Raw genomic sequence first — 57,671 nt, 5'->3', positions numbered from 1 at the left:
CAGACGAACGTGGAATCGGTATCGCCATAGATCACCTCGTAGCCGCGTGCCTCGATCAGCTGGCGCGTCTGGCGCATGATCTCGTGCCCGCGCATGGTGATCGACGACGCCAGCCGCGGGTCGAAGAACCGGCAGCCGCTGGACCCGAGCACGCCGTAGAACGCGTTCATGATGATCTTGAGCGCCTGCGACAGCGGCTTGTTGCCGTCGCGCTTGGCGGCCTCGCGGCCCTGCCAGACGCGCGACACGATGGCCGGCAGGCAGTGCCGCGTGCGCGAGAACCGGGCGCCCCGGAAGCCGGGTACCGAGTCGGCATCGTCGGGGTGCGCCAGGCCCTCCACGAGCCCGATCGGGTCGATCAGGAACGTGCGGATGATCGACGGGTACAGGCTCTTGTAGTCCAGCACCAGCACCGATTCGTAGAGCCCGGGCCGCGAATCCATCACGAAGCCGCCGGGGCTGGCCTCGGGCGCCTTGTCGCCAAGGTTCGGCGCCACGTAGCCCTGGCGGTGCATCAGCGGCATGTACAGGTGCGTGAACGCGGCCACCGAGCCGCCGCTGCGGTCCGCCGGCAGCCCGGTGACGGTGGCGCGTTCCAGCAGGAATCGCAGCAGCTCGGTCTTCTCGAAGATGCGCGTGACCAGTTCGCAGTCGCGCAGGTTGTAGCGGGCCAGCGCGGGCTTGTCCTGGGCGAACATCCGGTCGATCTCGTCCATGCGGTCGTACGGGTTGTCGATCGCCTTGCCTTCGCCCAGCAGCGCCTGCGCCACCGATTCGAGGCTGAACGACGGAAAACTCCACGTGGCCGAGCGCAGCGCCTCGATGCCGTCGATCACGAGCCGCCCGGCCGCCCCGGCGAAATAGTGCTGCTGGCGGTTGTGCTCGCGCCATTCCATCTCGGCGCCGCCCCGGCCCAGCCGCAGCGGCATCTGGTACTGCCGGGCGTGCTCGCGCAGCACGCGCAGGTCGAACTGGACGAGGTTCCAGCCGATGATGGCATCTGGATCGTGGCGGGCCAGCCAGTCGTTCAGCGCTTCGAGCAGCGCCTGGCGCGTGGGGCGGTATTCCAGCGCGAAGTCGAGGTCGGCCGGCGCCTGCTGCGGCGCGGGGCCGAGCATGTAGACCTGCCGCTGGCCGCAGCCTTCGAGCGCAATCGAGTAGAGGTCGCCGAACGCGTTGGTCTCGATGTCCAGCGACACCAGGCGCAGCGCGGGGCGGTAGTCGGCGGCAGGCTTGAGCTGGGCGTTGCGCAGGATGCCGTCGGCGCCAGGGTCGCCATCGAACCAGACCGGCGCGGTGATGAAGCGCTCCATCAGGTAGCGCTCGGGCGGCCGGACATCGGCCTCGTAGACGTCCACGCCCGCGTCGCGCAGCGCCTTGTCGATCTGGATGAGCTGGCGGTGCTGCGGGCAGTAGAGGCCCAGCACGGGCCGGCGCTGGAAGTCCTGCAACTGCAGCGGCCGCAGCGTCACATCGCGCTGGCCCTGCAACAGCGCCTCGGCCGCGGCCCGCTGGGCCTCGGGGATGAACGCCGTGGACGGCTGCGGCGGCAGGCGCAGCCGGCGCGGCCCGTCGTCGGTCGCCAGCCAGAACTCGACTTCGGTACCAGCCGGGGTATCGCGCCAATGTCGGGTCAGGATGAAACCCTGCTGAAGTGCCACGCTGCAAGCCTTGGGGTGTTTGTGGCGGGGATTTTAGCGGAGGCGGGGGGGCGGCGGTGGGGTGGTGGTGGTGCGGGGTCGCGGGCGGTATTCCCGCCGATGGTTTGCTCCCCTCTCCCGCGCGCGGGAGAGGGGTCGGGGAGAGGGCATGGCGGTGCAAGCTGCCACCGTCGCATCTTGAGCGGCTGGCCCTCACCCCCAGCCCCCTCTCCCGCAGGCGGGAGAGGGGAGCGAAAAAACAGGCAGAAGACACGCCAACATGGCAGCGCAGGCTGCCGCCGCCGCGCTACTGCCGCGCCACCATCCCCGCCGGCTTCCCGGCCACCGGCTGCGCCGGTGCCGACTGCTGCGACCATCCGCCGCCCAGGGCCTTGTATAGCTGCGCGCGGCTGTTCAGGCGGGCGAGCTGGATCGTCACCAGCTTCTTTTCGGCCTCGTACTGCTGGCGCTGGGCGTCGAAGACCGCGAAGTAGTCATCCACGCCGTTCTTGAAGCGCATCTCGGCCAGCCGGCGGGTCTCGGCGACCGATTTCTGCAGCGACTGCTGGGCGGCGGTCTGGCGGTCGTACGTGCCGCGGGCGGCCAGGCCGTCGGAGACTTCGCGGAAGGCGCCCTGGATCGTGCGCTCGTACAGCGCGACGTTGATGTCCTTGCGGACCTTCGATGCATCCAGGTTGGCCTGGTTCGCCCCGGCATTGAAGATCGGCAGCGTCACCTGCGGCGCAAAGGCCCACGCCGCGCCGCCCGTGAACAGTCCGGCCAGCGTGGTGCTGGCCAGCCCGACGCCGGCCGTCAGCGAGATGCGCGGGAAAAACGCCGCGCGCGCCGCGCCGATGTTGGCGTTGGCGGCCTTGAGCCGGTGCTCGGCGGCCATGATGTCCGGGCGCTGCGCCAGCAGGTCGGACGGCAGCCCGGACGGCAGCTCGGCCACGAACGACCTGTCGTCGAATGGCTGCGGCGCCGGCAGGTCGGCCGGGATCGGGCCGCCGATCAGCAGCGACAGCGCGTTCTCGTCCTGCGCCACCTGACGCGTGAACTGCTCCACGTCCACGCGGGCCGTTTCCACCTGTGTCTGCGTGCGATGCTGGTCGATCTCGGCCATGCCGCCGGCCTGCTTGCTCTTGCGCACCATCTCGGCGGCGTCTTCCTGGATCTTGAGCGTGTCCTGCGACAGCTTCAGCAGTTGCTGGTCGGCCTGCCACGTCAGGTAGGCCGTGGCAATCTCGCCCACCAGGCTGATCTGCGTGCTGCGCCGCACTTCCTCGATGGCCAGGTACTGCTCCAGCGCCTCGTGCTTGAGGCTGCGGATGCGGCCGAACACGTCGAGCTCGAACGCGGAAAAGCCCACGCCGGCGCCCCAGGCGTTGATCACGGCGTCCTGGCCCGGCGCGCGCAGGTCGCCGGTGACGCGCGTGCTGCTGAAGCCCAGGTTGCCGTCGACGGCCGGGAACTGTGCCGCGCGCCGGATGCGGTAGTACGCACGGGCCTCGTCGATGGACAGCGTGGCCACGCGCAGGTCGCGGTTGTTGGCCAGGCCAAGTTCGATCAGCCGCCGCAGCCGCGCGTCGGTAAAGAAGTCCTGCCAGCCCAGGCTGGCGGCCGGCACGGGCGCCTGCGCGGCGCCCGGCGTGGTCTGGTAGGCGGCGCCCGTGGGCCAGGCGTTGGCCACCGGCGAGTCGGGCCGCTGGTAGGTGGGTTCCAGCGTGCAGGCGGTGAGCGCCAGCGGCAGCAGCACCGCGAGCCATCGCGGTACTGGCGGAGTCTTGGAGGAGAGGCGCATTGTTGTCATCGTCATAGCGTGGATCAACCGGTAAAGGCGCGCCGCAGGAGCTGCACGATGGCCGTGCCCGGCAGGCCCCGGCGCGCGATGTTGTGCGGCGGCTCGCTGAACAGCAGCCGGATCAGCCGGTGCCGCGCGGTCATGTCGGGCAGCAGCGCGATGCCGATCAACTGGCCGTCGGTGCGCGCCACGCGGCACGGCACCCAGCCCAGCGGCGCCAGCCAGAACGCGCCCATGGCGCCCGGCGCCACGCGCGTGCCGCTGTGCGATTCCAGCGCGACGCCGTTGCAGGACAGGTCGCGCGTCACGCCATCGACCTCGCGCGAGATGCCGTCGTCGCCATAGAACTGCAGCCGTGCCGCCGCGCGGAACGGAAAGCGTTCTTCCTTGCGCGGGCGCGGCAGCTCGAAGCAGACCAGCAGCGACGCCAGGTACAGCACCATCGACACCACGGTCCAGGCGATGTTGAACACGGTGCCCGGCGCGTTGCCGTCGGCGGCGATGGCGCGCCCCAGGCCCACCGCCGACAGCACGAACAGTGCCCCGTAGAACGCCGCGAACTTGCCGTGGACGGTCAGCTTCGAGCGGTCCAGCCCCTTGTTGGTGACCTTGAACGGCCGCCCGAACGGCTTGAACATGGCGCTGGCCAGCGTGGCTGTCACGGCCATCGCCGCCACGATCTGCGTGACCTCGGTGAAGATCGGCATCGCGCGCGAGCCCGTGATCCAGATGCTGTACGCCCAGTACAGCAGCAGCGCCGGCACGCCATAGGCCAGGAATTGCAGCGGATCGCCATAGAGCGTGGGGACGTTGAAGAACCAGTAGAGCAGCGGCCCGGTCAGCAGCATCAGCGTGAACGGGCGGCTGAGCCAGTGCAGCAGCCCGTGCACGTAGTGCAGCCGCTGGCGGAACGTGTAGCCCCGGCCGCGCAGCGGGCCGTCGGCGGTCAGCGCCACCTGGATCGTGCCCAGGCCCCAGCGGCTGCGCTGGCTGATGTACTCGGGCAGCCCCTCGGCCGACAGGCCCACGCTGAGCCGCTCGTTGAGCCAGCGCGTGACGTAGCCGTACGGCATCAGCTTGTAGGTCAGGTGGATGTCCTCGGTCACCGTGCCGGTGGGAAACCCGCCGATATGGCCCAGCGCCTCGCGCCGCACCACGAACGACGTGCCGATGCAGAACGCGGTGTCCCAGGCGTCCTTGGCCGGCTGCATGACGTCGAAGAACGCGCGCTGCTCGTCCACCCAGCAGTCGGTGGAGCGCAGGTTGTACTGGATGGGGTCGGCGTTGTAGTAGAACTGCGGCGTCTGCACCACGCCCACGCGCGGGTCGTCAAACAGGCCGACGATGCGCAGCAGGATGCTGCGGTGCGGCGCAAAGTCGGCGTCCAGCACCATGATGAACGGCGCGCCGCCATCGATCCCGGCACTGTGCTGCAGGCCGTTGTTGAGGTTGCCGGCCTTGGCGTGGGTGTTGTCGGGCCGCGTCACGTAGTGCACGCCAGCCTGCTGGCAGAACGCCTTGAGCCAGTCGCGCCGGGTGTCGTCGAGCACCCAGACGCGGAAGTTGGGATAGTCGATGGCCTTGGCCGCGACGATGGTCTTCTCCAGCACGTCCAGCCCCTCGTTGTAGGTGGCGATGAAGATGTCGACGGCCGGCGCGTCGCGGTCGCCGCGCAGCCGGGCCTCGCCGGCATCGGCCTGGGCGCGGTGGTCGGTCGTGCGCGTGAGCGTGACGATGGAGATCAGCGTGTAGAGGATGGTCAGCGTCTCGAAGCCCAGGAACGCGTGGGCCCAGAGGCTGGGGAATTCCAGCCGCCATTCCGGCAGCGTCTCGGTGAGGCGCCAGATGTAGTAGACGCCGAGCAGGATGCCGGCCGCCAGGCCGAACAGCCAGCGGTCGGCGGCGCGGCGGCGGTCGCCGCGCAGGCACAGCACGGCGATCAGCAGCGCGCCGGCATTGACCTGGACCAGCATGCTGCCATCCAGAAAACTCGCAAAGCTCGCGGCCAGCATCGTCACTCCTTGGGCGGGCTTCCGCCGGGCTGAAAGGGGTTCCATCCGGCCGCCGCCAGCACGGCCCAGGCCGTGGCGCCCAGGTGGGGCAGGTGGAAGTAGTAGAAGTCGTCGGTCTTCGAGTCGGGGCCGATCTGCAGCCCGGTGCGCACGCGCGTGTCGGGGGTGGCGAACAACATGCCCGACGGCGCCCGCTGGGCGGCCAGCAGCGGCCAGAGCGGGGCGGCCTCGGCGTCGCGGCCGCTGGCGCGCAGCACCAGCGCGGCCTGGCCGGTGCCTTCGGTCCAGATGCCGTCCGGGTTGGCGTTGAAGCCGTAGCCGCCCTTGACGCCGTGGCGCGTGCGGGCCCAGGTCAGCGCGCGCTGCCAGCCGGGCGCCGCGTCGGGTATCGCGATCAGCGGCCACAGCGACGCGTCGAGCGCCGACGGGCCCGCGTTCAGCGTGCGGCCGTCGTCGCGCGTGCCGATGGCGAAGCGGCCCTCGCCGGGCTGCCACATCGCCTGGACGAACTGGCGCGAGCGGTCGGCGCCGGTGCGCCAGCGCGGGTCGCTGTCCAGCCGCGACAGCCAGCGGAACACCGCGTAGGTGTCGACGTTGTGTTCGGTCGATTTCCAGCCCTGGCGCTGCGGCGACGGCTCGTGGCCGAAGAATCCGCCGACGAAGGCGGCCGGCGCGGCGCTGTCGTAGGTCACCTTGTCGACCCAGCCCATCATCGTGCGGGCCGTGTCCAGGTAGCGCGGCGCCCGCGTGGCCTCGTAGGTGGCCAGCAGCAGCAGCGCGGCCCAGGCCACGTTGCCGGTGGCCGTGCCAACCTGGTAGCGATCCTCGAACCAGCGGTTGGCCTTGGCGTCCCACCAGCCTGGCATCGGCACGGGGCCGTCCGGCATGGCGCCGGCGCGATAGGCGTTGCGCAGGCGGCCATCATGGTAGTGGCGGTCGCGCGTGACGCCGGCCACCACGGCATCGGCAATACGCCGCGCGGCGTCCGGCCGACCACAGGCCAGCAGCGCGATGCCGGCCAGCGCGTTGTCATAGACGAAGGCCGACTCCTTGAGCGGGCCCGGCAGGGGCTCGCCGCCCGGTGCCGGTTCGTAGCTGGCCAGCATCACGGGACCGCTGCCGGGGATGGCGGCCACGCGCGCGGCCAGCGTCTGGCAGCCGGCGTCGCGCAACGCGTCGCGCGGCGCGTCGGGGGTCTGGGGCGCGGCGGCCACGCCCAGCGGCGCGGCCAGCGCGATTGTCACGATGCTTTCGAGCAGCCGCTTGCGCGCGGCCGGGTGTCGCGATCCTGCGAGATAACGCTGCACGGTAGGGTTCCTCCTGCGGGCGTGGGGGGCATGGCTGGCGATCGGTGTCGATCAGATCAGCCGGCGGAACCACGGGCGGTCAAGGCTGACCTTGGCCCAGTGGCCGAGCGCGCAGCGGTCGGTCTTGCCGGCGCCGGGCAGGTCGGGCAGCGGCTTGTTGAGCTTGGCAATCAGGTAGAGCTCGTTTTTCTCGATGGGCGGGAAGGGCACGAAATACCGCGCCTGGTCGCCGTCGGGCGCGCGCGGCAGGATTTCCGCCACCTTGCCCGGCTGCGGGGTGCCCACGCCATCGACCAGCACCGTAACCGGCGCGCCGGGCAGCAGATCCTTGCTCAGGCTGCGCGGAAAGACCGCCACCACGGCCGGCTGCGCGCAGTTGGTGGCGCGCATCAGCGTGGCGCCGGCCGCCACGCGCGTGCCGGGCGGGGCCAGCACGTCCTCGACGATGCCGCCGGCATAGGCCTTGATGTCCAGGTTCGACACGCGGTCCAGCCGCTGCTGCTCGGTGTCGACGAGCTTGTCGACCTCGGCGCCGTAGGCTTCCAGTTGCTTGATCTCGGCCTGCAGCCCGGTGATCTCGGCCTTCAGTTCGTCCGAGCGCTGCGCCAGCGCGCCCACGGCGCTGTCGTTGCTGGACGCGAACACCTTGTTGCGCGTGGCCGCGCTGCTGTTGCGGGCGCTGTTCAGCTCGGCCTCGACGGCGTCGCGCTGGCCGGCCAGCACGGCAAGCTGGTTGCGCGATGCATCGGTAAACGCCTGGCTCACGGCGCCGGCCTGCTGCATCTGCACGTTACGATTGACTACATTTTGCTGGGCGTCGATCTGCTGCTGCGCCACATTGAGCCGCGCCTCGATGCCGCGCACGCGCGAATCGTTCTGCTGCTGGGCCGCCGAGGTGTAGCGCCGCACGTCGCCGCTGGTGGCGGCCAGCCGCGCCTCGTTCACTTCCAGCTTGGTCCTGGCGGCTTCCAGGCGCTTTTCGTTGTCGAGCTTCTTGCCGGTCAGCTCCAGCAGCAGCGCCCGGTCCATGTTCGGGTTCTGCAGCGTCATCAGCGATTCGCCGGGCTTGAAGGTGGTGCCCACCGGCACCAGTTGCTTGGTGACGATGCCTTCCACGGGCGTGGTGATCAGGCTCACGGGGCTGTTGACGACGGCCCGCTCGGACGACCGGACGAACACGTACGGGAACATCACGGACAGGATGATCCAGATGATGAAGCCCACCATGCCGTAGCTGGCCAGGCGCGGAATGGCCTGCCAGACCGGCCGCAGGCCCAGCGCGCGGCTGGGCTGGGCCACGGCGTCGCGCGGCGGCGGGGATGCGGGCCGGCCCGGCGGTGGCGGCGGCCGCCGCGTTGGCACGGTCGGCTTGTGGTCGGAATTGTTGTCCATGCGAGCTCCCGGGTAAAAGGTGGCCACCCGCGACACGCCAACGTCGGTCGCGGTGAAAAATTTCGCAGACGAACGCTCCCCGCCGCGCGAACGTTACGCTCGCGAGGATCGGGTCTTGCGTTCTCGTCCCCCAACCAATTGTTATGCGCCGTTTGCTCCGGGCCGTGGCAACGCCGCCGGAACAGGCGTGAGGACCGTGTCGCCGGTCCGTTGAACTGCCCGCATGCCGGACGGCATGGGCGTGCAGGTATTGCGAGGCGCGACGCGCCATGGACACTCTCAGCACATCATCACAGGATTGATGCAATGCAGCGCTGGAGCGATTCAAAGTTAGTCAGTTTGCTATTCGCGTGCTGTAAAAAGATGTAAGGACTGTATATCGCTCCACTTAACGCGCATGAACCGTTGACAGAGGGTGGGGCATGCGGTTACGGGGGTGGGCCGATTCAATGGCATCGGCTTTGGTGCGGCATTGGCGTCATTGCGATAAGAAAACTTATCGCAATGAACGTGGTTGTTGACGTCAACCGATGCGAACCGGCCCCGACATCGGCGGGTGGAAGGCCGGGCGCCCCAGCCGCCCCTTTCCGCAGGGCAGGCCGTCATCGGTATTCCCGAGCATTTGAATTCCTTGACGATTCAACGAAAATGGCGATTGGCGGCCGCCCCCGGGCCGCGTCACCAGAGCCCCCGTATGTCTCGTCTCGCCGCGCTGCGTCCCGTACTGCCGATCCTGATCGGCGCATCCGTCATGCTGTCGCTGGCCATGGGATTGCGGCAGAGCCTGGGGATCTTCGTGCCGCCGCTGACGCGCGACATCGGGATCTCGGTGGGCGACTTCACGATTGCCGTGGCGGTGCAGAACCTGACCTGGGGGCTGCTGCAGCCCTTTGCCGGCGCGCTGGCCGTGCGCACCGGCTTCCGGCCGCTGATGGTCGGCGGATCGCTGCTGTACCTGGTCGGGCTGGTGCTGCTGGCCACGTCGCAGGGGCTGTGGGCCGTCATCCTGGGCGGCGGCGTGCTGATCGGCATGGCGATGGCCAGCACCGGCACGGCGATGGCGATGGCCGCCGCGTCCAGCGCGGTCAACGCCCAGGTGCGCAGCCTCGTGCTGGGTTGCGTGTCGGCGTCGGGCTCGCTGGGCGCGATGATCGCGGCGCCGCTGGGGCAGGCCATCACCGGTAGCTGGGGCTGGCGCATGGGGCTGGTGTCGTTCGTGGTGCTGGCGCTGATCATGGTGCCGGCCGCGTGGCATGGCGGCCGGGTCGACACGGTGCGCGTGGCGCCCGGGCCCGCGCAGGCCGGCCAGAGCGGGCGCCAGGCGCTGATGGCGGCGCTGCGGCACCCGCCGTTCGTGGTCATGGCGCTGGCGTACACCATCTGCGGCATGCAACTGGTCTTCCTGACCACGCACCTGCCGGCCTACCTGGACGTCTGCGGCATGGACCCGATGCTGTCGGCCAAGGCGCTCGGCCTGATCGGCGGCTTCAACGTGCTGGGCAGCCTGTTCTTCGGCTGGGCCGGCGGGCGCGTCAACAAGCTGCTGCTGCTCGGCGGCATCTACATCTGCCGGTCGATCGGCTTCGTCTGGTTTTTCCACACGCTGCCGACGCCCGAAAGCACGATGGTCTTTTCCGCGGTGATGGGCTTCCTGTGGCTCGGCGTCTCGCCGCTGGTGCAGGGCTGGATCGCCCAGACGTTCGGCCTGCGCTGGCAGGCGATGATTGCCGGCGTGGCGTTCTTCAGCCACCAGATCGGCAGCTTCATCGGCGCGTTCGGCGGCGGCTGGCTCTACGACCTGATGCACAACTACACGCTGGCCTGGAAGGTCGGCGCCGCGCTGGGGCTGACCATGGGGCTGATCCAGATCGCGTTTGCCTACATCGGCCGGACCCAGACGCCGCGCTGGGTGCCGGCCGCCGAGTAGCCGCCTAGCGCGACGAATCCCCGCCGCCGCGCTCCAGAATCTTGTACAGGTGCGAACGCGAGATGCCGAGCTGCGCGGCGGCCCGTTTCTTGTTGCCGCCGTGGCGGGCAATCGCGTCGAGCACGGCCGCGTGCGCCACGTCGCGCAGCGCACCGGCCGGGTCATGGGCGATGGGCGAGACGGGCAGGGGAGCGTCGGGCAGCGCCTCGGCGGCGCCGGCATCGGGCTCGGGCGACAGCGGCGCGATCGACAGCCCGCGCGCCGCGTCGCCGCGTGCGAAATCGGCCACGCGCAGCAGCCGGCCGTCGCAGAACACCAGCGCCTCTTCCACCCGCTGGCGTAGCTGGCGGACATTGCCGGGCCACGGCTGGCCGGCCAGATAGCGCGGCACGTCGTGGTCGATGCGCGGCGCCGGCATGCCATTGCGCGCGCAGAACGCCTCCACGAAGTGCTGGAGCAGGGCCGGTATGTCCTCGCGCCGCTGCCGCAGCGCCGGAATGCGCAGCACCACGCCGCTAAGCCGGTAGTAGAGGTCCAGCCGAAAGCGGCCCGCGTCGATCAGCGCCGGGATGTCGCGGTTGGTCGCCGACACCAGCCGGAAATCCACGCGCCGGGGCCGCCCGCTGCCCAGCCGCTCGACCATGTGGTCCTCCAGCACGCGCAGCAGCTTGACCTGCATCTCCATCGGAATATCGGCCACCTCGTCCAGGAACACGGTGCCGCCGGCGGCCAGTTCGAGCTTGCCGGCCTGACCCTGCCGCTTGCTGCCCGTAAACGCGCCCGGCGCATGGCCGAACAGTTCCGATTCGATCAGCGTCGCGGGCAGCGCGGCCAGGTTCAGGCTCACCAGCGGCCGTGCGCCGGCCGCTTCCTGCCCGGCGTTGTGGATGGCCCGCGCCACCAGTTCCTTGCCTGTGCCGCTTTCGCCCAGGATCAGCACCGGCACGTCCAGCGGGGCCACGGTCTGGATTTCGCGCCGCAGCCGCTGCATCGGCGCGCTTTCGCCAATCAGCCCCAGCGTGGACTGCCGCTCGCGCAGCCCTTCGAACTCGCGCTGGTAGCGCGCCACCTCCGAGCGCAGCTCGGACAATTCCTTGTGCAGCCGCACCAGTTCCTCGGGCCCCTTGAACATCACCTGCCCGATGGCGCCCACCACCTCGCCGCGCGCGCGGATCGGTATCCGGTTGACCACGCGCGTGGCGCCGTTCAGTTGCTGGAGCTGGCCGATCTCGGCCTTGCCGGTCGCCGCCACCTGCGGCAGCCGCGAATTCGGTATCACGTCGGCCGCCGGCCGGCCCGTCCCGGCGCCGCGCTCGATGCCAAGGAATTTCTCGTGGACGGGGCTGATAAAGCGCACCCGCCCGGCGCGGTCGACCACGGTGATGGCCTGGTACGGATCGTTGAGGAAGTAGTCGAGGATGGCGCCCGCAAAGGGCACGGTGCCGAGGAAGTCGAACAGCGTGGCGTGCGCGTCGGCCGTGTGGATCAGGATCACGCGGTGCCGCGCGTCTTCCAGCGCCACGCCCACGTACCGGGCGTCGCCCGCGGCCAGCGGGAACAGCCGGCGGCCATCGCCCGCGTCGGTGGCCGTGGCCAGCGCTGCCTGCGCGGCATCGGCCAGGGCCAGATCGGCGCACAGGCCGATGGCGGCCACCCGCGCGCCGTCGATCGTGCAGATCAGCGCGCCAAGTGGCTGTGTCGTCTCCAAGGACACCGGTGTCTCCAGTCGTGTCCGTCGTGCGGACACTGTTATGTCGTCGTGGGGGACATCGTAGCGGCGCGTCCGGAAATACACAATGAAATCAACGCCCCGGGCGGGCCGCCAAATGCGCCCGATGGCTGGCATGGGTCGTGCGACTGTCTTCGGAAACATCCGAGCGGAGACAGCGTGAGTTGGCAACCCGAAGTCGATGAACTGGCCTATCGGCGCCGCCTGGCGGCGCGCATGGGCGGCGAGGACAAGGTGGCGCGGCACCGGCAGGCCGGCAAGCTCACGGTGCGCGAGCGCGTGGACGCGCTGGCCGACGCCGGCTCGTTCCGCGAGGTGGGCGGCCTGAGCGGCAGCGGCCGGTACGACGGCAACGGCCGGCTGGTCGACCTGGTGCCGTCCAACCTCGTGATGGGCCGCGCGCGGGTCGACGGCCGGCCCGTGGTGCTGGTCGGCGACGACTTCACGGTGCGCGGCGGCGCCAACGACGGCGCGGTGGGCGACAAGCTCGTCCATGCCGAGAAAATGGCCCACGACCTGCGCCTGCCGATGATCCGGCTGGTCGACGGCACGGGCGGCGGCGGGTCCGTGCGCAATATCGAGATCAAGGGCCACACGCTGATTCCGACCATGAAGGTCTGGCAGCACGTGGTGGAGAACATGGCGACGGTGCCCGTGGTGTCGCTGGCGCTGGGGTCGGTGGCCGGCATGGGCGCCGCGCGCGTGGCGTCGAGTCATTACTCGGTGATGGTGCGCGAGACCTCGCAACTGTTCAACGAAGGGCCGCCGTCGGTAGAGGCCCGCGTCGGCCAGACGCTGAGCAAGAACGAGCTGGGCGGCAGCCAGATCCACACGCGCAACGGCGTGGTCGACGACGAGGTGCCCACCGAGCACGAGGCCTTCGCGCGGGCCCGGCGCTTTCTGTCGTACCTGCCGGCGTCGGTCCACGCGCTGCCGCCGCGTGCCGAGCCGGCCGCCGACACCGCGCGCCGCGACGACTGGCTGCTTGGCGCCATCCCGCGCCAGCCGGGCGGCGACTATGCCATCCGGCCCATCGTCGAGACCGTGGTCGATGCCGATTCGTTCTTCGAGACCGGCGCGCAGTGGGGCTGCGCCGTCGTCACCGGGCTGGCGCGGCTCGACGGCTGGCCCGTGGCCGTGATCGCGAGCGACCCGGCCGTCGACGGCGGCAGCTGGGACCGCGACGCCGCCGAGAAATTCACGCGCTTTGTCGACCTGGCGCAGACCTTCCACCTTCCGGTCGTGCATCTGGTCGACACGATGGGGCTGCAGGTCGGCCGCGAGGCCGAGCAGGCCGGCATCATGCGCCACGGCGTGCGCGCGCTGGCGGCGGTCTACCAGGCCACGGTGCCGTGGTGCTCGGTGATCCTGCGGCGCGCCTATGGCGTGTCGGCGGCCGGCCACCAGCACATGGGCCGCTTCAACTTCCGTTATGCGTGGCCGTCGGCCAACTGGGGCGCGCTGCCGATCGAGGGCGGGCTGGAGGTGGCCTACAAGGCCGAGATCGAGGGCGCCGACGACCCCGTGCAGAAGCGTGCCGAGATCGAACAGCGCGTGCGCAGCCTGACCTCGCCGTTCCGCAGCGCCGAGGCGTTCGTCATCGAGGACATCATCGATCCGCGCGATACCCGCGCGCTGCTCTGCGAATTTGCCAACCTGGCCGCGCCCCTGCGCGAGCCGGGCGTCAGCCGTTTTGGCATCCGGCCCTGAGCCGGGCGCCGTACCAACAAGAACCACAGGAGACCACCTTGAAGAAGCTGCTGATCGCCAACCGGGGCGAAATCGCGCTGCGCGTGCTGCGCGCCGCGCGCGACCTCGATATCGCCACCGTGGCCGTGTACGCGCAGGACGACGCCAGCGCGCTGCACCGCGTGCTGGCCGACGAGGCCGTGGCGCTCGACGGCAGCGGTCCGGCCGCCTACATCGACATCGCCGGCATCGTCGCCGCGGCGCGCGCCACGGGCTGCGACGCCGTACACCCCGGCTACGGCTTCCTGAGCGAGCGGGCAGACTTTGCGCAGGCGTGCCAGGACGCCGGCATCCGCTTTGTCGGGCCCGACGTGGCCCATCTGGCGCTGTTCGGCGACAAGGGCCGCGCGCTGGAACTGGCCGTGCAGTGCGACGTGCCGGTCATGCCGTCGACACCGGGCGGCGCGTCGCTGGAAGACATCGGCCGCTTCTTCGACGCGCAGGACGGCGCCGGCGTGGTCATCAAGGCCGTGGGCGGCGGGGGCGGGCGCGGCATGCGCGTGGTGCGCCGCCGCGAGGACCTGGCCGAAGCCTACGCGCGCTGCCGCTCCGAGGCGGCGTCCGCGTTCGGCATCGACGCGCTGTACGCCGAGCGGCTGGTGGCGCGGGCGCGCCATATCGAAGTGCAGATCGTCGGCGACGGCAGCGCGGTCGTGGCGCTGGGCGAGCGCGACTGCACGCTGCAGCGCCGCTTCCAGAAGCTGGTGGAAATCGCGCCGAGCCCGGTGCTCAAGCCCGCGCTGCGCGAGCAGATCGTCAAGTCGGCGCTGCGGCTGGCGCGGCGCGTGAACTACCGCAGCCTGGGCACGTTCGAGTTCCTGGTGGAGGAAACCGACGCGGGCGAGCAGCGCGATGTCGTGTTCATCGAAGCCAATCCGCGCCTGCAGGTGGAGCACACGATCACCGAGCAGGTGACCGGCGTGGATCTGGTGGCCGTGCAGCTTGGGGTGGCCGCCGGCCGCACGCTGGCCGACCTGGGGCTGGACCCCGCCGCGCCGCCCCAGCCGCGCGGCTACGCGGTGCAGGTGCGCGTCAACGCCGAGATGACCGACGCGCAGGGCATGGCGCGCCCCGCGCATGGCCGGCTGGAGCGCTTTGACGCGCCGTCCGGGCCCGATGTCCGCGTCGATACCCACGCCTACACCGGCTACGAGCCGTCGCCGAACTTCGACACGCTGCTGGCCAAGCTGATCGTCAGCAGCGCGGCGCCCACGTTCGAGGCCGTGGTGCGGCGCCTGCAGCGCAGCCTGGCCGAATTCCGCATCGTCGGCGTGCCGACCAACCTGCACCTGCTGCGCGCGCTGGTCCAGCGCGACGACTTCTTACGGCAGGACATCCACACCCGCCATTTCGAGGCCATCCTGCCCGAACTGACGCAGGCCGCCGACGCCATCGCCGAGGCCGGCCGGGCGCAGGACGCGCTGCTGGGCGGCACCCACCGCCCGGCCACGCCGCGCGCCAGCGAGCCCGAGGAACAGATCGGCGAAGGGCTGGTGGCCGTGCGCGCGCCGCTGACGGGCCGCGTGGTCGAGCTGTCGGTCCGGCTCAACGACACGGTACGGCCCGGCCAGACTGTGGCCGTGCTCGACGCGATGAAGATGGAGCACACGATCGTCGCCGAATGCGGCGGCCGCGTGGTGGACCTGCGGCTGGACAAGAACGCGCTGGCCGCCGAGAACCAGGTGCTGATCGTGCTGGAGCCGGGCGAGGCAGCCGGCGGCGCCGATGACGCGGCCCAGGCCCACGACCCGCAGGCGATCCGCCCCGACCTGCAGCGCGTGCTGGACCGCCACGCGTTTCTCTACGACGCAGCGCGGCCCGACGCGGTGGCGCGGCGCCGGTCGCGCGGCCAGCGCACGGCGCGCGAGAACATCGCCGATTTGTGCGACGCGGACACCTTTGTCGAGTACGGCGGGCTGGCGCTGGCCGCGCAGGCGTCGCGCCGCAGCAAGGACGACCTGATCGCCAACGCCCCGGCCGACGGGCTGATTACCGGCATCGGCAACATCAACGGCGCGCTGGTCGGCGCCGACCGCGCCCGCAGCGCCGTGATGGCGTACGACGCCACGGTCATGGCCGGCACGCAGGGCAAGCGCAACCACGTGAAGACCGACCGCATCGTGGAGGTGGCGCTGCGCGACGAGCTGCCGCTGGTGTTGTTTGGCGAAGGCGGCGGCGGGCGGCCGGGCGATGTCGATATCCCGTCGGTGTCCGGCCTCTACCAGCCGTCGTTTGCCGCGTTCGCGGAACTGAGCGGGCAGGTGCCGGTGGTGGGCGTGGTCTCCGGCCGCTGCTTCGCGGGCAACGCGGCGTTCGTGGGCTGCTGCGACGTGATCATCGCCGACAAGTCCGCCAATATCGGCATGGCCGGCCCGGCGATGATCGAAGGCGGCGGGCTGGGCGTGTACCGGCCCGAGGACGTGGGCCCGGCGCCGGTGCAGTTTGCCAACGGCGTGATCGACATCCTGGTCGACAACGAGGCCGAGGCCACGCGCGCCGCGCGGCACTACCTGTCGATGTTCCAGGGCCGTGTGGCGGACTGGAGCGCGCCGAACCCGCTGGACCTGCGCCACGTGGTGCCGGAGAACCGGCTGCGCGTCTATGACACGCGCAAGGCCATCGAAGGCATTGCCGACGTGGGCACGGTGCTGATGCTGCGCGGCGGCTTTGGCTCGGGCATCCACACGGCGCTGGCGCGCGTGGAGGGGCGGCCCGTGGGCATCATGGCCAACAACCCGTACCACCTGGGCGGGGCCATCGACGCCGACGCGGCCGACAAGGCGTCGCGCTTCATGCAGCTTTGCGACGCGCATGGCCTGCCGATCGTCTCGCTGATCGACACGCCGGGGTTCATGGTCGGCCCCGAGGTGGAGGCGCGGGCGCAGGTGCGGCACGTGTCGCGCATGTTCCTGACGGCCGCGAAGCTGCGCGTGGCGCTGCTGGCGGTGACGCTGCGCAAGGGCTACGGGCTGGGCGCGATGGCCATGGCTGGCGGCGGCTTCCGCTCGGCCAGCTTCACGATCTCGTGGCCCACCGGCGAGTTCGGGCCGATGGGGCTGGAAGGCGCCGTGCGCCTGGGCTTCAAGAAGGAGCTGGAGGCGGTGCCGGACGGCCCCGAGCGCAAGGCGCTGTTCGACCGGCTGGTGGCGCAATCGTACGAGCGCGGCCATGCGATCAACACCGCGGCGGCCGTCGAGATCGACGCCGTGATCGACCCGGCCGAGACACGGCGCTGGATCGCGCAGGGCATCGCCTCGGCCGAACTGCGGGGCAGCCGTGCCCGCCGTGGCTTTGTCGACGCCTGGTAAGGGAGCCATCATGACCCGACCCCAACCCGATCCGTCGCAACTGGCGCTGGCCGGCCTGCGCGTGCTGGAAATTGGCAGCGGCCCCGCCGTGGCCTACGCGGGCAAGCTGTTCGCCGATTTTGGTGCCGAGGTGGTCAAGGCCGAGCCACCCGCTGGCGATGCCTGGCGCCAGATGCCGCCGCTGGTGGACGTGCCCGGCCATTCGCAGCCAGAGAGCGCACTGTTCGCCTGGCTCAATACGAACAAGCGCAGCGTGATGGTCCGCCCTGGGCACGCCGGCGACGATGCGTGGCTGGCCGCGCTGGCAGGCACCTGCGACGTCGTGCTCGACGCCCGCGCGCTGGACGCCGGCCCGGACGTGCCCGCCATCCTCGAACCATCGGCCGGGCACATGCCGGTGCAGGTGGTGCTGACGTGGTTCGGCGAGGACGGTCCGTACAGCGGCTTTGCCGGGTCCGAGGCCATCTGCCGCGCGCTGGCCGGCGCCGTGCACGGCAGCGGGCCGGTGGAAGGCCCGCCGCATATGCCGCACGACCTGCAGACGGCCATCGCCGTGGGGCTGAGCGCGTTCTCGGCGGCCGTGGCCGGGCTGATCGGCACGGCGGGGCGCCGCTACGTGCTGAGCGTGCACGAGTGCGTGTTCAGCGTGGTGGAGATGGAAGCGGGGATGGTGCAGGACAAGCGCCATCCGCTGCGCCGGCTGGGCGTGAACCGGTTCTGCGGCACCCATCCGGGCGGCATCTACGAGACCGCCGACGGGTGGATCGGCATCTTCACGCACACGCTGCCGCAATGGCAGGCGCTGTGCACGGCCATCGGCCGCGAGGACCTGGCCGACGACCCGGCCTATGCCAGCGGGCCCGAGCGCATGGCGCGGGCCGATGCGATCGACGCGATCCTGGTGCCCGCCTTCCGCACGCGCACGGCGGCCCAGTGGTTCCAGCGGCTGGCCGACCTCAAGCATCCGGCCGTGGTGGTGCCCGACATGCGCACGCTGCTGGATCAAGCCGTGCACCGCGAGCGCGGCGCGTTCGTGCCGGTGACGCTGGACGGCGTCACCTTCGAGGGCCCGGTGGTGCCGTTTCCGCTGGGCGACGCCGGCCCGCTGCCCGGTGGCCCGGCGCCCGCGCTGGGCGCCCACGACGGGCTGTACCGCCGCGCCGGGCTGGACCACGTGCCACGCCATCGGCCGCCACCCGCCGTTGACGACGCGATGCCGCTACAGGGCCTGCGCATCGTCGACCTGACGATGGGCTGGGCCGGCCCGCTGGCCGCGCGCACGCTGGCCGACTTCGGCGCGGAAATCATCAAGGTGGAAAGCACCGGCTACCCGGACTGGTGGCGCGGCGCCATCTTCAACGAGGCGTTCTACCGCGACCGCGTCTACGAGAAGAACACCAATTTCAACCTGATGAACCGCAACAAGCTCGGCATCACGCTGGACCTGACGCAGCCCGACGGCAAGGCGCTGCTGCTGGACCTGGTGGCGCAGGCCGATGCCGTGATCGAAAACTACTCGGCCGAGGTGCTGCCCAAGCTCGGGCTCGACTACGCGGCGCTGCGCGCGCGCAATCCCCGGCTGGTGATGCTGTCGATGCCGGCGTTCGGGCTTGGCAACGCCTGGAGCAACACCCGCGCGTATGGCGGCACGCTGGAACAGGCCAGCGGGCTGCCGCTGTACACGGGCCACCCGGACGGCGGCCCGGCCATGACGTCGTACGCCTATGGCGACCCGGTTGGCGGGCTGAACGGCGGCTCGGCCATCCTGCTGGCGCTGTACGCGCAGCGGGCCACGGGGCGGGGACGGCACGTGAACCTGTCGCAGGTGGAGGCGATGCTGCCGATGACGGCGCCGTACCTGATCGAACAGTCGGTGGCCGGCTCCGTATCGCCCCGGCAGGGCAACCGTCATCCGCTCAACGTGCCGCACGGCATCTACCGCTGCGCGGGCGACGACGCGTGGATCGCGCTGACCGCCACCGACGCCCAGTGGCCGGCGTTGTGCCAGGCCATCGGCCGCAACGACCTGGCGATGGACCCGACGCTGGCCGACGGCGCCGGCCGCCGCGCCGCGCACGACCGCATTGACGACGCCATCGGCCAGTGGTCCCGCACGCGCGATGCCGACGCGGCCATGCAGCAGCTCCAGCGGGCCGGCATCGCGGCGGGCGTGGTGCGGCCGATGTGGCAGGTGCTGGACGACCCGCACCTGCGGGCGCGCGGCTTCTGGCAGCAGGTGGAGCGCGCGCACGTGGGCCGCTACATCGCCAGCACGGCGTGGTTCCGCACCGGGCCCGGGCCGGTGCCCACGCGCAGCGTCTCGCCGACGCTGGGCCAGCACACCGACGCGGTACTGGCGCGCGTGCTGGGGCTGCCGCCGGAACGGCTGGCGGACCTGGCGCGGCGCGGCATCACCGGCCAGGACGCCCGGCCCAAGGGCGCGAAGATTCCCGCGTAGCGACGCACCGCCAGACACCACGACAAACAGACAGGAGACAACATGAACAAGCGACAAGTACTGCAAGCCGGCGCCGCGATGCTGCTGGCCGGCGCGATGACCGGCGCAATGACCGGCCCGGTGGCCGCGCAGGGTACGAACTGGCCGACCAAGCCGATCCGGCTGATCGTGCCGTTCCCGGCGGGATCGTTCACGGACACGGCCGCCCGCGTGGTATCGGACCGCCTGACCAAGGCGCTGGGCCAGCCCGTGGTGGTCGAGAACAAGGCCGGCGCCAACGGGCTGATCGGCGTGGGCGAGGTGGCGCGCGCCGCGCCAGACGGCTACACGCTGATGGTGACCAATTCCAGCAGCATCACGATCAACCCGAACCTGTACAAGAAGAGCACCTACAAGACCCGGGACTTTGCCCCGGTGACCCTGATCCTGGAGGCGCCGTTCATCCTCGTGACCAACCCGGAATGGTCGCAGAAGCACGCGGTGGCGTCGGTGCCGGACCTCGTGCGCTACGCCGGCCAGCACCCGGGCAAGATCAGCTACGGCTCGGCCGGGCCCGGCAATATCGCGCACCTGAGCTTTGCGATGCTGAACAACCGCGCCAGGGTGTCCACCACGCACGTGCCGTACAAGTCGTCGGCGGCGGCCCAGCTTGCCGTCATCAGCGGCGAGCTGGACACCACGTTCGACACCTGGACCGCGCTGCCGCAGATCAAGGCCGGCAAGCTCAAGCCGATTGCGGTGAGCGCCACCAAGCGCATGACCCAGTTGCCGGACGTGCCGACCGTCGAGGAAGCGGGCCTGAAGCCGTTCAACGCCACGTTCTGGATCGGGCTGCTGGCCCCGGCCGGCACGCCGCAGCCGGTGGTGCAGAAGGTCAACGCGGTGATGCGCGGCCTGCTGGACGACGACAAGGCCCGCTCGGCGCTGAGCCAGCAGGGCGATGTGGTCATGATCGGGCCCGACGAGTACGCCAGGCGCATCGAGAAGGAGGAGGCGGAATGGGCCGCCGTGATCCAGCGCGAGGCCATCACGCTGGACTGACGCGCCGGCCTACGCCTCGCGCAGCAGCAGCGCCACGTTGCGCTCGGCCAGCGCGGCAATCGTGCGCGACGGGTTGAGCCCCAGCGCGCGCGGCACGATGGCGCCGTCCATCACGTAAAGCCCCGTGTAGCCGAAGACGCGCCCGTGGGAATCGACCACGCCGTCTTCGGCGCTGCGCCCCATGTTGCAGCCGCCCAGCGGGTGGGGCGTGACGAGGTTGCGGAGCAGGCGCCACGTGGGCGGCACCCACGGATTGCCGCCCGTGGCGGCCGACAGCAGCCGGTGCGCGGCGATCATCGACTCGATCACGGCCTCCGACGGTTCGTGCCGCCAGCTCATCTCCAGCGTCTGCCGCCACGGCGCGTACCACTTGCGGCAGAGCCGTAGCTGGCCGTCGCCGGGGTCCACGCCCTGGCCGAACCACGGCATCATCGTCTCCAGCGGGTCGCCGTCGTCCACCAGCCCGCCAATCTCGCGCCACAGCGCGCGCAGCCGGCCGCGCCGCGTGCGGCGCATCTGGCGCCGGATGTAGTTGCGCGCGATGTTCGGGATGCCGCCGTCTTCAACAAAGAGCGCCTGCCCGTTCGGCGCGCTGCCGTCGAGCAGGTCGATCACGGCCGAGATCGTCACGCCATGCGACGGCGACACCATGCGGCCCGGATAGAACGCCGGGGTCACGAAATCGCCGTTGTGGGCCCAGCCGTAACCGAGCCGCGCCGACAGCCGGGGCAGCGTGCGATGCGTGTCCCGGCAGCGCAGCAGCAGCTCGGTGCTGCCGATGGAGCCGGCGGCCACGATCACGCGCGCGGCCGTGACCTCGCCGGGGGTGCGGGATTGCGCCACCGGGTCGATCTGGTCGAAGCGCACGCGCCAGCCATCGGCCAGCGGTTCCAGCCGCTGCACCAGATGCAGCGGGCGGATCTCCGCGCCATGGTCCTCGGCCACGGCCAGGTAGTTGAGGTCGAGCGTGTTCTTGGCCAGCACCTGGCAGCCGACGTCGCAGTTGCCGCAATGGACGCAGGTGCCTTGCCAGCGGCCGTGCGCGTTCTGGAACGGGCGCGACTGGTGGTCTTCCCGCGCGCCGGGCAGGTCGGGGTGCCAGTCGTCGCGGAAGCTCACGGCCAGCGGCAGCTTGCGAAAGCGGTCGCCCCAGCCGCAGGCGTGCGCGGCTTCTTCCACCAGCCGCGCGCGCGGGCTCAGTTGCGCGTCGGGCACGGGGGCGACGGCCAGCATCTCGCCGACCGTGTCGTACCAGGGCTGCAGCGTGGCGTGGCCGATATCGTCGGGCCAGCCCCAGGCAAACGTGCGCGGCGGCGCCTCGACCGACACGTTGGCATAGATCAGCGAGCCACCGCCCACGCCCGCGCCGGCAATCACCCAGATATCGGAAAACGTGCGCACGTCGGCCCAGCCGCTGAAGCGCTGCGGCTGCTTCTGGTTCCACAGCCACGGGTCGTTGTCGCCGCGCGGAAAGGTCTCGGGCGTCCAGCGCCGCCCGCGTTCCAGCACCAGCACGCGCTGGCCCGCCTGCGCCAGCCGGCAGGCCGCCACGGCGCCGCCAAAGCCGCTGCCGACGATCACCGTGTCGTACGGATGCGGCCCGCTCATGGCGCGGCTCCGGTGCGGCGGATCACGATGGGCGGCTCGGTGCGCGCCAGCGCGTCGGGCGGCCACGGCTCGCCCGCATCGGGCACGAAGCGCGGCCCGCTGGCGGCTGGCGTCGCGGCCACGCGCCACGTGCGGCCCATGCGGTTCAGCCGCTCCAGGCCCGGCCCGAGCTTCCAGTGGCGGCACACCTTTTCCAGCTTGAGCGGATGGATGGTCAGCGTGTCGGCGTCGAAGCGCATGCGCAGGAAGCCCTTGTAGTCGGCAATCGACTGCGACGAGAACACTTCCTCGGCGTGCAGGCCCCAGAGCTGGTTGGCGATGACCATCCAGACGCCGAACAGCAGGCCGCCGAGCACGCCACCGGCGACGAGCGTCTGCGCCAGCAGTAGCGGCAGCATCCAGCCGTCGTCGGCATGCAGGCCCCACACGTGCAGGTTGAGCCGGGCCAGCGCCCAGAACAGCCCGGCGGCCAGCGCCACGTGCAGCAGGCCGTGCAGCGCGCCCACCAGCCCGGCCAGCGACACCGCGCTGCGCGTGCCCCGCGTCGACAGCGCCGCGAAGAACGCCATCACGGCCACGGCGAATGCCACCGACGCCGGGCTGTTCGCCAGCGTCATCCACAGCGCGCGCCACGCATCGCCCAGGCTGGCCGGCGCGATGGGCAGCGCCGCCAGCTTCTGCATCAGGCTCTGGCCCGGCGGCGCGGTGGCGCGGCTGGCGCTCTGGACAATCCAGTTGAACAGGAAGCAGATGGCCGCGAACAGCGTGCACAGGCCGACGTTGCGCACGGGTAGCTGCCACGCGCGGTTGCGCAGGGTCCGCGACGTGTCGCGGTCCGGATAGGCGGCGCCGGCCAGCACGTAGCGCTGCCGTGTGCGGCCGATCGCCACCGGCTCCGGCGACGCCGGCAACTGGTGCGTGCCGTGCAGGAACGCGCCCCCGCCCCCGCACGTGACGCGCTCCGGCCCCGTGGTGCCGGCCTCCGGCGTGTAGCGCGCGTAGTGGTGCTTGTCGCCAGCCAGTACCGCGACCAGATGGTCGCCCAGCAGCCGCTCGATGCGGCTCAGGCTGCGAAAGCGCGGCGTGCGCGTCTCGGTCGACGGAAACGCGCGGCGCCGGGTGCGCGACAGCCGCTCCATCTCGTCGATCCAGCTCGGCTCGGGCGTGCACAGCACCACGCGGTCGCCCGGTGCCAGCCGGTCGTGCATGGCCTTGAAATAGTCGAACTGCTGGCGGTCGATCTCGGATTCGAGCTGCAGGTCCAGCCCCCAGATCCACCAGCCATGCGGTAGCTGCAGGACGTAGTAGCTGGTGCGCTGGCGGGTCTGCCAGCCGCCCACCGGCGCGCCCGTGCAGAACAGTTGCGCAAAGCCGCGCAGGCCGTCGTACCAGTCGTGGTTGCCGGGCGTGGCAACCATCAGCGGCGCGCCGGGGATGGCAATCGCGGCCTCGCTGTTGCCGGCGGCGTCGGGCGGCAGCGGGGCAGGGCAGGCGGCGCGGAATGGGTCCAGAAAGCGTGTGCGATAGCCGCCGTGCGCGGGCGTGGGGTAGACCTGGTCGCCGCCCAGCAGCAGCACCTGCGCGCGCGGCAGCGTGACGCCATCGGCCGCCAGCCGCGCCGGGTGGCTCGCGCAGAGCGCCATCGAATAGGTGGAGTGCCAGCCGTCGCCGGTATCGGCCAGGTAGTCGACCCACACGGCGCCGTCCGGCGCGTTGGCGGTGACGGGAATCGGCGGGTTGGTGGCGACGGGGTTCAGCGCGGCCTGGACCGCGCGGGCATCGGCAAACGCGCCGATGGTGCGCGCCACGGTGACGCGCACGGCCGTCCTGAGCAGTTGCAGGGGGCTGAGCCAGTTAACCATCGGCTCATGCGTGTACAGCTCCACGCGGCGCGTGGTGGCTGGCGGCGCGGCGGTGGCGGGGGCGGCCGATGGCGCCGCGGGGCCCGCTTCCTCGTTCGCAAGCATCGTCGACCTCCCCCGGGTGGCAGGCGCCTCGCAGTTATCGATCGCATCACCTAATATAGGTGATCGCAAGATCGATTTGCAGATCATCATGCTGAGTCGCAGAGCGTTCCTTGTGGGCGGCGCCGGCGCGGTGGGCGCTGGCGCGCTCGTCGTGGGCTGGCTGGTGCTGCGCCCCGACGACCGGCTTGATGCACGCCGGCCGCCGCGCGTGCCGGAGCCGGCCGTGCCGCTGAACGGCTGGGTCGCCATCGGCACCGACAACGCCGTGACCATCGTCATGTGCAAGGCCGAGATGGGGCAGGGCATCCACACCGCCGCCGCGATGCTGCTGGCCGATGAACTGGGCGCCGACTGGCGCCAGGTGCGCGTGGTGCAGTCGCCGCTGGACACGCTCTACATCAACCGCGAGAACCTGGGCGCCGGCCTGCCGTACCGGCACGACGACAAGCGGCTGCACGCGGAACTGGCGCGCGACCTGTCGCGCCGGGTGTCGCGGTATTTCGGGTCGATGGTCACGGGCGGTTCCACCAGCATCCGCGACCTGTGGCTGCCGATGCGCGAGGCCGGTGCGTCGGCACGCGAGATGCTCTGCACCGCCGCCGCGCGCCAGTGGTCCGTGCCGGCCCGCGAGTGCGTGGCACAGGCCGGCACCGTGCGGCACGTGGCATCCGAGCGCTCGGCAACGTTTGGCGCGCTGGTCACGGCGGCCCGCGATCTTGCCCATCCCGAACATCCCCGGCTCAAGGACGCCGCGTCGTTCACGCTGATCGGCCAGCGCATCCGGCGCATCGAGACCGCGCCAAAGCTCGACGGCAGCCTGCGCTTCGGCATCGACGTGGTGCCCGCCGAACTGGCGCGCGACGTCGGCGCAACCGGCCCGCTGGACCTGCGCTACGCGAGCGTGCTGATGTGCCCGACGCTGGGCGGCAAGTACAAGGGCCGCGAGGTGAAGTTTGCGCGGCCGGCCGGCGTGCACGACTGCTTTCCCGTGGATGGCTACAACGGCGGCACCGGCGGCGTGGCCGTGATTGCCGACAACCCGTTCATCGCCATGCGCGCGCTGTGCGACCTGCGCGTGGCGCCCGACCAGTGGGACCACGGCCCGGCCGCGCAGTGGAACAGCGCCCGGGTGCGCGAGACGCTGGTGGCGGCGCTGGACGAAGGCAGCGCGCGCAAGTACTACCGCGCCGGCGACGCAGACGCCGTGATCCGCCAGACCGCGGAAAAGGGCGGCAAGGTGCTGCACATGCAGTACGAGGTGCCCTACCTGGCGCACGGCGCGCTGGAGCCGATCAACTGCACCGCACTCGTGCGCGACGGGCGCGCCACGGTCTGGGTATCCACGCAGGTGCCGCAGGCCGCGCGGGCCGCCGTGGCCGGCGCGCTGAACCTGGACGCCGACGACGTGGTGATCCACGAGCGGTTCCTGGGCGGCGGATTCGGGCGGCGGCTGGAGGTGGACTACGTGGCGCAGGCCGCCGCGATCGCGGCGCGCGCACCGGGCAAGGCCGTGCAGACGATCTGGTCGCGCCCGCAGGACATGGCGCACGACTTCTACCGCCCGGCCTGCGTGTCGCGCTTCAGCGGCGTGCTGGACGACAAGGGCAACCTGGTGGCGTGGCGCGCGGCGTCGGCCAGCCAGTCTGTGTCCGGGCAGGCGCTGGCGCGCACGTACGGCCTGCCGCGCGCCATCGCCCGCGTGCTGCCCGACGCCACGATGGCCGAGGGCGCATTCGACCAGCCCTACGAATGCGCCAACGTCGAGGTCAGCCACCGGCGCGTGGCGCTGCCCATCCCGGTGGGCTACTGGCGCTCGGTCGGCCATTCGCATCAGGCGTTCTTCGTCGAATCGTTCCTGGACGAGATGGCGGCAGCCGCCGGCAAGGACCCGATCCAGTTCCGCATCGGCCTGCTCAAGTCACCGGCCCACCATCGCCATGTGGCGGTGCTGCGGCGGCTGGCCGAGCTGTCGGGCTGGAAGCGGCCCGTGGTGTGGAAGCAGGGCGGCCAGCGCCTGGCGCGCGGCATGGCGCTGCACGAATCGTTCGGCAGCATCGTGGGGCAGGTGGCCGAGGTGCGCAGCGACCCGGTACACGGCTGGCGCGTGACGCGCGTGTTCTGCGTGGTGGACTGTGGCGTGGCCGTCAATCCGGACCTGGTGGTGCAGCAGATGGAAAGCGGCATCGTGTTCGGGCTGTCGGCGGCCATGCAGCAGGCGGTCACGATCCGCGACGGGCAGGTGCAGCAGCACTACTTCAGCGAGGTGCCGCTGATCGACATGGAGACCTGCCCGGACATCGTCACGCACGTGATGGCCAGCCCGGCCAAGGTGCCGTACGGCGTGGGCGAGGCAGGCACGCCGCCGATTGCGCCCGCCGTGGCCAACGCCGTGGCGGCGCTGACCGGCCAGCGCGTCTACACGCTGCCGCTGCGGCCGCCACCGGCGCTGCCGGCCGGCGAGGAACTGTGGGAGGGCGACCGATGGTGCAAGTGGTGCAAGTCACTGTGAACGGCACGACCGTCGACGTGCGGTCCGCCCCGGAAACGCCGCTGCTGTGGGTGCTGCGCTGCGAACTGGGCCTGACCGGCACGAAGTTCGGCTGCGGCATCGGCGTCTGCGGCGCGTGCACGGTGTTCGTCGGCAAGGAGGCAAGGCCGTCGTGCCGCGAGCCGGTCAGACAGCTACAGGGCGCGTCCGTGACGACCATCGAGGGCCTGCGCGGCCCCGTGGCCGACGCGCTGCGGCAGGCGTGGACCGACTGCGACGTCGTGCAGTGCGGCTACTGCCAGAGCGCCCAGCTGATCGCGGCCGCAGCGCTGCTGGCCCGCCGCCGCGCGCCAACGGACAAGGAAATCGACGCGGCAATGAAGGACATCGTGTGCCGCTGCGGCACGTATCCACGAATCCGCAAGGCGATCAAGCAGGCGGCGGGGGCTTTGCGGGGGTAGGCATTCTGGTTTCCCTTTTCCGATTGCGGGAGAGGCGTTAGGGCCGGCGTGTTGAGTTGCGATGGTGGCAATTTGCACCGCCATGCCCTCTCCCCCGGCCCCTCTCCCGCAAGCGGGAGAGGGGAATCAAAAACCAGTACGCAACGGCTAACGGTTTTCTCCCCTCTCCCGCCCTGCGGGAGAGGGGCCGGGGGTGAGGGCTGGAGCGGCCCCCTGAATCGCCGGACACAGTCCCCCACTTACAATAGCGGGTAGGCATACGACTGTGTTTATGACTAAAACGAAGCAGGAATTGGTGGAAGTGTTGACGGGGCCGGAGCGCCGGCGGCGGTGGTCGCCGGACGAGAAGCTCGCGATGGTGCGCGAGAGCTGCGAGCCGGGCAAGACGGTGTCGATGGTGGCGCGCCAGCATGGCGTCAATCCGAATCAGCTCTTTCATTGGCGCAAGCTGTACCAGGATGGCAGCCTATCGGCGGTCAGTGCCGGTGAAGAAGTCGTGCCGGCATCGGAGTTGAGCGACGCGCTCAAGCAAGTCCGTGAGCTACAGCGCCTGCTGGGCAAGAAGACTATGGAGAACGAGATTCTCCGTGAGGCAGTGGAGGTGATGAAGTCGCGAAAATGGATTGCGCGCTCACCCTCATTGCCGGGGGACGACCTGTGAAGCGGGTCTGCGAAGTTCTCGGTGTAGCGCGCTCGAATGTGGCAGAGAAGCTGGCTCGCCCTGCAGACTGGCGGGACGGGCGCAGCGCCCGACAAACCGACGATGCAGGGTTGGTCGAGGAGATTCGCAATGCGGTCGCTCATCTGCCCAGCTACGGCTATCGCCGGGTCTGGGGTGTACTGCGCAGGGAGCGCGAGCGCCACAGTGCACCGCCCGTCAATGCGAAACGGGTCTATCGGGTCATGCGAATGTACGGCCTGCTGCTGCAACGCAGGGTGGCCCCGCCACGCCCGCAGCGCAGGCATGAGGGTAAGGTTGCGGTAGCAAAGACGAACCAGCGGTGGTGCTCTGACGGCTTTGAGTTCCGCTGCGACAACGGCGAGCCACTGCGCGTGACGTTTGCCCTGGACTGCTGCGACCGCGAGGCGATGAGTTGGGCGGCGACCACTGGCGGGCATAGCGGTGACGTGGTCCGCGACGTGATGTTGGCCGCCGTCGAGAATCGCTTTGGAAACGTGCTGAAGACGCCGACGGAAATTGAATGGCTGACCGATAATGGCTCAGGCTACACGGCAGACAAGACCAAGGCGTTTGCGTCGGCAATCGGCTTGAAGCCACTGACCACGCCGGTCTGCAGCCCGCAGAGCAACGGCATGGCCGAGAGCTTTGTGAAGACTATGAAGCGCGACTATGTCGCCTTTATGCCCAAGCCTGATGCCGAGACGGCCGTTCGCAATCTGGCCATTGCCTTCGAGCACTACAACGAGCAGCATCCCCATAGCGCCCTGAATTACCGCTCTCCGCGCGAGTTCAGGCGTGCGATGGCCTTATCAATCTAAGGGTGTGACCGTGTCCGGGGACACGGGGGCAAATCCAAGGGCATGGCGGTGCAAATTGCCACCATCGCAACTTGACACGCCGGCCCTCACCCCTAACCCCTCTCCCGCAAGCGGGAGAGGGGAATCAAAAACCAGTACGCAGCGGCTAACGGTTTGCTTGTAGTGGTCAAGTTTTTTCAGACAGGTATTAAGGTTGTCTGGCGTTTGAACTTGTCCTCAAACTCCTGCGGCGACTCATATCCCAGTGTCGAGTGCAATCGCACCGGGTTATAGAAGCCGACGATGTACTGCGTAATGTCGCGCCGGGCTTCAGCCCGGTCGACGTAGCGCCTTTGCCAGATGCGCTCCATCTTCAGGTTCAGGAAGAAGCGCTCGGCCACCGCATTGTCCCAACAATCGCCCAGCCGGCTCATGCTGCAAATGAGGCCGTGGCGTCCCAGCAAGCCCCGGTATTCCTCGCTCGCGTACTGGCTGCCCCGATCCGAATGCACGATCAGGCCCGGTGACGGATTGCGCTGCTGGATCGCCATCCTCAACGCCGTGACCACCAGCGATGCAGGCATGGCCGCTGCCATGGCCCATCCCACTACCTTGCGCGAATACAGGTCCAGCACCACCGCCACATACAGCCAGCCCTCGGCCGTGCGGACGTAGGTAATATCCGCCGCCCAGGCCTGGTTGGGCTGCACCGGACTGAACTGCCGGCCCAGCACGTTCGGCGCCACCGGCCGGTCGTGCCGGCTGTTGGTCGTCGCCACGAACTTGCGCTTCCAGACCGGACGCAGATCGGCCTGGCGCATCAGCGTGCGCGCCCGATAGCGCCCGATCTTCACGCCTTGTCTGCCCAGATCCCGTGCTACGCGCCGGCTGCCGTAGGTGCGCCCGCTCGCCTCGAATGCCGCCCGTACGTGGATCTGCTGCCGGTTGCGCTCCACGTTGACCGGCCGGCCGCGCCGGTGCGCGTAGTAACCCGCGCGACTCGCTCCCAGTACCCGACAGGCACGGCTGACCGCCACGGCCTCCTTCTCCAGCGCGCTGACTGCGTGATAGATCACTTCAGCTCGCGGGCGAAGAAGGCCGATGCCTTTTTTAGGATCAGGTTGTCCTCCTTCAGGCGGCGGTTCTCTTCCTCCAGCTGGCGGATGCGCTGCTGCTCGGGCGTCAGCGGCCGGCCAATGCCCTTGCCGCCGGCCAGTTCCGCGTCGTACTGCGCCAGCCAGCGCCGCACGGCCGTCTCGCCAATGGCCATCGTGTGGCAGACCTCGGCCACCGAAAGCCCCTGGTCCCGGATCATCCGGACCACCTCCAGCTTGAAGCTGGCGTCGAACTTGCGACGTTGCTTTGTCATGTCGTCCTTTCCTCGTCGATCGTGATTTTCCACCTATCGACCTGTCTGAGGAAATTGGACCACTACATCTGATTCCCCTCTCCCGCTTGCGGGAGAGGGGTTAGGGGTGAGGGCCGGCGCGTCAAGTTGCGATGGTGGCAATTTGCACCGCCATGCCCTCTCCCCCGGCCCCTCTCCCGCAGGGCGGGAGAGGGGAGAAAACCGTTAGCCGTTGCGTACTGGTTTCCCTCTCGGCGTGCGGGAGAGTGGCGCAAAACCATCAGCCCTCGCGTATTGATTCCCCTCTCCCGCTTGCGGGAGAGGGGTTAGGGGAGAGGGCCGGCGCGTCAAGTTGCGATGGTGGCAATTTGCATCGCCATACCCTCACCCCCGGCCCCTCTCCGGCAGGGCGGAAGAGGGGAGCAAAACCGCGAGGGCAATCCCGGTTGACCAGTACAGTCGCTACTTCCCACCCCACACCGGCGACCGCTTTTCCACAAACGCCGTCACCCCCTCCCTGAAGTCTTCGCTGCCGTAGCAGCGGCGGACCAGGTCGTCGGTGTCGGCGACGGCGGTCACGGTCTGGCGGCGCAGGGCTTCCTTGACCACCTGCTGCGTGACCGGGGCCAGTTTGGCCAGGCGGTCGCACAGCGCGGCGGTTTCGGCGTCGATTGCGGTCGCTGGGTGGACCGCTTCCAGGAAGCCGCAGGCCAGCGCGGCGTCGGCGTCCAGGATCTGGGCCAGCAGCAGCATGCGGCGCACGGGCTGCAGGCCCCATGCGGCGCGCAGTTTGGCCAGGTTCAGCGCCGACAGCGTGTTGCCTAGCGTGCGCGCGATGGGCACGCCGAAGCGCGCGTTGGGCGTGGCCAGCCGGAAGTCGCACGCGGTGGCGATGGCCAGGCCGCCGCCCACGCACCAGCCGTCTACCACGGCCACGGTGGGCATCGGCAGCGCTTCGACCAAGCCGATGCCGGCGTCGATCTGTTCCTCGTAGTGGATGCCGTCGTCGCCGGTGGTGAACGCGCGGAACTGGGCGATGTCGGTGCCCGCCACGAACGCCTCGCCGCCGGCGCCGCGCATCACCACCACGCGGATGCCGGCGCCGCCCGGGCCTGCCAGATCGCGGCAGTGCTTGCCTAGCTGTTCGTACATCGCCCACGTCATGGCGTTGCGGGCGGCCGGGCGGTCGAACGTCAGCGTGGCGACCTGTCCCTGGACGGCCAGCGTGACCTGGCCGCTGTCCGGCGCCGGGGTCGCGCTCATGCCCCGAACGCGCCGGCTGCCGCCAGCGCCTCCTTCTCGTCGTGGCCGATGCCCAGTTCGGCCAGCACCTCGTCGGTATGCTGGCCCAGCAGCGGCGGATGCCGGCGCACCTGCTGCGGCGTGCCGCCCATCTTCACGGCGAAGCCGATGTTCGGCACCTTGCCCTCGATCGGATGGTCGATCTCGATACGCATCTGGCGGTGCCGGCCGTGCTCGCTGTCGAACGCCTGCGGGTAGGTCAGGATCGGGCCGGCCGGGATGCCGACTTCCAGCAGCGTCTCGATCCAGTAGTCGCTCGGCTTCTGGCCGAACGTCTGCTCCAGTTCGGCGATCAGCGCCGGGCGGTTGGCCAGCCGCAGCGCCACCGTGGCAAAGCGTTCGTCGGCCAGCAGGTCCTGCCGGTCCAGCGTGTTGCACAGCAACTGCCAGAGCTTCTGGTTGGTCGCGCCCATCACGAAATGGCCGTCCGACGCCTGCATGGCCTGGTACGGCGCGCTCATGCGGTTGGCCGTGCCCAGCGGCTCGGGCTCGCGGCCCGTGCCCCAGTATTCGGCGCTGTCCCAGACCGAGAACGCCAGCGCCGAGTCGAACAGCGACGCATCGACGTACTGGCCCTTGCCGGTTTCCTTCGCGCCGATGTAGGCGGCCAGCATGCCGTAGGTGGCGAACAGCGCGCAGCCGATATCGGCCACGGGCACGCCGCACTTGACCGGGGCGTCGCCCGGGTAGCCGGTCACGCTCATCACGCCGGACATGGCCTGCGCCATCAGGTCGAAGCCGGGGCGCTTGGCCCACGGGCCGGTCTGGCCGAAGCCGGAGATGCTGACATAGACCAGCCGCGGGTTGATGCTGGCGAGCGTGTCGTAGTCGATGCCCAGCCGCTTCATCACGCCGGGCCGGTAGTTTTCGACCAGGATGTCGGCCGATTCGGCCAGCCGGTAGAGCACCTGGCGGCCGGCCTCGCTCTTGAGGTCCAGCGTCACGCTGCGCTTGTTGCGGTTCATGTTCAGGAACCCCATGCTGTCCGGGCCCTTCATCTTGAAGCCCATGGCGCCGCGCGTCTGGTCGCCGCCGTCGGGCGGCTCCACCTTGATCACGTCGGCGCCCAGGTCGGCCAGCAGCATGCAGGCGTACGGGCCGGCCATCACCTGGCAGACGTCGAGCACGCGCACGCCGGCCAGCGGCAGCGGGCGGGCGGCGTCCTGGCTGGCGTTGGCGGATGCGGTAGCGGAGGAAGTATCGAAAGGCGTCATCGGAAGCGTCCGGGAAAGAAGGTTGGGCGGCGTGCGTCAGGCTTCGGCCTTGACGCCGGCCTGTTTCACGACCTTGCCCCACTTGCTGGCTTCGGCCGCGATGAAGGCGCCGAACTGCTGGCTGGAGCCGCCCGAGTCTTCGGCGCCGAAGCTGCGCAGTTTCTCGGCCACGTCGGGCATGGCCAGCGCCTTGTTGACGTCCTGGTTCATGCGCTGGACCAGCGCGGGCGGCATGCCCTTGGGGCCGACCAGCCCGTACCACGAGGCGGCGTCCAGGCCGGGAAAGCCCGATTCGGCCAGCGTCGGCACGTTGGGATGGCTGGCGGCGCGCTTCAGGCGCGTCTGGGCGATGGCGATGACCTTGCCCTGGGCGATGAACGGCGTGGCGGCGGTCATCGTGTCGAACGCGTAGTCGATCTGGCCGCCCAGCAGGTCGGCGATCAGCGGGCCGGAGCCCTTGTACGGCACGTGTACGACATCGACCTTGGCCTGCAGGCGAAAGAGTTCCAGCGCCAGATGCTGCGCGGAGCCGATGCCCGACGAGCCGAACGAGATCTGGCCCGGCTTCTTGCGGCACAGCGCGACGATGTCGGCCACGCTGCGCACCTTCTGCTCGGGGCGGCAGGTCAGCATGTTGGGCGTCACGCCGACCATCGAGATCGGCGAGAAATCGGCTACCGGGTCGTACTTGACGTCAAGCAGCGCGGGCCCGATGGCGTGGCTGTTGACGTGCGCCATCAGCAGCGTGGTGCCGTCGGCGGGCTGCTTGGCCACGTAGGCGGCGGCAATCGCGCCGGTGGCGCCGGGCTTGTTCTCCACCACCACGCTGGTGTTCCACATCATGCCGAGCTTCTGGCCGATTACGCGCGCCAGCACGTCGGTGCCGCCACCGGGGGCAAAACCCACGACAATGCGCACCGGGCCGGGCATGTCGGCGGCGCGGGCCAGGGTGGGGAGCGCCAGGCTGGGCACGGCCAGGCCGGCCGCCGCCCCGAGAAGGAACTGTCTGCGCTGCATGAAGTGTCTCCGTCATAGGCATCGTTATGGTGCCGATGATGCGGAAAGCGGCCAGCGCGGGCTATCGCTATTTGGGGATTTCAGGTTTCGCATTTTGCGCAAGCACCGCCAGCACGCCGATGGCGGCCGACGACAGCGCATCGGCCGGCCGGTGGCAGATCACGAACTGGCGCCCGGCCCAGGGCTCGGCGATGGCCAGCCGCACGAAGCGGCTGCCGGCGGCGATTTCCGCCGCGATGGCCTGCGGCATCACGCCCACGCCCAGGCTCTGGGCCACCAGCGCGGCGATGCTGTCGAAGCCGCCCACGCGCATGCGCATGCGCGGCACGCGGCCGGCTTCCTCGGCCAGCCGGTCGAGCATGATCGAAATGGCCGAGCTTTCGCCCAGCGTGATCAGGTCGCAGTCCAGGATATCGGCCAGCGTCACCTTGCGCCGCCGCGCCAGCGGGTGGCCGCGCGCGACGACCAGTTCGAGCCGGTCACTGCGGTAGGGCGCCGTGGGCAGGTCCACCATGCCCAGGCTGCCTTCGTAGATGCCGATGTCGACGGTGCCGCGCCGCAGCGCCTGCTGGACTTCCTGGCTGTTCATTTCCTGCAGGTCCACGCGCACGCCGGGGCAGACCGTGGCGCAGCGCTGGATATCGAAGGGCAGGAACTGGATGACGGCGGATTTGGGCGCCGCCACGCGCACCACGCCCAGGTCGCCGCCAACGAACGACGCGGCGTCGTCCTGCATGCGCTGCACGGTGTGCGTGATGCCGCGCGCGTGGGCCAGCAGCGCGCGGCCGGCCTCGGTCAGCGCCATGCCGTGCGGCAGCCGCTCGAACAGGGCCACGCCAAGCTGGGCTTCCAGCTCCAGCACGCGCCGCGACGCCGCCGCCGCGGCCAGGTGCAACCGCTCGGCGCCGCGCGTGATGCTGCCGAGTTCGGCCACGGCAATGAAAAGCTGGACGGTGGTCAGGTCGAAATGCAGGCGGGCAGGGCGCAGCGGCGGCAGGGTCACGAGGGGCGGAAGCGGAGCGGAGGGCCTGGCGATTGTGCCTGCGGGCGGCGGCCGGTGTCTATTGGGCTTCTCCCGGCCGCCAGGCGCCTAATGCGCCACTTCTACTCCTTGACCGCCCCGGTCATGCCCGACACGTAGTACTCGACGAAGAACGAGTAGACCACCGCCACCGGCAACGATCCCAGCAGCGCGCCGGCCATCAGCGCGCCCCAGTGGTAGACGTCGCCTTCCACCAGTTCGGTGACGATGCCCACCGGCACGGTCTTGACCTCGGACGACGAGATGAAGGTCAGCGCGTAGATGAACTCGTTCCACGACAGCGTGAACGCGAAAATGCCGGCCGAGATCAGCCCCGGCACCGCCAGCGGCAGGATGATCTTGACCAGGATCTCCCAGCGCGTGGCGCCGTCGATCAGCGCGCATTCCTCCAGCTCGTACGGGATGGAGCGGAAATAGCCCATCAGCAGCCACGTGCAGAACGGGATCAGGAAGGTGGGGTAGGTCAGGATCAGCGCCCAGCGCGTGTCGAACAGGCCAAGCTGGAACACGATGGACGCCAGCGGGATGAACAGGATCGACGGCGGGATCAGGTAGGCCAGGAAGATGGCCAGCCCGGTCTGCCGCGCGCCCTGGAAGCGCAGCCGCTCGATGGCGTAGGCCGCCAGCACGCTGGCCGCCAGCGACGCGAACGTCGATACCGTCGACACGATGACCGTGTTCAGCAGCCACGCCGGATAGGGCGTGTTGAATAGCAGTTTCTTGAAATGCGCCAGCGTCGGCGCCATCACCACGAACGGGTTGGCGGTCTGCATCAGCAGTTCGCCGTCGGGCTTGAACGCCGTGATGCCCATCCAGTAGAACGGAAACAGCAGCACGAACAGGAAGATGCCGATGGGGATGTAGAGCGTCACCCAGCGCCGGGGCACCGACTGCAGGTACTCCATGCCTTGCGATTCGTTCTCGGCCGCCTTCATTTGTCGCCTCCCTGTTGCCAGGCACGCCGCTGGAGCCCGAAGTACGAGAACAGGATGGCCGCCAGCAGGAACGGCACCATCATCGTCGCCAGCGCCGCGCCTTCGCCCAGCGAGCCGCCGGGGATGGCGCGCTGGAACGACAGCGTGGCCATCAGGTGCGTGGCGTTGAGCGGGCCGCCGCGCGTGAGCACGTAGATGAGCTGGAAGTCCGTGAACGTGAACAGCACCGAGAACGTCATCACCACGGCGATGATCGGCGTCAGCAGCGGCAGCGTGACGTAGCGGAACTGCTGCCACGGCGTGACGCCGTCGATGGACGCCGCCTCGTACAGCGACGGCGGGATGGTCTGCAGCCCGGCCAGCAGCGAGATGGCCACGAACGGGATGCCGCGCCAGACGTTGGCGGCAATCGTCGACAGGCGCGCCAGCCACGGGTCGCCCAGGAAGTCGATGTAGCGGTCGATCAGGCCCAGCTTGACCAGCGTCCAGCTGATGACCGAGAACTGCGCGTCGTAGATCCACCAGAACGCCAGCGCGGACAGGGCCGTCGGCACGATCCACGGCAGCAGCACCACGGCGCGGAAGAACGACTTGAACGGCAGGTTGCGGTTCAGCAGCAGCGCCAGCCAGAGCCCGAGCGCGAACTTCAGCACGCTGGCCACCAGCGTGTAGAAGATGGTGTTGAAGAGCGCGAGCTGGGTGACCGAATCGCCCGCCAGGTAGGTGAAGTTATCGAGCCCGATCCAGGCGCCGGGCCGGCCGATCTTGGCATCGGTGAAGCCCAGCCAGACGCCCAGCCCGAGCGGGTAGGTCAGGAAGACCACCAGCAGCAGCGCGGTGGGCAGCATGAACAGCAGGCCCAGCGCGTGGCGGTTGTCGGACAGCCGGCCCAGCAGCGGGCGCCGGGCCGGCTCGGCAGGGGGCCGCCGCGAGGCGGGCGGCGTCGCAGCGGTGTCCGGCATCGCGTCAGCCCTTGTAGTAGCGTTCGGCGCGCTGGGCGGCGCGGGCGGCGGCTTCCTTCGGCGTCTTGGCGCCGCTGGCGGCCTCGGCCACCATGTCGAGCACGATGTAGTCGGCCATGGCGGCGGCCGACGCGGTGCCCAGCGGGCCGGCGTGGCCGTTGTCGAGCATCAGCGACGCGGCGTCGCGGTAGACGGTGTGCTTGGGGTCGGCCGTCCAGATCGGGTTCGACTCGTACGCCTTGAGCGGCTGGCTGACGTAGCCGATGGCGGCCTCCATCCACGGGTTGTACTGCTCGGGCTCCATCATGAACTGCAGGAACGCCTTGGCCGCGTTCGGGTACTTGCAGTACTTGAAGATCATCATCTGGGTAATCTGCATCAGCTCGGTGGGCTTGCCGCTCTTGCCCATGGGAAAGTGGGCGTGCTGGATGTCCTTGGCCATCTCCTGCAGCTTCGGCTCCTTCGAGTTCTTGGCCGCGTAATAGACCGAGATGCCGTTGGCGGTCAGGCTGACCTGCCCGTCCAGGAACGCCTTGTTGTTGGACGGGTCCTGCCACGACAGCGTGCCCGGCACGAAGGTGGCGTAGAGCTGCTTGGCGTATTCCAGCGCGGCCCAGGTTTCCGGCGAATTGACCACCACCTTGCCCTTGGTGTCGACCAGCATGCCGCCGTGCGACCACAGCAGCCAGTGCGCCCAGTTGTTGCCGTCGCCCACGGCCTTGCCCAGCGCGAAGCCCGGCGGCGTGCCCTTGGCCTTGAGCGCCTGGCACAGCTTCAGGAAGCCGGCCGTGTCCTTGGGGATGGCGTCGAAGCCGGCCGCCTTGACGTGGCTTTCGCGGTAGACCAGCGCGTTGCCCACCACGCCCAGCGGCAGCGCGATCCACTTGCCGCCGTGCATGCCGTATTTCTTGCAGACGTCGTACCAGCCGCCGTGCTTGTTGCCCAGGTAGGTGGCCACGTCGGTCACGTCGACGAGCTTGTCGGGGTACTGCTGCGGGTCGTCGAACCAGCCCAGCACGATGTCCGGCCCGGTACCCACGCTGGCCGCCACGGCCGCCTTGGGCCGCACGTCTTCCCAGCCTTCGTTGTCGATGCGCACCTCCACGCCGGTCAGGTCCTGGAATTTCTTGGCGTTGGCGGTCCAGAGGTCCTCGTCGCCCTGCACAAAGCGCTTCCAGCGCAGCACGCGCAGCTTGGCGCCGGCCTCGGGCTTGTACTGGAGCTGGGTGGCGGCGTGGGCCGGCGTGCCGAGCGCGGTGGTGGCGGCCACGGCTGCCGTCGATACCAGGAAATCGCGTCGGGTGAAGTTTCCGGAATGGCTCATGGCTGGGTCTCCTCCGTGGTCATGCCACAGGTTGTGGTTGCCGCGCGGGCTGGCGGGGCAGGGCCTGTCCCGATTCGGCGTCGAACAGGTGGGTGTGTTGGGGATCGGGCACCAGGTGCAGCGGCTGGCCGGCCGCGAAATCATGGCGCTCGCGGAACACCGAGATGAAATCGGTCTCGCCAAAGCGCGAATACACCTCGGTATTGGCGCCGGTGGGCTCCACCACCGTCACCGTGGTCGGAAACCCCTGGCCCGGCGCGCCGCAGGCCAGGTGCTCGGGCCGCACGCCGTAGATCACGTGCTGGCCGTCGGCCCCGGCGCCGTCGCCCAGGCCGGCCGGGGCGGGCAGCAGCGTGCCATCGGGAAACTGCACCCGGGCCGCGCCGTTCTGGCGCCGCAGCACGCCGGGCACGAAATTCATTGCCGGCGAGCCGATGAAGCCGGCCACGAACAGGTTGTCGGGGTGGTCGTAGAGGTCCAGCGGGCGGCCGCGCTGCTCCACGCGGCCATCGCGCATCACCACGATCTGGTCGGCCATCGTCATCGCCTCGATCTGGTCGTGCGTGACGTAGACCGACGTGGTGCGCAGCCGCTGGTGCAGCTCCTTGATCTCGGCGCGCATTTGCACGCGCAGCTTGGCGTCCAGGTTGGACAGCGGCTCGTCGAACAGGAACACCTGCGGGTCGCGCACGATGGCCCGGCCCATGGCCACGCGCTGGCGCTGGCCGCCCGAGAGCTGGCGCGGATAGCGGTCCAGCAGCTGGCCCAGGCCCAGGATGCCGGACGCCTTGTCGACCTTGGCCCGGATCGTCTCCCTGGGCACGCCGGCCAGCTTGAGCGAGAACGCCATGTTGTCGTAGACCGACATATGCGGGTAGAGCGCGTAGTTCTGGAACACCATCGCAATGTCGCGCTCCTTGGGCGGCAGCCGGTTCACCACGCGGTCGCCAATGGCGATCTCGCCGCCGCTGATCTCCTCCAGCCCGGCCAGCATCCGCAGCAGCGTGGATTTGCCGCAGCCAGACGGCCCCACCAGCACCGTGAACTCGCCGTCGGCAATGTCGATGCTGACGCCGCGTATCACCTGCGTGCCGCCGAAGGATTTCTGCACATCGCGGATCTGTACCGATGCCATGCGTCACGTCTCCTGTGTGGTGCGGCACCGCGCTGCATGGCGGTGGAGCCCTGGGGTGCTGCGTCGTTCAGTGATTGTCCTTCGGCACGAAAGGGCCGCTCTTGCCGACCAGGAAGTCCAGGTCGGCGCCACGGTTGGCCTGCTGGACGTGATCGAAATAAAGCCGCGTCCAGCCGCGTTCCATCGGCGGCTCGGGCGGCTGCCAGGCGGCGCGGCGGCGCGCCAGTTCGGCATCGTCGACGTGCAGGTGCAGCCGGCGCGCCTCCACGTCCAGCTCGACCATGTCGCCATCGCGCACCAGCGCCAGCGGGCCGCCGGCGGCGGCCTCGGGCGCCACGTGCAGCACCACGGTGCCGTAGGCCGTGCCGCTCATGCGGGCGTCGGAGATGCGGACCATGTCGGTGATGCCCTTGCGCAGGATCTTGGGCGGCAGCGGCATGTTGCCGGCCTCGGCCATGCCCGGATAGCCGCGCGGGCCGCAGTTCTTCAGCACCAGCACGCAGGTTTCGTCCACGTCGAGCGATTCGTCCTCGATGCGGGCGTGCATGTGCTCGCTGTCCTCGAATACCACCGCGCGGCCCGTGTGGCGCAGCAGCGCCGGCGTGGCGGCCGACGGCTTGATCACGGCGCCATCGGGACACAGGTTGCCGCGCAGCACGGCAATGCCGGCGTGGGGCTTGAACGGATCGTCGAACGCGTGGATGACCTCGCGGTTCCAGTTCGGGGCGTCCTTGCAGTTGTCCCAGAGCGTCCGGCCGTTGACGGTGGGCGCGTCGCGGTGCAGCACAGGGCCCAGCTCGCGGATCACGGCGGGCAGGCCGCCCGCGTAATAGAAGTCCTCCATCAGGTGCCGGCCCGATGGCTGGAGATCGACCAGACAGGGCAGGGCATGGCCCAGCGCGTCCCAGTCGTCCAGGTTCAGTTCCACGCCGATGCGCCCGGCGATGGCCAGCAGATGGATCACCGCGTTGGTGGACCCGCCAATCGCGGCGTTGACCTTGATCGCGTTCTCGAACGCCTGGCGCGTCAGGATCTTCGACATGACCAGGTTGTCCTTGACCATCTGCACGATGCGCCGGCCCGACGCGCGGGCCAGGATGTTGCGGCGCCCGTCAACGGCGGGGATGGCGGCGTTGCCGGGCAGCGCCATGCCCAGCGATTCGACCATGCACGCCATGGTGGACGCCGTGCCCATCGTCATGCAGTGGCCGTGAGACCGGTGCATGCAGCCTTCGGCCTCGAAGAAATCCTCCTGCGACATATGCCCGGCGCGCACCTCCTCGGACATCTTCCAGACGTCGGTGCCGGAGCCCAGCTCCTGGCCGCGAAACTTGCCGCTGAGCATCGGGCCGCCCGAGATGCCGATGGTGGGCAGGTCCACCGACGCCGCGCCCATCATCAGCGCCGGCGTGGTCTTGTCGCAGCCCATCAGCAGCACCACGCCGTCGATGGGGTTGCCGCGAATCGATTCCTCGACGTCCATGCTGGCCAGGTTGCGGAACAGCATGGCCGTGGGGCGCAGCATGGTCTCGCCCAGCGACATCACCGGAAATTCGAGCGGAAAGCCGCCGGCTTCCCACACGCCGGTCTTGACCTGGTCGGCCAGCGTCCGGAAGTGCGAATTGCAGGGGGTGAGCTCGGAATAGGTGTTGCAGATGCCGATGACCGGCCGGCCATCGAACTGGTCGTGCGGAATGCCGCGGTTCTTGAGCCACGACCGATAGATGAAGCCATCGCGGTCAAGGCGGCCGAACCATGCCTGGCTGCGCCGCTTGGGCGCACCGGACGGATTGTCGTCGTCCTTCACTCGGGTCTCCTGCGTTCTGCTTCTTGTAGGGGGTGCAGATCCGGATGCGCGCCACCGTCTGCCAGGCCGCGCGCACGTCGAGTTCAACGGAGTCTAGGACAGGGTATCGGACAGGTAAAGTGGTATTACCAATATGCGGTATGGGGCTTTCCCGAAGGTGGCGGGGCCACGCGTGGCTGGCCATGTGCGGCCGCCACAACCCGCCATGCCGGCGCTGTGCAAGAATGCGTCGTCACCGTTCCTGACCGGCGCGCGCCGGCTTTCCCGCTTGACTGGCCTCTCCGCTACCGTTCCCATCTCCGTCGTCAACGGCTTCCTGTCCGGCGCGGACCCGGCTGCGATTGCGCGGCTGGCCGAGCGCTCGGGCATCGCCCACGCGCTGCTGCGCGAGCCGGGCGCCCGGGTAACGCAGGAGCAGTTCGCCACGCTCTACCGGCTGCTGGCGATGGAGCTCGATGACGAGATGCCGGGCATCTTCAGCCGGCCGCTGCGCAACGGGGTGCTCAAGTTCCTGGGCCTGAGCCTGCTCGACGCGCCCCGGCTGGAAGTGGCGCTGCACCGGTTCGGCCAGTTCTTCCACCTGATCCTGGACGAATTCCGCCTGACGCTGCGGCGCGAGGCGGGCGCCGGGCACGTGGAACTCGTCGCCAATCCCGACGGCCCCGGCGTAAGCGTGCTGGGCTGCGAGCTGATGCTGAAGCTGGTGCACGGCATGGCGTCGTGGCTGATCCGGCAACGCATCCTGCTGCATGGCGCCGAGTTCTCGTTTCCGCTGCCGCCGCAGAGTAGCGACCACCTGTACCTGTTTCCCGGCCCGGTTCATTTCGACCGCCCCCACACGCGGATCAGCTTCGATGCCGCGTACCTGGACCTGCCCATCCCCCAGCGCAAGCCGGACCTGGAAACCTTCCTGGCGCGGGCGCCCGAGGACTGGATCTTCGTTGCCTTTGCCGAGCAGCTGACCTGCCACCGCGTGCGCCAGCACCTAGCCGACTGCCTGCCCGCGTCGCCGACGATCGATGCGGTGGCGCAGGCGCTGCACCACTCGGTGCGCACGCTGTGCCGTCGCCTGGCGGCCGAAGGCACGACGTTCCAGGCCATCAAGGACGAAGTGCGGCGCGACATCGCCATCCAGCGCCTGACGCGGTCCGAGGACTCCATCGCCGAGATCGCCTACGACGTCGGCTTCGACAATCCCACCGCCTTCCACCGCGCATTCCGCCACTGGACGGGCAGCACGCCCAACGCCTACCGCCGGCCGCTCTGAGCGGCGCCGCCCGCACTGCCATTCCTGGCCATCGACTTGCCGATCCTGCCACGGCAGCCGCCTGACGACCGGCGGCCGGCGCGCATGGCGCAATGCGGCACGATTTGTCAGTGAATGGGCCGATTCGGGTAATCGAATCCGCGCGGCGCGACCTTACGATGCTTTCGTCAATGTCGCAGCGCAGCGGGCCAGTGGGCCGGCGGGCGCTGCATCTCAGGAAACGAGGCACGAGATGAGCTATACCGCACCCACCAAGGACATGATGTTTGTCATCCAGGAACTGGCCGGACTGACAGATATCGCCACGCTGCCCGGTTTCGGGGACGCCACGCCGGAGACGGTGGAAGCCGTACTCGAAGAGGCCGCGCGGTTCCACGGCCAGGTGCTGGCGCCGCTGAACGCGGCCGGCGACCGGGCGCCTAGTCGCTGGGAAGACGGCCAGGTGCGCACGACGGCCGGCTTTCGCGACGCCTTCCGGCAGTTTGGCGAAGGCGGCTGGCAAGGCATCGTCCATCCGACCGAGTTCGGGGGGGGGGCAGGGCCTGCCGAAGCTGGTGGCCACGCCGTGCATCGAAATGATGAACGCGGCGAACATGTCGTTCGGGCTGTGCCCGCTGCTGACCGATGGCGCCATCGAGGCGCTGCTGACGGCCGGCTCCGACACCCTGAAGCAGCGCTACCTGCCGCGCCTGATTGCCGGCGAGTGGACCGGCACGATGAACCTGACCGAGCCGCAGGCCGGCTCGGACCTGTCGCTGGTGCGATCGCGCGCCGTGCCGCAGGCCGATGGCAGCTACAAGGTGTCGGGCACCAAGATCTTCATCACCTACGGCGAGCACGACATGGCCGAGAACATCGTGCATCTGGTGCTGGCCCGCACGCCCGACGCGCCCGAGGGCGTGAAGGGTATCTCGCTGTTCCTGGTGCCGAAGTTCCTGGTCAACGACGACGGCTCGCTGGGCGCGCGCAACGACGTGGAATGCGTGTCGATCGAGCACAAGCTGGGCATCAAGGCCAGCCCCACGGCCGTGCTGCAGTTTGGTGACAACGGCGGCGCCACGGGCTACCTGATCGGCGAGCTGCACCGTGGGCTGGAGTACATGTTCGTGATGATGAACGCCGCGCGCTTTGGCGTGGGCGTGCAGGGCATCGCCATTTCCGACCGGGCGTACCAGCAGGCGGTGGCCTATGCAAAGGACCGCGTGCAGAGCCGGCCGGTGGACGGATCGGCCCAAGAGGCGGTGCCGATCATCCGCCACCCCGACGTGCGCCGCATGCTGACCGAGATGCGCGCGTTGACCGAAGGCGCCCGGGCGCTGGCGCTGGTGGCGGCGGGGTACGCCGATATCGCGCACGGCGCCGCCGATGCGCAGACGCGGGCGTCATACGCGGCGGCCTACGAGTACCTGGTGCCGATCATCAAGGGCTGGAGCACCGAGATGTCGATCGAAGTGACCAGCCTGGGCGTGCAGGTGCACGGCGGCATGGGTTTCATCGAGGAAACCGGCGCCGCGCAGCATTACCGCGATGCCCGGATTCTGCCGATCTACGAAGGCACCACGGCCATCCAGGCCAATGACCTCGTCGGCCGCAAGACCGTGCGCGATGGCGGCGCGGCCGCCCGCGCGCTGCTGGCCCAGATCGACGACACGCTGGCCGCGCTGGCCGAGCGGGGCGCCGACCCGGCCTGCCGCGCGATGTATGGCCGGCTGAGCGCGGCCCACACGGCGCTGGGCAACGCCGTCGATTTCATCGTCGCCACCGCGCGTACCGACCCCAATGCGGTGTTCGGCGTCAGCGTCGCCTACCTGAAGCTGGCCGGCGTCGTGCTGACGGGCTGGCAGATGGCGCGCGCGCTGGTCGTGGCCACGGACCGCCGTGACGAAGACCCCGATTTCTACGGCGCCAAGGTAGCCACGGCTGCGTTCTTCGCCAACCACATCCTGGTGCGCGCGCCGGGGCTGGAGGCGGCCATCACCTGCGCCGCCGGCACGGACGGCTACCTCGCCATCAGCGACGCGCAGTTCTGAACATCCATAGGAGACAGCCGTGGCAATCGACGGTTACAGCATGGCGACGCTCGACGCCTTTGTGGGACTGCGTCCGGAGGATCTGGTCGGCACGGCGCAGCAGATTGGCGCCCAGTGCGCGCAGGACCCGGCGCTGCTGCTCGACCAGCAGACACAACTGGCCCATGACCTGTGGCGCGTGCTGGACGGCACGGCCGACGCCCCGCCGGCGCGCGACCGCCGCTTTGCCGACCCCGAGTGGCACGACAACCCGCTGTTCCGCATGCCGCTGCAGGGCTACCTGGCCTGGCGCAACGCCGCCGCGGGCCTGGTCAGCCGGTCCGTGATGGACGCACGCGGCAAGGAGCGCGCGCAGTACTTCACGTCGCTGCTGTTCGACGCACTGGCGCCCAGCAACGTGCTGCTGGGCAATCCCGCCGCGCTGCGCGAGACGTTCGATTCGTGCGGGCTGAGCCTGCTGGCCGGCATGGCCAATCTGGTGACGGACGCGCTGACCAACCAGGGCATGCCGTCCCAGGTCGACAAGACCGCCTTCCGCGTGGGCCAGGACCTGGCCCGCACGCCGGGCACCGTGGTGTTCCGCAACCCGGTGCTGGAGCTGATCCAGTACACGCCCGTGACGGCCAGGGTGCACGCCCGGCCGCACCTGATCGTGCCGCCCCAGGTGAACAAGTTCTACGTCTTCGACCTGGCGCCGGGCAAGAGCATCGTGGAATACCTGCTGGCGCAGGAGCTGCAGGTGTTTGCCGTGAGCTGGCGCAACCCGACGGCGGCCGAGCGGGACTGGAACCTGGACACCTATGTGGGCGCGCTGGTCGAGGCGATCCACGCCATCCGCGACATCACCGGCTGCAAGGACGTGAACCTGCACGGCACGTGCGCGGGGGCCATGACCATGGCCGCGCTGATGGGCTATTGCGCCAGCAGCGGGCAGGACCTCGTGCACGCCGCCACGCTGATGGTGGCGGTGTTCGGCCTGGACGAGCAATCGCAACTGGGCCTGTTCGCCACGCCCGAGGCCGTGAGCACGGCGCGGCGGCAGAGCCAGGCCCGGGGCGTGCTCGATGGCGAGGAACTGGGCCGCATGTTCGCGTGGATGCGGCCCAATGACCTGGTGTGGAACTACTGGGTCAACAACTACCTGCTCGGCAAGGCGCCGCCCGCGTTCGACGTGCTGTACTGGAACAACGATACGACGCGGCTGCCAGCTGGCCTGCATTGCCAGATGCTCGACATGCTGTCCGACAACCTGCTCGCCACGCCGGGCGGCCTGACCGTGCTGGGGCAGCCCATCGACCTGTCCCGCGTCACGTGCGACACGTACGTGCTGGCCGGCGCGACCGATCACATCACGCCGTGGCAGGGCGTGTTCCGCTCCGCGCAGGCGCTGGGCGGCGACACCGAGTTCGTGCTCTGTTCCAGCGGCCATATCCAGAGCCTGGTCAACCCGCCCGGCAATGCCAGGGTGAAATTCTTCGTGAACGGCGCGGCGTCGGCCGATCCGGAAACCTGGCTGGCCGGCGCCGACGCGCACGACGGCTCCTGGTGGGGCCACTGGAGCGCCTGGCTCCGGCAACGCTCCGGGCGCAAGCGCAAGGCTCCCACGTCGGCCGGCAGTGCTCGCCACGCGCCCTGTGGCGATGCGCCGGGCCGCTACGTGCTGGAAGCCTGACGGCCAGCCGCGACACCCGCTTTCTTCGTTTCTTCAACGCCATCCACCTCAGAGGAGATTCCACGATGGAAACCAGCAACACCGCCAGCACGTCCGCGCCGCACAAGCGGCTGTTCGACTTCGTCAAGCACAACCGGCTGAACCCGGCCGCCATCCTGGAATCGCGCCGCAAGGACGTGGAGGCGCTGGCCAGCGTGAACCTGACGCTGCTGTCGGGCCTGCAATCGCTGGTCCGGCTGCAGGCCGAGTACCTGTGCGGCACGGCGGCCGACCTGCAATCGCTGGGGTCGTCAAAGCAGGGCGACGACGCCAAGGCGGCGCCCGTGCGCGTGACCGAACTGCTGCCGCTGAGCCTGAACAAGGCCGTGGCCGGGCTGCGCGGCATGAGCGACACCGTGTACAAGGCGCAGGCCGACAGCTTCGCCGTGGTCGGCAAGCGGCTGGCCGAGAACGTCGAGGAAGTGAAGAGCGTGCTGCGTCCGCGGCAGTAAGCGCGCCGGCACGGCCCTGGGTGGCCGTGCCGCATCGCCCGTTGGCCCAGGCAGTATTTCCAGGAGGACTTGATGACAGTTTCAGGTGCCAGCGTCGATGCTGGCCACAGGATGCAAATCCAGACGGTAGACCTCGATGGACAGATGCTGCGCGCAGGCATTCGGCCCGGCCACGATGCCGGGCCGCCGCTGTTGATCTTCAATGGAATCGGCGCCAACCTTGAGCTGCTGGCGCCGTTTGTCGACGCGCTGGACGGCGTGGAAGTGATCATTTTCGATGTGCCCGGCGCCGGCGGCTCGCCCGCGCCGCTGCTGCCGTACCGGCTGTCCAACCTGTGCGTGATGGCCGACAAGCTGTTGGCCCGCCTGGGCTATGCCGGCCAGGTGGACGTGCTGGGCGTGTCGTGGGGCGGGGCGCTGGCGCAGGAGTTCGCGCACCTGTATCCCGCGCGCTGCCGCCGGCTGGTGCTGGCGGCGACGTCGCCGGGGGTGCTGATGGTGCCGGGCCGGCTGTCGGTACTGTCGAAGATGATCGGAGCGCGCCGCTACACCGATCCCGACTATCTGCGGCGCGTGGGCGCCGACATCTACGGCGGCGCCTTCCGCACGGATCCATCGTTGCTGGATGAACACGGCCACCACATGCAGCCACCGCGCGGCCGTGGCTACGTCTATCAGCTACTGGCGACCTGGGGATGGAGCAGCCTGCTGTGGCTGGGATCGCTGGTGCAGCCCACGCTGGTGCTGCACGGCAGCGACGACCCCATCGTGCCCGTGGTCAACGCCAGAATCCTGGCGTCCCGCATTCGCGATGCGGCGCTGCATGTCTTCGAGGATGGACACCTGTTCCTGCTGACGCGCGCTGCCGAAGCGGCACCGATGGTGCTGCGCTTCCTGCGCGCCTGACCGCTGGCCTTTCCTGCGTGCGGGAGAGGCCAGCTTTTCCCTTCCTTTTTCCTGTCTCAGCCGGCGTTCCGCTGGCGTTCCATGCGCAGCAGGTCGGCCGCGTAGAACCGGCGCCCGATCACAAAGCACAGCGTCGCGCCCAGCCCCGCCAGCGGCACGATCTGCAGCGCCCCCGCCAGGCCGATGCGATCGGCAATCAGCCCGGTCACGAACGGCCCCGGCGCCAGCCCCAGCAGATTGTTGGCCAGCGTCAGCGTCGCAAAGGCCGTGGCATGGATCGACGGATGGGTCAGGTTGGCCACCACCGCGCTGGCCGGACCGGCGGTGCCACCGACCAGCAACATCCCGGCGAAAATCAGCGCGAGCTGGGCGGTGCCCATCGGCAGATGAAAGGCGATGACCAGCAGCACGCAACTGACGCTGCTGTAGGCGATGGCCATCCACCACTTGCGCGACGGCGCGTGACGGGCCACCCAGTCAGTCAGCGCGCCGCACGCCACCATGCCGGCGCCGGCGGCCAGCACAAAGCCGGCCGCGGCCAGCCCGGCGCGGTCGGTCGCCATGCCGTAGCCGCGCGACAGGAAGCTCGGCATCCAGGAGAGCAGGGCGCCCGTCACCAGCAACTGCAGTGCGCTGCCGACATAGGTACAGAGGATGGAAGGCGCCGAGAAGAGGGCGGCGACCAGCGGCCGCAACGCCAGGCGCCGGGGCGCGGCGGCGTCGCCCTTGTCTTCGCCGATATGGCGCCGCTGCACGGCAAGGCGCGGCTCCGTGACGACGACGCGGAACACCAGCACCAGCGCCAGGCCGAAGATCGCCATGGCGGCAAAGGCCCAGCGCCAGCCGAAATGGGCCGACAGCGTACCGCCCAGCGCCATGCCTAGCACCGACCCGAACGGGCCGCCGGCAATGAACGCCGCGCTGAGGCTGGACCGCAGGCGGCGCGGAAACACCGACAGCGCCATGGCAATGCCCACGCTGCCGTAAGCCGCTTCGCCCACGCCCACGCACAGGCGGGCGATAAACATTTCGCCAAAATTGTTGGCGACGGCGCACCCCAGCGTCGCCAGGCTCCACAGGCCGGCCATCAGCGTGAGACTCTTGACGCGGCCCCAGCGATCGGCCAGCAGGGACAGCGGCACGGTCAGCAGGCCGACCATCAGGGCCACGATGCCACCCAGCGCGCCGAGTTCGGTATCGGTCAGCGCCCATTCCTGCTTCAGCAGCGGAAAAACGGCGTTGAGCACCTGCCGCGACATGTAGTCGGAAAGCAGCAGGCCAAAGCCCAGCGCAAAGACGACCCAGGAGTAATACGGGATGCGGGCGGGTTGCGGCGGCACGGCGGCCAAGGGAGACAAAGCGGAGCGTGGTTCGAGCATGCACACCTCTGAAGGAACACTTTGCGCGCCCGGCTGGGACGCCAGGGCGAAAAGGTTCGTTTCCCGGCGCGCGCCAACGCCGGCCGCGACGGCACCCAAGTATCGGGAATCCACGCTCGGCCGTTTGATCCAGCGGGACATGCATTGTTCTTTCGGGGACAGTGCAGTCAGACGACGAGAAAAGTGATGGGGTAAAATCTGATAAGAATTATCTACTTACGTAGACTTTGTCGCTGCATTCAACACATATTTTCGTCTTTTTTGGGGATGAAATATTCTATCGGTTCTACGCCGAAGATGTAATTGTGTGTCTTTTTCGGGAGCGACCGCAGCCGTTGTCATGCTGCCTATGTCTCCGCTGGCGTGTGAGCGCCGCCTACCCGCCCCTACCTCCCTTGAGCTTGCAGGCAAACGGCGAAAGCCTTGGTTCTGCGCTCTTGTCTCAGAGCTCCTAGTAATCGCCTGCAGTTCATGGAGTTCATTCCGCTCCACTCCACACATTGTCCCCGCAACCGAAAGTATTTTTTTGGGGAAAGTCCTTGGGTTTAAATGCGAATTTTGCGATTTTCTGATAATAAAAAATATTAAAATTATGCGCACTATGCAATCAGTTTCATAGGGTTACTGATACCGTTATCTACTCACAAAATTTTCTACCATATATTCTCCAAGACTCGCCGTTGTGACTCATCATGTATCACGCCGCAGACCAGCACAGATTGAGCCCGGCTGAATTTGTTAGAAATCCAAATCGCGGCCACGCGTCGGTCTATTTTTTTGATTCCCCAAAAAATGATCGTCGCTTTGGCATTTTCGGCGTGGTTGCATTTTCGCATTTATTGCTAGCCGAAGGAAATCCTGAAATACTGTCGTATCTTCCATCCAGGCCACCAAAAGAAAAATCTGAAAAAAAATACAAACAAACAGTTGATGTTTTATATCAGTCTGGCAAGACGGAGTGTTGGCACTTCAATCACTCTAGGAACGGGGAACCCACGCGACACAAGAATAGGATAACCAAGACCGAAGGCGAAATCCGAATGGCGCAATGGCTGCCCCATAATTGGATGTTGCTATGTTCCTATCGAACACGCGTTAGAGGAGCTATAGACCCGAATCCCAGGGCCCTCCCAGGATTAATTAGCGCCAGAAGTAGCTTCACGCTCCAGGAGGTTCTCGCACTAGAAGATTGTGATCCCGCACACTTACTTGCTAGTGTGGCGCGCTACTTGGCAAACGGGAAACTTAAAACCGAACTTCGTACTAGCGCATTTCACCGACGTTCCCTTCTAGAACGGGTTGAATAATGGGCGGGGGCGCGCGGAGATCGTTGATTCAACAATATCACGGTGAGCTTGTCGACTGGCCCCATCCCGATATCACCGTTCTTGACGATGCGACTCGTCGAACGTTTCTGAATCGAAAGCTTGCCGTTGAGTTATATGCTGCCGATATTCCCTACGGTGAGATTCAAGAACAGACAAAATTCTCGCCAAACGAAGTGAGGCGCTTGCTCCGACGATGCGTGGCATCAGCAGGGGAGGGGTGTATTGTAGGATTTTATGCGTTGCTTCCGAGTTTTCGCATTAAGCCTTACTTCAGAACGAAACCCATTATTGCGAAGCATCCATTGGCCGATCAACGCTCTAGTGGTTACGCTGGCGCGCTGGCGCAGTTATTCGAAAAGTTTCCTGATGTCAAGAAAGATTTAATACAAAAATTCTTTCTGCAGCCGGATAAACAAAAGAAGTCAAAAAATAGCCGTTCGCCGCAGTTAGGGCCGCAGCCTTATATTGAAATACATGGCGAGTTTCTTTCTGAATTACGGACAAAAGGGGTTGGAGAGAATGAATGGCCCTTCCTGACGGAAGACAAGGGTAGACGATCCCTTTTGCGCTTCCTTCATTCTTTGAAGAATGAAAGATCAGAGCGTGCGGTAAAAGCCAGAATGGGTGCTGAGGCGACTAACAATCTAGGACATGGTATGGGTCCTAATGCTCTCATATCGCCACTTCTCCCGTTTGCAGTCGTAGAGCTTGATTACACAGTTATTGATATTCCCACTCATGTTAGGGTGATTGATCCCAACGGTACAGGGCATTTGATACCTATATCTCGTTGGTATCTAGGGTTGCTGGTCGAGGTAAAAACAAGCGCAATTTTGGGCGCACATATCTCTCTGGAAGTTAACCCGAGCGCCGATTGTGCGTTGCAGACGATGTTGAGCAGTGTGCCTGTCGTGTTAGACGCACGGAATTCTGGTGACGTTCGCATTGAGGTACGTAGCACCAATATGGATTTTGTTGCACGCGGCCCCACCTTGATATGCTCGTTGATACCGCAGTTGGCAGGGCAAGCATTCAGTTTGCTTAGGGTGGATAACGGTTGGTGCAATATTGCAAATGATTTTGTAAATAACGTTATTGATGTATTTGGTTGTGCCATTGAGTTCGGCCCCCCACGTGCCTGGTGGGGAAGGTCGTTAGTCGAAAGGATCATTGGGGTTTCAAAAGAACGCGGAGAGCATCGCCTGAAGGCCACATACGCGTCGGGCCCCGACGATGTTCGCCGGCCCCCCGATGTCGAACAGCTCGGTTTAAATGACGGAATCGACCTTGATTTTGTGGTCGATATGTTGAATGCCGTTGTCCGTGAACATAATACTATCTCAACCGGTGATCGACTTAATGGTGCAACTGTAATTAATGTTCTGCAAAGATTCGTAGATAAGCATGAGCTTCTATGGGTTCCACAGCCTCTACCAAGATCTATCAATTCAAATGATCGACTCCTTATGCACCGACGAAAGGTGGAGGTTAGGGGAGAATGGGGCGTCCATACGCGTAGGCCGTACATTAATACGGCATACTGCCGATATACAAATCCTCGTATCGCTTCTGATTTTTCTATGATAGGAAGAAAAGTGTTTGTCTACATCAATCGTCTCGATGCGAGAGAGGCATGGGCAAGTGACGCGGAAACTGGCGAGAATTTGGGCAAGCTATACGGTGAGGAAAAATGGGAAAACTGGCGATGTGCATTGCGGGTCAGAGAACTGGTAGGCGCAAAAGCAAAGGGACGGCCCCGAGGCCGGAGCCCCGATATTTATGCTAGATCCGGAAAAGTAGATTATGAGTTTGTAACGAGCGAAAATAGCGGCGAAAATATCGGAAAAAAAACTGCGCTTGCGATAGCGAAAGTAGCTCGGGATAGCTTTACTGGTTCGAAATCAGCATCCCTAAAGCCGGCCGAAGAAGATAACCACAATAATAATGTTGGGAGTGATAACGATCTGCTTCCAAATATAAATCCGCGCGGAATATTCAAGCTGGATTCGGGGAATAAGAAATGATTGCGTGCGATCGTGGAGAAAGAAATGGATGAGGGTCATCTTCGAGCATTAATGCTGCAGCACCCGATTATATCCAAGAAGAGCAGAGCGGAATCACCATTATGGACACTCCCGATATCGAATTTTTATGACAACGCCAGAACTTTATTGTTTCTCAGGCAAAGTTTTTTCATAGAAGAGATCGCTGGCGAGGGAAAAACCATCATGATGAATGTCCTTCGTGAGCGGTTACCAAGAGATCTCAGCGAAATTCACGTACTCTCTTATAGAGGCTTAAATAGGGAAATATTTTCTCATGGTGGATTTGTGAGGGATTTGCTTTATACGGTTAATCATGCTGCTCTTGATGGAAATTCATACGAATTAAGTCGGAGATTGATTAATGACATTGTGGCTTCTGCACTGGAGACTAATTGGAAGCTAATTGTGATGCTGGTTGACGAAGCGCAGGCCCTTCGTCCTATAGATTTCGGTTTTATCAAAGATCTGCATAATGAATTAGAAGAGGTGAGGATTGATTTCGTCGTGATTTGTTGTGGCGAGTCTCCAAAAATTCGTGAATTATTCAGAACCTTATCCAGTGAGCAGCAAATAGGCTGCCTGGATCGGTATTTTAGGCATCGGCTGAGACTCAGCGGATATGGATTGGAAGAGCTGCAAGATCTGCTTGAGGTGATCGACGTGAAAAGATGGCCGACGGATTTTGGACCAACATGGACAGAATTTTGTTTTCCACTCGGATATGCCTCTGGCTTTCGCCTAGCTAATCAAGCCAGTTTATTTTGGCAGGCAATGAAGGAGGTACATCTTATAAGAGACGATAAAATATCAGAACCAAGTCAAAATGGAAAATTGCTTTCGAGGCGTATTTTCGATGCTCTTGGGTTTTTAGCGTTTAAGGGTATGGATAAAGATTGCCCAAACTTCGAGTTTCCAAAGGAAGATTGGCAGAGTGCCGCTAAGTTTGCAGCTAAATCGGCCTGGGATGAAAAACCGGATGCCACGGATAGACCAGACTGCTCTCAAGCTTAGGCATGAAAGACGCTCACTGGTGCGGTGGTGGATTAGATTCGATACCAAATGAGTCTTCATTCGGGTATTTTCATCGGTTGTGTTGGCTGAATGCAGTTGGCATGCAAGCCGCAATGAGGTTACTCGATGCTCCGAATTTTCCCACGCGCACGCAGACTTTTTTCGGCAAGCTGAAACGAATCCGCCATGTCATAGAGCGAGTTAACTTCAATAGTACTAGGTTTCCAGAGGAGCGTTCGCTGGTGGCTGGGGGGGTTTCAAATTTGTTGGGCGCCATTTTTACTAGTCGCCTTAGATTTTGTCCCGTTTGTTTGGAGTCCGGATATCACTCGATCTGGTTTCAGTGTAGCAAGTTAGCGCGATGCCCGATTCACAATGTTGATATACATGATCGTTGCATGAAGTGTAGTAGCCTTCTCTCCGATATAGGTATTTTGGAAAACTTCAGAGAGGCGCTTCATTGTCCGGTATGTCACTGTGCATTATCGGGGGCGCCCCTTAGTCCAGGAGTTTTTGTCGAAAGCTACCTCCACGAACATCGAACCCACGTAAAAATATATCGACAAGCATTCTCTACGTTGAATGAGTGGGTAGAGGATGTCTCCGCTCGCGGTGACAGTTGGATCGCCTACTCCAACGTCGAAATATGGGCCGCGGATGCGGAATGTGCCTTTGCGATTGCATGTGCGCTGGCAAAGCCTCCGGAGATATTGGAACGGCCATCATGCAACGGCGTAGCCCTGTTCTGGCAACGACATTTGGCGGGAAATATGTCATTCGTGCCTTTGTTTACTATTAGACGGCGCGAAGACGAGCTTATACGCGTTGTCTATTGCTGCACTTTGCGGCTTCTGCGTTCTTATGCTGCGGGTATTGCGAGCTCCGGGAGGGTTCCGCTGAAGCAATTTGTCGTCTTCAGGAAGGGCGACGGAATACAAGTCAGCACAGGGGATGCACGAGTACAGGCCTACCTGCTGCTACGCTATTTTGTGGAACAACCTGCCAATAGTGTTATCGCGCTTGATTCAGCAGTAGAACAGGTGTCGCCAAGTAGAGATTTGGGATGGTTTCTCTCCAGGGACGAGAACTCGAGAGCATCGACCCGAGCAGGAATTCTATTGGCGTATGCGACAATGCATCGTGCGATTCGAGAAGCAGCGACCTCCGGATTTGTGAAATGGGATCGTCTGATCGAACTGGTACAAGGTGTCGTCATGGCCCATCAATACTCGGAGACTGTCGAGCGGGGAGTCGTAGTATTCCGGATGCCCGTGGGAATGCCTTTGGCTCCGTTTCGGCCTTTGCCGAATCTTCCCCGCATTTCTGCGTAAGAAATCTGAAATCGGGCATCGCACGGTGGTGGTCGGAGTCATGCGCCAACTCGCCAGCAGCGAAAGCACCTTGAAAGCGGGAAAGCCAGCACGCCCCTTATGATCCCGAGAGGGCGTGGTCGGACCTTCAACGGGCCGATATTTGAGGCTGTGTGGCCGAAGGAAGCACAGTTTAGACGTCCGGCCGTTTCTCATGAACTCGCCGGGCTTTGCGTCAGTGCCGCTGCAGCGTTTCGAGCTTCCTTGGCGGGTATCCGCCATCACTTTGTTTTCGTTGGAGGCAGGCTGGAACGAAAACTAGTTCCGGAGGTAGCGAATGTCACCCGATCGGCAGCGATGTCTTGCCTCGAACTGTTATGGATTCTGTGCGGGCCAGCTTCTCCAGGGCATACCGACCAGTAGGCCGAGTGCCCGATCAACTCTCGGCAACTGACCCAACGTTGGACATTGATCGGCGCTTTCAATGGCTGGAACGCCGCCGCACGCTCCAATACGAGTGATTCTAAGAAAGCTGACGGTACATGCGACGTGAGCCACTCCGCGTACGCGCTGGTTGCGCTAGCGTAATTCGTATTGTGCAGAGCCGGTCCAACCCTGTGCATGGGAGCACGTGCGATACAACTTGTTGCCTCGGATTTCATATTGAGGAACTGCGCTCCAGCTGTCTGCATGCGACACGGTACGGTACACCTTATCGCCACGGATCTCATACTGAGGCAGGCCAGTTCAACCGCTAACATGGGACACCGCCCGGTAGACCTTGTTGTCGCGAATCTCGTATTGCGGGAGGCCAGTCCAGCCATCGACGTGGCTCACCGTTCGGTAGCTTTTTGCCATCACTTTCGCCAGATATGTCCCACACCAAAGCCACATCGGCCCAGTCATTCGGCAATGCCTGACGCGCGTGCTAGGTCGGGAGCGTCAGGGAGGCTTGATAGCCGCCGCCAAACGCGCCCTCGAAGTCATACTCATACAAGGTTGTTCGTCCCATACCCGGCTGACGCTGGCCCAGGAAGAACGTAAAGGCGTTGGGCGCCGCAATAAAAATATGCATTGGAGGTTTCACGTCCTTCCGCTCCATATTGATGCGCTGAACCAAGGCTTCGGCGAGTTCGAAAGCGTGCCTGCCGCTTGCGACCGACTGCGCTCCCGATCCGCACGACGGTTTCGCGACTAATAGCTTGCTGACGCCAGGCAAGGCGGTGGCAATATAGCCGCGCACCGCGTCGGGAATATCGTGGGTGAGCGCAACAGCCACGGCCATCTCTCCTGACTCTTGTGCGTGAGCACGAGATTCGATGGATGCGCGAGCACGGTAATTGATGGTCGGCTGCGGCACCGTCCATCACCAATGTTGCGTGCCGTCGGGCAACGCTGATGGACGTGGCGATCTATCGCGGTGGACCGGATGCGGAGCAGCGGCACTGATGTAACAAGGGGCCCGGCGGGCCCCTTGTTACTGGATCAGAAGTCGTTATCTGCGAGATCGCCAAGGCCATCAGGATGCTCCTGCCGATCTTCGGCCAGCCACTGGGCCAAGGCCAATTGATAGTGAGCATGCAGACGGTCGCGCAGATCGTCGAGCAATTCGATCACAGCCCAGGCCTGCGCGGGCGTCCAGTTGGCATCAATGAGCAGGGGCAGCCCCTGGGCGATGCCGGATGGCTGGTGGAAGGTCATGGTGATGTCGTCGTTGTGTTGATGGACGTGGCGGCGATGGCCAACGGCGCCACTCACCGCCTGGCGCGGCGGTTCAGGGTTGCGCTGTAGGTTTCCAGATAGAGCTTCTCGTCGATCTGCGGTAGCTCCCGCTGCGCGGCCTGGGCCAGAAGCTCGCCCGCCAGGTTCATCAGGATGCGGTAATTGCCGGCGGCGTGCTCACACAGGGTCTGGCGCAATGGCATGGTCATCAGGGTGGCGTTGCCGGCGGCGGCCAGCAAGTGGTCCAGGCAGGCCTGCAGCTCGTCGATGCTCGCACTCTCCAGCGCCAGACGGCAGCGGATGCGGCTGCCCAGCGGGATCAGGTCCTCGCGGCTGAACTTCTCCGGCAGGCGAGCGTCGCCGGCAAGCACCACGCACAGCAGCAATTGCGAGTCGAAGCGTGCCTGTGCGAGCAGGCGCAGTTCCGAGAGGGCTGGCACCGCCATCTCCTGGGCTTCATCGATGAGCAGCACGCAGCGGCGGCGGCTGGCCTCCATGTGGGTGAGCCAGCGCTCGCGCAGCGCCTTGAAGCCGCCCCAGCGATTGTGGGGCTTGAGCGGTACGGTAAAGATGTCGCTGAGCTCGCGATAGAAGTCCGCCAGATTGCTCTGTGGGTGAGCGATCGAGCCGACCATCAGATCGGGGACGCGCATGAGGCGCTGATGGAGCAGGCGCAGCGTGACGCTCTTGCCGCAACCGGGGTCGCCATGCACCATGGCGAAGCCGCCTTCGCGGGCCATACCGTTCTCAATGCGCCAGCAGAAGTGATCGAGCTTGGGTGGCACGAACACGGCCTCGACGGGGATGTCCTGGGCGAAGGGGTTGAACTTCAGACCGTACAAGGCCAGCAGGTTGGGTTGATTCATAGCTTGGTGGGTGCGGGTGGGAGATAGGCCGGCGGCAGGCCGGTGGCGGCGTGTTCGGCGAGCAACTGACGCAGCAGCGGCGCAGTGCCAGCCTGCGCGGGTTCCTCGTTAGCAGGCGAGGCACCCTTGGCCGTGAGATGCGCGCGCCGTGCGTCGGCATTGGCAGACTTGTCCAGCGGGAACACGGCGGCCAGGATCGCGCCGATGCGCGCATCGATCAGGTCGACTTGGGAGAGATCCCAGCGCGCGTAGCTCAGGCAGACTTGCTCGAGGTGGCGGTAAGCGCCGGGGATCTCGAAGCGCACGCCGTCCAACGTGAAGGTGCCGTCGGTTCTGCGCTGGCGGCGATGCTGGCGGATACGGAAGGCCCGGCGCAAGGCCAGCGCCTCGGGACTGGGGCGCGAGACGTCGGCACAGGACAGGTAGCGCTGCAGAGGCGTCGCCTCGAGTTCGGCGTGTTCCTTGTGGTGGTATTCCTGCTCGACCCAGGCCTGCGTGGCGAGGTTCAATTGCTCCAGGGTGAGGTGCGACTCACCTTCGAGCATGGCCATCAGCCGGGACTCGAGCTGTCCCCAGAAGCGTTCCTGCTTGGCATTCTGGTATGGGCTGTAGGGCAAGGTAGTCTGGTGCAGGATGCCCAGACTGGCCAGCCCCTCGACGAACTCGTCGGCCATCATGGCTGCGCCGTTATCGGTCATGATGGCCCGCGGCAGCCCTCGCTTCATGATCGCCTGCGAGACGCCGTGCACCAGCGAGGCAGTGGTCTCGTCGAGGAACCACTGCAGGTGGCAGACCAGCCGCGAATGGTCGTCCATAATGCAGAGCAGCAGCGGCTTGTGCCACTGCCCATCGGGGGTGAGCACCTTGCGCGAACCATGGTGGAAGTCCAGGTGCCAGAGCGCGGCCACGTGGTCGACCTCGTAGCTACGCACCTCGCGTGCCTCGCGGCGAGCCGCAGCAGCGATGGCCCCATCCGTGCTCGAGCGCGGGGTTGGCTTGCGCACCAGACCCTGCGCCTTCAGATACCGGCACACCGTGGTGTAGGACGGCAGCGTGTCCGGGCCATCCTTGGTCGCGACGCGCAGGTTGTCGTAATGCAACTGCATGGTCCAGCCGGGGTGCTGACGGTACTGCTCGACCAGCGCTTCGATGATGGCTGGGCTCAGACTGACGAAGTGGCCGCAATCGTCG

The 57,671-nt window shown here is 67.1% G+C and carries 37 protein-coding genes and 1 pseudogene (2 of these 38 running past the window's edge); 15 read left to right on the top strand and 23 right to left on the bottom strand.

The features are described 5' to 3' along the window. The 5 genes from EPAKOI_RS08195 to EPAKOI_RS08175 all read right to left on the bottom strand — a co-directional run. On the bottom strand, window positions 1-1,661 hold the 5' portion of the coding sequence (locus EPAKOI_RS08195; protein ID WP_423193451.1) for a DNA polymerase II. It extends 709 nt beyond the left edge of the window; the window shows 1,661 of its 2,370 coding nt (coding positions 1-1,661); the start codon lies at window positions 1,659-1,661; the stop codon falls past the left edge of the window. A gap of 286 nt (window positions 1,662-1,947) precedes the next feature. Further along, entirely contained in the window at window positions 1,948-3,441 is a 1,494-nt protein-coding gene (locus tag EPAKOI_RS08190; RefSeq protein WP_423193450.1) for an efflux transporter outer membrane subunit, read from the bottom strand. Window positions 3,442-3,464: 23 nt separating this feature from the next. Continuing rightward, entirely contained in the window at window positions 3,465-5,453 is a 1,989-nt protein-coding gene (locus EPAKOI_RS08185) for a glycosyltransferase (RefSeq protein WP_423193449.1), read from the bottom strand. Between the two features lie 2 nt (window positions 5,454-5,455). Further along, window positions 5,456-6,685: a hypothetical protein gene (locus tag EPAKOI_RS08180; RefSeq protein WP_423193502.1), complete on the bottom strand. Its 1,230-nt coding sequence runs from the start codon at window positions 6,683-6,685 to the stop codon at window positions 5,456-5,458. Between the two features lie 126 nt (window positions 6,686-6,811). Then, on the bottom strand, window positions 6,812-8,152 hold the full coding sequence (locus EPAKOI_RS08175; protein WP_124684239.1) for an HlyD family secretion protein: 1,341 nt from the start codon (window positions 8,150-8,152) through the stop codon (window positions 6,812-6,814). A gap of 694 nt (window positions 8,153-8,846) precedes the next feature. On the opposite strand from EPAKOI_RS08175, the gene EPAKOI_RS08170 reads away from it, so the two are divergent. Then, complete coding sequence (locus EPAKOI_RS08170) at window positions 8,847-10,079, top strand: MFS transporter (RefSeq protein ID WP_423193448.1); 1,233 nt, start codon at window positions 8,847-8,849, stop codon at window positions 10,077-10,079. Window positions 10,080-10,083: 4 nt separating this feature from the next. Here the strand turns inward: EPAKOI_RS08170 and EPAKOI_RS08165 are convergent, their stop codons facing one another. Then, a complete protein-coding gene (locus EPAKOI_RS08165) occupies window positions 10,084-11,793 on the bottom strand; it encodes a sigma-54 interaction domain-containing protein (RefSeq protein WP_423193447.1) in 1,710 nt (569 codons plus the stop codon). Window positions 11,794-11,967: 174 nt separating this feature from the next. Between EPAKOI_RS08165 and EPAKOI_RS08160 the strand changes: the two genes are divergently transcribed. Genes EPAKOI_RS08160 through EPAKOI_RS08145 form a run of 4 tightly spaced genes read left to right on the top strand, consistent with a single transcriptional unit; the run spans window position 11,968 to window position 20,364 of the window. Next, window positions 11,968-13,518, top strand: a complete 1,551-nt coding sequence (locus tag EPAKOI_RS08160) for an acyl-CoA carboxylase subunit beta (RefSeq protein ID WP_423193446.1) — start codon at window positions 11,968-11,970, stop codon at window positions 13,516-13,518. 38 nt (window positions 13,519-13,556) lie between these two features. Next, the gene (locus tag EPAKOI_RS08155; protein ID WP_423193445.1) at window positions 13,557-16,865 is read left to right on the top strand and encodes a carboxyl transferase domain-containing protein; all 3,309 of its coding nucleotides are present in this window, start codon (window positions 13,557-13,559) and stop codon (window positions 16,863-16,865) included. A 10-nt stretch (window positions 16,866-16,875) separates the two neighbouring features. Then, window positions 16,876-19,323: a CaiB/BaiF CoA transferase family protein gene (locus tag EPAKOI_RS08150; RefSeq protein ID WP_423193444.1), complete on the top strand. Its 2,448-nt coding sequence runs from the start codon at window positions 16,876-16,878 to the stop codon at window positions 19,321-19,323. A gap of 42 nt (window positions 19,324-19,365) precedes the next feature. Further along, window positions 19,366-20,364 (top strand): Bug family tripartite tricarboxylate transporter substrate binding protein, encoded by a 999-nt coding sequence (locus EPAKOI_RS08145; RefSeq protein ID WP_409559082.1) that lies wholly within the window; start codon window positions 19,366-19,368, stop codon window positions 20,362-20,364. A gap of 9 nt (window positions 20,365-20,373) precedes the next feature. Here the strand turns inward: EPAKOI_RS08145 and EPAKOI_RS08140 are convergent, their stop codons facing one another. Next, window positions 20,374-21,972: a GMC oxidoreductase gene (locus EPAKOI_RS08140; protein WP_423193443.1), complete on the bottom strand. Its 1,599-nt coding sequence runs from the start codon at window positions 21,970-21,972 to the stop codon at window positions 20,374-20,376. Further along, complete coding sequence (locus EPAKOI_RS08135) at window positions 21,969-23,939, bottom strand: preprotein translocase subunit YajC (RefSeq protein WP_423193442.1); 1,971 nt, start codon at window positions 23,937-23,939, stop codon at window positions 21,969-21,971. Before EPAKOI_RS08135 ends, EPAKOI_RS08140 begins: the two co-directional genes overlap by 4 nt. An 88-nt stretch (window positions 23,940-24,027) precedes the next feature. Here EPAKOI_RS08135 and EPAKOI_RS08130 point away from each other — a divergent pair, with 88 nt between their 5' ends. The 3 genes from EPAKOI_RS08130 (at window position 24,028) to EPAKOI_RS08120 (ending at window position 28,388) form a co-directional block, all read left to right on the top strand. Further along, complete coding sequence (locus EPAKOI_RS08130) at window positions 24,028-26,448, top strand: molybdopterin cofactor-binding domain-containing protein (protein WP_423193441.1); 2,421 nt, start codon at window positions 24,028-24,030, stop codon at window positions 26,446-26,448. Next, the gene (locus EPAKOI_RS08125; protein ID WP_124684249.1) at window positions 26,430-26,888 is read left to right on the top strand and encodes a (2Fe-2S)-binding protein; all 459 of its coding nucleotides are present in this window, start codon (window positions 26,430-26,432) and stop codon (window positions 26,886-26,888) included. Before EPAKOI_RS08130 ends, EPAKOI_RS08125 begins: the two co-directional genes overlap by 19 nt. 295 nt (window positions 26,889-27,183) lie before the next feature. Further along, window positions 27,184-28,388, top strand: a protein-coding gene (locus EPAKOI_RS08120) for an IS3 family transposase (RefSeq protein WP_423193501.1) whose coding sequence is annotated in 2 segments (ribosomal slippage) — window positions 27,184-27,502 and window positions 27,502-28,388 — 1,206 coding nt in all. Because the reading frame shifts where the segments join, the coding sequence is not laid out codon by codon here. A gap of 176 nt (window positions 28,389-28,564) precedes the next feature. Here the strand turns inward: EPAKOI_RS08120 and EPAKOI_RS08115 are convergent. From EPAKOI_RS08115 to EPAKOI_RS08070, 10 genes are all read right to left on the bottom strand, one after another. Then, window positions 28,565-29,736 (bottom strand): IS3 family transposase gene (locus tag EPAKOI_RS08115; protein WP_423192497.1). Its coding sequence is split into 2 segments (ribosomal slippage): window positions 28,565-29,469 and window positions 29,469-29,736, totalling 1,173 coding nucleotides; the frame shifts between segments, so codons are not numbered across the junction. Between the two features lie 441 nt (window positions 29,737-30,177). Continuing rightward, on the bottom strand, window positions 30,178-30,978 hold the full coding sequence (locus EPAKOI_RS08110) for an enoyl-CoA hydratase/isomerase family protein (RefSeq protein ID WP_423193440.1): 801 nt from the start codon (window positions 30,976-30,978) through the stop codon (window positions 30,178-30,180). Continuing rightward, the gene (locus tag EPAKOI_RS08105) at window positions 30,975-32,231 is read right to left on the bottom strand and encodes a CaiB/BaiF CoA transferase family protein (protein ID WP_423193439.1); all 1,257 of its coding nucleotides are present in this window, start codon (window positions 32,229-32,231) and stop codon (window positions 30,975-30,977) included. Before EPAKOI_RS08105 ends, EPAKOI_RS08110 begins: the two co-directional genes overlap by 4 nt. A gap of 36 nt (window positions 32,232-32,267) precedes the next feature. Continuing rightward, window positions 32,268-33,248, bottom strand: a complete 981-nt coding sequence (locus EPAKOI_RS08100) for a Bug family tripartite tricarboxylate transporter substrate binding protein (protein WP_423193438.1) — start codon at window positions 33,246-33,248, stop codon at window positions 32,268-32,270. 67 nt (window positions 33,249-33,315) lie between these two features. Further along, entirely contained in the window at window positions 33,316-34,251 is a 936-nt protein-coding gene (locus EPAKOI_RS08095) for a LysR family transcriptional regulator (protein ID WP_313836675.1), read from the bottom strand. 101 nt (window positions 34,252-34,352) lie between these two features. Next, a complete protein-coding gene (locus EPAKOI_RS08090) occupies window positions 34,353-35,225 on the bottom strand; it encodes a carbohydrate ABC transporter permease (protein ID WP_124684253.1) in 873 nt (290 codons plus the stop codon). After that, a complete protein-coding gene (locus EPAKOI_RS08085) occupies window positions 35,222-36,073 on the bottom strand; it encodes a carbohydrate ABC transporter permease (RefSeq protein ID WP_409559000.1) in 852 nt (283 codons plus the stop codon). Before EPAKOI_RS08085 ends, EPAKOI_RS08090 begins: the two co-directional genes overlap by 4 nt. A gap of 118 nt (window positions 36,074-36,191) precedes the next feature. Beyond that, entirely contained in the window at window positions 36,192-37,511 is a 1,320-nt protein-coding gene (locus tag EPAKOI_RS08080) for an ABC transporter substrate-binding protein (protein ID WP_423193437.1), read from the bottom strand. A gap of 19 nt (window positions 37,512-37,530) precedes the next feature. Next, window positions 37,531-38,646: an ABC transporter ATP-binding protein gene (locus EPAKOI_RS08075; RefSeq protein WP_423193436.1), complete on the bottom strand. Its 1,116-nt coding sequence runs from the start codon at window positions 38,644-38,646 to the stop codon at window positions 37,531-37,533. Window positions 38,647-38,713: 67 nt separating this feature from the next. Continuing rightward, window positions 38,714-40,453, bottom strand: a complete 1,740-nt coding sequence (locus EPAKOI_RS08070; RefSeq protein ID WP_124684256.1) for an IlvD/Edd family dehydratase — start codon at window positions 40,451-40,453, stop codon at window positions 38,714-38,716. Window positions 40,454-40,721: 268 nt separating this feature from the next. Between EPAKOI_RS08070 and EPAKOI_RS08065 the strand changes: the two genes are divergently transcribed. The 5 genes and pseudogenes from EPAKOI_RS08065 to phaZ all read left to right on the top strand — a co-directional run bounded on the left by EPAKOI_RS08065 (window position 40,722) and on the right by phaZ (window position 46,819). After that, entirely contained in the window at window positions 40,722-41,720 is a 999-nt protein-coding gene (locus tag EPAKOI_RS08065) for an AraC family transcriptional regulator (RefSeq protein ID WP_423193435.1), read from the top strand. A gap of 232 nt (window positions 41,721-41,952) precedes the next feature. Continuing rightward, window positions 41,953-43,750 (top strand): annotated as a pseudogene (locus tag EPAKOI_RS08060) (acyl-CoA dehydrogenase). A gap of 40 nt (window positions 43,751-43,790) precedes the next feature. Further along, a complete protein-coding gene (locus tag EPAKOI_RS08055; protein WP_423193500.1) occupies window positions 43,791-45,422 on the top strand; it encodes an alpha/beta fold hydrolase in 1,632 nt (543 codons plus the stop codon). A gap of 65 nt (window positions 45,423-45,487) precedes the next feature. Then, entirely contained in the window at window positions 45,488-45,913 is a 426-nt protein-coding gene (locus EPAKOI_RS08050) for a phasin family protein (protein WP_313836669.1), read from the top strand. A gap of 72 nt (window positions 45,914-45,985) precedes the next feature. After that, complete coding sequence (gene phaZ / locus EPAKOI_RS08045; protein WP_423193434.1) at window positions 45,986-46,819, top strand: poly(3-hydroxyalkanoate) depolymerase; 834 nt, start codon at window positions 45,986-45,988, stop codon at window positions 46,817-46,819. Between the two features lie 56 nt (window positions 46,820-46,875). Here the strand turns inward: phaZ and EPAKOI_RS08040 are convergent, their stop codons facing one another. Further along, a complete protein-coding gene (locus EPAKOI_RS08040; RefSeq protein WP_124684260.1) occupies window positions 46,876-48,198 on the bottom strand; it encodes an MFS transporter in 1,323 nt (440 codons plus the stop codon). A 1,330-nt stretch (window positions 48,199-49,528) separates the two neighbouring features. Here EPAKOI_RS08040 and EPAKOI_RS08035 point away from each other — a divergent pair. After that, window positions 49,529-51,550, top strand: coding sequence for a hypothetical protein (locus EPAKOI_RS08035; protein ID WP_124684261.1), 2,022 nt, complete (start codon window positions 49,529-49,531; stop codon window positions 51,548-51,550). Window positions 51,551-51,574: 24 nt separating this feature from the next. Then, the gene (locus EPAKOI_RS08030; RefSeq protein ID WP_124684262.1) at window positions 51,575-52,582 is read left to right on the top strand and encodes an ATP-binding protein; all 1,008 of its coding nucleotides are present in this window, start codon (window positions 51,575-51,577) and stop codon (window positions 52,580-52,582) included. Between the two features lie 2,238 nt (window positions 52,583-54,820). On the opposite strand, the gene EPAKOI_RS08025 is transcribed toward EPAKOI_RS08030, so the two are convergent. From EPAKOI_RS08025 to EPAKOI_RS08010, 4 genes are all read right to left on the bottom strand, one after another. After that, window positions 54,821-55,252 carry an SAVED domain-containing protein gene (locus EPAKOI_RS08025; RefSeq protein WP_423193433.1) on the bottom strand — a complete coding sequence of 144 codons (432 nt, stop codon included), beginning with the start codon at window positions 55,250-55,252 and terminating at the stop codon, window positions 54,821-54,823. Window positions 55,253-55,377: 125 nt separating this feature from the next. Then, window positions 55,378-55,593, bottom strand: coding sequence for a hypothetical protein (locus EPAKOI_RS08020; protein ID WP_011229369.1), 216 nt, complete (start codon window positions 55,591-55,593; stop codon window positions 55,378-55,380). Between the two features lie 53 nt (window positions 55,594-55,646). Then, entirely contained in the window at window positions 55,647-56,480 is an 834-nt protein-coding gene (locus EPAKOI_RS08015; RefSeq protein ID WP_008651548.1) for an ExeA family protein, read from the bottom strand. Further along, window positions 56,477-57,671, bottom strand: the 3' portion of a protein-coding gene (locus tag EPAKOI_RS08010) for an IS481 family transposase (RefSeq protein ID WP_008651549.1). 245 nt of this gene lie beyond the right edge of the window; only the last 1,195 of its 1,440 coding nucleotides appear in the window; its start codon lies off the right edge, out of view; it ends in the stop codon at window positions 56,477-56,479. The genes EPAKOI_RS08015 and EPAKOI_RS08010 overlap by 4 nt, the downstream gene beginning before the upstream one ends.

The organism is Cupriavidus sp. H18C2 (assembly GCF_049393795.1).
Classification (GTDB): domain Bacteria; phylum Pseudomonadota; class Gammaproteobacteria; order Burkholderiales; family Burkholderiaceae; genus Cupriavidus; species Cupriavidus pauculus_C.
The sequence above is the reverse complement of the archived record's forward strand: the minus strand, read 5'-3'. Positions and strand labels throughout refer to the sequence as shown.

What these genes read in the sequence shown, in the direction of transcription:
- EPAKOI_RS08080 (WP_423193437.1), bottom strand. Translation starts at nt 37,511, where the DNA reads ATGAGCCATTCCGGAAACTTCACCCGACGCGATTTCCTGGTATCGACG.
- EPAKOI_RS08075 (WP_423193436.1), bottom strand. Translation starts at nt 38,646, where the DNA reads ATGGCATCGGTACAGATCCGCGATGTGCAGAAATCCTTCGGCGGCACG.
- EPAKOI_RS08170 (WP_423193448.1), top strand. Translation starts at nt 8,847, where the DNA reads ATGTCTCGTCTCGCCGCGCTGCGTCCCGTACTGCCGATCCTGATCGGC.
- EPAKOI_RS08145 (WP_409559082.1), top strand. Translation starts at nt 19,366, where the DNA reads ATGAACAAGCGACAAGTACTGCAAGCCGGCGCCGCGATGCTGCTGGCC.
- EPAKOI_RS08140 (WP_423193443.1), bottom strand. Translation starts at nt 21,972, where the DNA reads ATGAGCGGGCCGCATCCGTACGACACGGTGATCGTCGGCAGCGGCTTT.
- EPAKOI_RS08150 (WP_423193444.1), top strand. Translation starts at nt 16,876, where the DNA reads ATGACCCGACCCCAACCCGATCCGTCGCAACTGGCGCTGGCCGGCCTG.
- phaZ (WP_423193434.1), top strand. Translation starts at nt 45,986, where the DNA reads ATGACAGTTTCAGGTGCCAGCGTCGATGCTGGCCACAGGATGCAAATC.
- EPAKOI_RS08040 (WP_124684260.1), bottom strand. Translation starts at nt 48,198, where the DNA reads ATGCTCGAACCACGCTCCGCTTTGTCTCCCTTGGCCGCCGTGCCGCCG.
- EPAKOI_RS08135 (WP_423193442.1), bottom strand. Translation starts at nt 23,939, where the DNA reads ATGCTTGCGAACGAGGAAGCGGGCCCCGCGGCGCCATCGGCCGCCCCC.
- EPAKOI_RS08020 (WP_011229369.1), bottom strand. Translation starts at nt 55,593, where the DNA reads ATGACCTTCCACCAGCCATCCGGCATCGCCCAGGGGCTGCCCCTGCTC.
- EPAKOI_RS08105 (WP_423193439.1), bottom strand. Translation starts at nt 32,231, where the DNA reads ATGACGCCTTTCGATACTTCCTCCGCTACCGCATCCGCCAACGCCAGC.
- EPAKOI_RS08185 (WP_423193449.1), bottom strand. Translation starts at nt 5,453, where the DNA reads ATGCTGGCCGCGAGCTTTGCGAGTTTTCTGGATGGCAGCATGCTGGTC.
- EPAKOI_RS08100 (WP_423193438.1), bottom strand. Translation starts at nt 33,248, where the DNA reads ATGCAGCGCAGACAGTTCCTTCTCGGGGCGGCGGCCGGCCTGGCCGTG.
- EPAKOI_RS08130 (WP_423193441.1), top strand. Translation starts at nt 24,028, where the DNA reads ATGCTGAGTCGCAGAGCGTTCCTTGTGGGCGGCGCCGGCGCGGTGGGC.
- EPAKOI_RS08090 (WP_124684253.1), bottom strand. Translation starts at nt 35,225, where the DNA reads ATGAAGGCGGCCGAGAACGAATCGCAAGGCATGGAGTACCTGCAGTCG.
- EPAKOI_RS08050 (WP_313836669.1), top strand. Translation starts at nt 45,488, where the DNA reads ATGGAAACCAGCAACACCGCCAGCACGTCCGCGCCGCACAAGCGGCTG.
- EPAKOI_RS08175 (WP_124684239.1), bottom strand. Translation starts at nt 8,152, where the DNA reads ATGGACAACAATTCCGACCACAAGCCGACCGTGCCAACGCGGCGGCCG.
- EPAKOI_RS08030 (WP_124684262.1), top strand. Translation starts at nt 51,575, where the DNA reads ATGGATGAGGGTCATCTTCGAGCATTAATGCTGCAGCACCCGATTATA.
- EPAKOI_RS08085 (WP_409559000.1), bottom strand. Translation starts at nt 36,073, where the DNA reads ATGCTGCCCACCGCGCTGCTGCTGGTGGTCTTCCTGACCTACCCGCTC.
- EPAKOI_RS08015 (WP_008651548.1), bottom strand. Translation starts at nt 56,480, where the DNA reads ATGAATCAACCCAACCTGCTGGCCTTGTACGGTCTGAAGTTCAACCCC.
- EPAKOI_RS08190 (WP_423193450.1), bottom strand. Translation starts at nt 3,441, where the DNA reads ATGCGCCTCTCCTCCAAGACTCCGCCAGTACCGCGATGGCTCGCGGTG.
- EPAKOI_RS08110 (WP_423193440.1), bottom strand. Translation starts at nt 30,978, where the DNA reads ATGAGCGCGACCCCGGCGCCGGACAGCGGCCAGGTCACGCTGGCCGTC.
- EPAKOI_RS08055 (WP_423193500.1), top strand. Translation starts at nt 43,791, where the DNA reads ATGGCGACGCTCGACGCCTTTGTGGGACTGCGTCCGGAGGATCTGGTC.